Source organism: Deinococcus sp. LM3, assembly GCF_002017875.1.
Lineage (GTDB): Bacteria > Deinococcota > Deinococci > Deinococcales > Deinococcaceae > Deinococcus.
In genome coordinates this window covers 1-52,046 of sequence record NZ_MUFV01000007.1, presented here as the reverse complement: position 1 = coordinate 52,046, position 52,046 = coordinate 1, and the positions used below count along the sequence as shown (strand labels likewise).

Below are 52,046 nucleotides of genomic sequence, written 5' to 3'. Positions count from 1 at the left end.
GATCTCCAGCTTCTGGCTTCAGTGAGGTTCTCGGCGTCCAGTTCGTCCGCCTGCTGGTTCTCGACGTCGCGGGTGCGCTGTTCGAGGTCAGCCAGGAGGCTGGCGCGGATCCGGCGGCGGTGTCCCGGTCCAGGGTTTCCAGGGCCGCGTTCAGGGCGCGGCGGGCGTCCTCCTCTGCGGTGGTGCGGTCGCTGAGGTTCTTCGCGAGGGTGTTGTTCAGGCGGCGGTGTTCGCGGCGAGTTCGCGGTCCCGGGCCTCCTCGAGTTCCCGGCGCGGGCGTCGGTGATGCCTCCAGCGCGAGGAGCTTGGCGTACTTCTCGCGGGTCTGGCGGTCCTCGTCGCGGCGGTCGCGCGGGCGGCGGCGTCACGGGCGTCCTGAACCCGCTGCCCGAACTGGAGTTCCAGGCGGAGCAGTTCGGTCAGGTTGCCCTTGGCCGCCGCCTTGCGATTCTCGTACTCGCCTTCGGCGGTGCCCTGGTCGGCTCCGGCCTGCGCGAGTCGGCTCTCGGTGAGGGCCTGCTGCACCTGCGCGTCCGTGAGTTGCTTGCGCTTCCCGATCTCCGCGTCGAGCAGGGCCAGTTTGTCCTTGTCCCCGCCGTTGCGAGGACGCGGGCGCGGGCGTTCTCCAGTTCGGAGAGGGTCCACTTGTCAACTTCGGCACGGAGCTTCTCAATTTCCGTGCGGCGGTTGATGACCCCCTGTCCCTGAGTGGCGAGCGTCTGCCCTGGGTGATCAGGGCGGTGACGCTGGCGCGCAGCGCGGGCGGAAGCTGGTCGACCTTCGCCCTGGTATCGGCGAGGGCCTGCTGGTAGCGCTGGAGGCTCTCGGCAGTGACCTTGCCCTGCTGCACCTGGAGCTTGAACCGGTCGTTGAGCTGACCGGTCTCGCGGATCAGGGTCTGCTGGCCTTGCTGGCCGCCTCGGCTGCTGCCTGGCTTTCTTGTCGGCTGCGGCCTGCACGCCCGCACGGCGCGCACGTTCCGCCAGGATGGCGTTCAGTTGCGTGCCGAGCCGGTTCGCCCGGGCCTGCTTCTCCATGTCGTCAAGCTGCTGCTTCGTCTTGCCGCGCAGGGCTTCCTTGTACTCGGTGAGGGCCACGCCACTCAGGGCGACCGTCCGGGCGGCAGCGGCCTGCACCTTCGTGCTGGACGCCAGGGCGGCCGCCTGGTTGAACAGCGCCTGCGTGCCCGCCTGGAGGGCCAGGGGGAGTTTCTGCACGCGCGCCTGGAAGTCCTCCATCCGCTGGTTGAAGGCCAGCAGGCTGGCGGCCGTGACCTTGCCCTGGTCGGACTGGAGCTTGAACGCCGCGATGCTCTGCCGGATCTCCCGGACGAGCGTCTCGCGGGTCGCGGCGGCCGCCCTGTCGGCGGTGGTGCCGGCCTTCACGGCGGACGTGCGTTCCCGTTCCCGGCGGGCCTCCTCGGCAAGGATGGCCGTCATGGCCTTCTTGTTGTTGGTCCGCTCCGCTTCGGCCTTGGCCTGGGCGAGTTCTAGCGGGGTGAGTTCCTTCAGGCTCTTCTTCAGCTCGGCCTGTTTGACGAGGTCGGCGGCGGTGGTCTTCGCGCCGCCCTTGCTGGTGATGGCGGTCCCGTCGTCATTGAGCCCGAGGTCCTTCAGGGTTTTCGTGCCGCTGGGCATGACGGTGGGGGGTTTGATGGCCTGGACGGCGGCGGCGGTGACCTTGGCGGTCTGCCCGAGGGTCTTGATGTCCTGCGTGAAGCCCTGCGCGGCGTCCTGCGCGCGGGCGCGGACGGCGTCGAGGGCCGCGCCGGTCAGCTGGGCACCGGTGCGGATGTCGCCCAGTCCGGCCTGCGCGGTCTGCGCGGCGCCGCCCAGGTCGGTCTTGAGGGTGCTGGCCACCCCGGCGACGTCCTGCTGGAGTTGCGCGCCGGACGAACTGACGCCGTTCAGGCCGGCCTGCACGTTCCCGAGGGCGCTGTTCAGGGCGCTCCCGGCTCCGTTGTCGGCCGCGAAGTCCTTCAGGGCGCTGGTCGCGCCGGCCAGACTGCTGGCGACCCCGTCGGCGGTGCTCGTGGCGCTGTCCCTGGCGGACGCGGCGGCCGCCGCCTGAGCACGGTCGTACGCCGCCTGGGAGGAACCGGCGAAGCGGTCGATGATCCCGGTCGCGGTGCTCACGGCGGCGCTGGCCACTCCGGCCAGGGCGTCCCCGACGCTCAGGCCAGGGCCTTCAGGACGTTCCCGATGGGCGCGAGGATGCGGCTGATGCTGTTCGCAGCCCCGGCGACGATGCTGCTCACGCGGTTGTACGCCTGCATCAGGAAGTCCGCGCCCGCCTGGACGGGCTGCACGACGTACCGGAAGAACGCCCCGGCCGCCTGCGACAGCACCCGGCTCACGCCGTCACTGAACTGCCCGTACAGGCGGATGCCGGCCGCGAGGACCTGCCCGGCCTGCGTGACGAACGCGTTCCGGACGGCCAGCAGCAGCGCCCCGAACACCCCGGCCAGCCCTTTGATGATCAGGCCGACGCCCTGCACGTTCCGGCCGACGCTCGCGGCGAACGCACCGACGTACCCGCCGGCGGCGACGAACACGGCGCGTGCGCCCTGCCCGAACGCCTGGATGAGCTTCACGACCCCGGCGAGGATCGTGCCAATGCCGGTCCGGCGAGCTTGAACACGTCCGGGAGGCTGGCCACGAACCGCCCGAGGGCGACCAGCGCCAGGCGGGCAATGCCGGCGCCGCGCGTGGCGGCGTCCGCGATGCCCTGCAGGCTGAGGGTGATGCCGCCCTGCCCGACGCCGAACGCGGACAGCAGCGACCCGATGGCGGCGATGACCCCCTGGAACACGCCGTTCACGACGTTCAGCAGGATGCCGAGCGCGACGGTCGCGGCGGTCTGGATGACCGTCCACACTTCCCAGAGGACCTTCAGAACGGGGTACAGCACCGAATCCCACACGACACGGATGCCGGCGAAGACGGTCGTGACGATGCTGCCCAGGCCGGTCATGGCGGTGCGGGCCGAGTCGGCCAGCTGCCCGAACGCACCCTTCCCTTCCTGTGAGAGGGTGATCATGCCGCTGAACGCCTCGACGGCCTGGGTGGCGCCGCGCACGATGGCGGCGAGCGCCGCGAGGAACGGCGTGCCGATCTGGATCTTGACCTGCTCGAACGCCGCGCCGAACTGCTTCCCGGCGCCCTGGAGGGACTCGAGACGTTCGCGGGCGACGCGGGCGGCTTCGCCCTGTTTCTTCATCGCCTCGGTGTTCGCCTCGATGGCTTTCGGGCCTTCGCGCAGGAGGATCTGCGCGGCGCGCAGGGCGTCCTGACCGAAGATCTGCCGGAGCAGCTGCTTCTGCGCCTGCGGCGTCAGGTCCACCAGTTTGGCCTTGAGGTCTTTCAGGACGTCGTTCAGGGCCGCATCTGCCCGGCCCCGTCGAAGGCGCTGACGTTCAGGGCCGCGAGGGCCTTGGCGCCCGTCTCGACCGGCGCGGTCAGGGACAGCAGCATGGTCTTGAGCGACGTGCCGGCGTCCGACATGTTCTTGAATCCGCCCTGCGCGAGGGTGGCCATGGTGCCCGTGAACTGCTCGAGGCTCAGGCCCGCGTCGCGCGCGACCGGACCGACCGCCGCGATCGCGAGGCTCAGGTCCTGCGCGCCGAGGAAGGTCTTGTTGCTGAAGTTCGCGAACACGTCCGCGACGGTGGACAGCTGCGGCGCCTGCAGCCCGAAGGCCGTCATGGCGCTCACGGCGAGCTTCCCGCCCTCGGCGGCAGTGATCCCGGCCGCCCCGGCGAGTTCCAGGGCGCCCTTGAGGCCCCCGCCGATCACGTCGGTGGCGCTCAGGCCCGCGCGGTTCAGTTCCAGGACCGCGCCGGCCGCGTCGCGCGCCCCGACCCCGAGGGGTTTGCCGATGTCGAACGTGGCGGCCGTCAGCTGGCGCAGCTGCTCGGCGGTGGGTTGCGTCAGGGTGCGGATGTCCGCGAGGACCTGCTCGAACTGCGCGGCCGTCTTGACGCTCGCGGCGATCGCGACGCCCAGCGCGACCACGGCGGCCGTGACGGCGGCGATGGCAATGGCGACGGGTCCGCCCACCGCGCCGACGCCGCTGAGGCTGCTGCCGAGCGTTCCGGCCTGCGCGGCGGCCGCGCCGAGGCTGCCCCCGGCGATCTGCGCGAACTGCGGCAGCTGGCGCAGGGCAGCCATGATGCCTCCGGCGAACCCGGCGCCGCTGGGGTTGTTGTTCAGGCTGTTCAGGTTCGAGCGGATCTGGCCACTCATGCGGCTCAGTTCGCCATCTGCGCGGTCGTGGTGGTCGTGCGGCGGCCCACGGCGGCGATCTGCCCTTCCAGGCGCTTCATCTCGGCTTCGAAGGCCTGCACGGCGGCACGCTTGTCGGCGAAGCGTCCGGCGGCGGCCGTGGCGCGTTCGAACTCGGCGCGGGCGGCGGCCATGTCGGCGCGGATCTTGGTGATGCTCTGCGCGTTGATGTTCCGGGTGGCCTGCGTCAGGCCCTTCATGGTCCGTTCGAGGTTCGCGGCCTCGCGGCTGCCGGCCGTCAGGGTGGCGGCCATGGCGCGGCCGTCCCGTTCGATGCCCTGGATGCCGCGCAGGTACGTGCGGAGGCTGACCTCGCCCCGGTCGTACTGACCCTTGAGGCTCTGGAGGTCACGGCCGAGTTTCGCGACGGCCTCCGACTGGGCGCGCTCGGCACCACGGGCCGCTTCACGGGCGGCGCGGGCCTGGGCGTCCGCCAGTCCCTTCAGAGCGGTGGCGGCCTGGCCACTGCTATTCCGCAGGGCGTCCAGGCGGGCCTGCTGACTCTGCGTGAGGGGACCGAGGCCCCGCAGGCTGGCGATCTCCGCGTCGATGGTGGCCTTCAGGTTGCGGGTCGCCTGATCGAACTGAGCTGTGTTCAGGACGCTGTTCTTCAGGTCGGCCTGCAGGGCGCGGAGTTGCGAGGCGTAGGCGTTGCTGACGCCCGGGCCGCCGCCACCGGCCCCGTTGCCGCCGCCCCCGCCAGGGCCGCCGCCGAGGCTGCGGATCCGGCCTTCCAGGGCGGTCAGGTCCGTGATCTGCTTACCGATCCGGCTGATGACGCCTTTCAGGGCGCTGACGTCCACCCGCAGGAGGCTTTTCAGGTCGGTGTTCAGGTTCCGGAACGCGGCTTTCACGCCGTCCACCTGGCCGCGCAGTTGGGCCGGGTCGGCCTTCACGTTGATGCGGACGGGTTTGGAGATCGCCTGCAGTTCGGCGCGGGCAGCGTTCGCGAACGCGGTCAGACTGGCTTTCGCGGCCGTGGTGATCAGCGTGAGGTCGATGCGGGCAGATCCGACGTTGGTCATGCGGTGGAACCTCCAGAGAGCAGGAAGGGGCAATCAGACGATTAGCAGCATGAGAAAACGGCAATGGCAGCACGATGAGACGGCGTGGAGTCGCCTCAAACAACATGTGAGACGGATTTTGACTATTTACGCTGCAGCGTATTGCCTTGCCAAGCATTCGCACCGCAAGCGCGATTAAGGTCGTCTGGGACGATTTTCGGCCTGTCTTCGTGGCCGGTATCAGCAGATCGAAAACAAGAGTCAATCGGTGCATGGTTTGAGACATCACGCCTATTGGTAGTCCGTTGACTCCTCCGATCATTGCGTCCCACACGGAATGAAGGCTGATATCGACATCTCTCGCAAAACGCGTGCTGGACGTCAACCCCATCCAGAGTCAACGGACTACCAATAGCCTCTTAGCACTCCAGGCTGTCCTGTGGTCCCATCACGGCAATTGAGGAAACGCAATTTTGCGAAGCGTGCAAAAATCAAGGGGTGAAATACACAAAAACCACTCTGGCAGTTTGCCTTGCTTTGTCACTTTCAGCATGCGGAGGAGGATCGAGCCCCGAACCCACACCTCCCGCCCCTCCACAAGCCGATATTCAATTTAACTTCCCTACCTCAATCGAAATAGCAAGAGGGGGTGACGCGAGTTTTGCCGTCTCCCTGATGCAAAATAATAACAATGCACCAAGTCTTTTCGAATTAGAAATCGTTATGGAAAATGGCTCCGGAATCGAGGTAGTAAATATTGCGCCTAAAGATTCCTCAGGACGGCGCCTAGTTACCCTAAGAGCGACAGATAAAGCCAATCTAGGAATCGTCAGAGGAACAATATCAGCTAGAATTGGCGATTTAGTTAAGAATTTGCCAATCATGGTCTCAATTAAACCAGCCGTATCAGGCTTATACAATTCGTCATTCGGCAGCAATGGTCTGGCTGCATTGCCTATTCCCTCAGGAGCAATCAGCAATGCTGCTTCGGATATTACTTTTGATACTAGGGGACGAGTATTGGCTCTCGGGTACACCCAACTGTCACGCGGAACCGATATTGCATTCACCATTTCAAGATTTAGTGAATCTGGGATAATTGACAAAACGTTTGGCTCAGACGGCCATGTCGTAGTTAATCCCAGCGATAACGATGAAAGAGGAGTGGAGATATATGAAGCCGCAGACGGAAAGCTGCTAGTATTTGGATATTATGGTGAGTACTTTGGTGTTATTAGACTTTTAAGCAACGGATCTATAGACACTTCATATGAATCAAACGGAATTTTAAAGTTGTCAAAAGCATTTTTTCCAGTGCTATCCACTGATATGGATTCAAAGGGAAGGGTATTAGTCTCTATACACAACACTCAGTATGATACAACCAGCATATTTAGACTTAATCCAGATGGTACGTATGATAATACTTTTAGTTCCGTTACACTAAACATAGCATCTCATCTGCGTCATTATAATAAGATTCGAGCACTTTCAGGAGGGGAAATAGTATTCTCATATGTCAGCGGTGAGGTAGATCAAAATATATCGATCATAAAAATTCTAGAAAACGGCACACTGGATGGCAAATTCGGCAAACAAGGGAAGCTGGATATCGATTTAGGGTCAAGTGAGGATATTTTGATTGACACCGAAATAGATTCACGAGATCAAATAGTAATTTTCGGAAGGACGAAAAATCTAAATCGAGCTATCATTAAACTAAACAAAAATGGCGAAGCGGTTACTTCCTTCGGGGAAAGCGGCCGACTGAATCTTGATAGTGATAAGGATGTACTTTTTGATGAACTAGAGCTAAAGAATCAGAATATCGTGCTATACGATTCATACACCCGCGGCGAATCAACAGCAGTTGAGATAGATGAATCGGGTAAGAGCAAGAGATTTAATTTCTCTAGACCATCTAACTATGAGAACGGTCGAACTACTCTTTCAAAAGTAGTCTGGAACAGCAGGCTTAGTCGCTATATTGGTTATGGAGATCTAGAAATTTCCAGCAGCTCTTTCAGTGACAGGGGTGTGATATATTCATTTTTTGAGTAGTACTAATTTTATTTATCATTATTTTTAAATACAAATCATGCCGCTTAATATTATTGAGCAGATCAGCAAGAGGTGCCTTTTAAGGCAGCAGAGCGTTGGCTTTGATCTCGTCGAACGGCATGATCTTGTTCACGAGCGCCTGGAACACCCAGTTCCCACCGGGCTTCAGGTGCGGCAGGGCGGCCAGGATGGCCTGCGCTTCGCCGGGCGTGAACCGGAAGGGGCGCAGGTCGTCGGGGATCAGGTGGGGCGGCATGAGTTCCTCGGGCGAGAAGAGGCGCGAGCGCGGGACCTTCTTCGCCTGGGGGTCCTTGCCGCCGTGCCCGTTGAGGTACGTGGCGAGCAGCTGGTACAGCGGGCGGTGCTCGATGTACCGCAGGTAGTGGCCTTCCTCGACGAGCGCTTCGAGTTGCGCGATGGGCCGGTCGAGGAGGGTGGCGGGGTCGGTGCCGTAGCGTTCGCCGTAAGCGGCGAGGACGCTCAGGATGTGCTGGACGCGTCCGCCTCGCTGGGCGGGCTGCCCTCCTCGGGGCGGTCGGCGTTTGGGTCGAGGGCCTCCGGGCCGTTCTGGAGGAGGCTGAGGATCTGCCCGAGTTCGTTGGCGGTGACGTTCGCGGTGAGCCACGCGGCGGTGACGGGCTCGCCAGCCTCGTGGGTGCGGGCGTCGAGGTACTCGGCGATCAGGGCGGCGCTACCCTGCGCGACTTCGCGGCTGGTGCCGTCCTCGGGGAGACTGCCGAGGCGGATGTGTTCCGCGAAGTTCAGGGGCCGGGCGGTGAAGGCGCGGTCCTGGATGCTGAACGGCTCGTCGAGCCAGGACGTGAGTTCCAGCGGCTGTTCGGGGCGCTTGCCGGTGCGCAGCAGATCCAGGATGGGCGTCTGCGTGCTGAGGCCGACGTTCGTCAGGACCCACTCGGCGGGGATGAGGGCATTGCCCTGCACGCGGGTCTGGAGGATCTGGGCGAGCATGCCGGCCATCTCAGTCATGAACGGGGCGAGGACCGCGCCGCTCAGGGCGTCGAGGTCGTAGCGGTCGGCGATGTCCGCGAGGGTGAGGTCCTCGTCGGCGGTCAGGGGGTGCGCGAAGAACGTCTCGCCGGCGACGGTGAACGGCAGGGCGCGGCGGGTGTTGGTACCAAAGGCAAATTTCTGGCTTCTCATGTTGTGACCTCCACGGTCAGGGTGACGCGGGTGTTGAGACTGAAGGGCTCCACGTCACGGGGCAGCTGGACGCACAGGGCGCGGCCGTGCTCGTTGGTGACGTGGGCGGTGGCGGGGAGAGTGTCCAGGCGCAGGCCGAGGAGAACGGCGTCCAGCTGCCCGTCCTCCTCGGCGTGTTCCGTGATGACGACGACCCCGGGCGTGCCGTCCCAGGTGTCGCGCCAGATCATCAGACCAGGGTGCCTTTCTCGGGCTTGCCGGGCGCGCCGAGGGTGGGGCTTTCGACGGTGACGGTGCCGTCGCTGGCGCTCTTCACCTTCCAGCTCTTGACGTCCATGATCCCGCGGTACACGGTCTTGCCGGTGCCGGCCCCGGCGGGCAGGTACTCGAACGCGATGGGGGTCAGGTCACGCGCGGCGGTCTCCATGATCACGAGCGCCTCGTCGTCCTCGATCCACTGCATTTCGCTCAGGTCGACGCTGCCGGTGCTGCCGACGGGGATTTCGATCTCGTCGCCGCCGGTGCAGAAGTTCTGGAAGCTGATGGTGCGGTTCTCGAAGCCGACGGTGACTTCGCTGGCGAGGCAGAGTTCCTTGTACGCGGCGGCGGCGGGCATGGCGCCGTTCACTCCGAGGGGGGCGACGCGGAAGATGCTGTCGCGGCCGAGGGTGATCTTTTCTTTCAGTTCTGCGGCGGTGTAACCCATGGTGGTTCCCTCCTGAAGGGGATGAGCGCGCGGCTCAGGGAGTGACGGTGACGAGGATCTGGTCGGGGTAGCGGTCAGTGGCCTGCAGGACCTGCGGGGCGGCGACGCTGCGGAAGGCGCTGGCCAGAGCGGTGAAGAACGGCGTGAGGCTCTGCCCGTCGTGCGCGACCGCGCGGATCGGGTACCGGTCGATGGTGATCGCGCCGGCGAAGGTGCTGATCACGTCGCTGTCGGGCGTGGCGGGAATCAGGACTTCCAGGCCGGTGACGGTCACCCCTTCGGGCGGGTCTCCGGTGTACAGAGCCGGCGTCTGCGCGCCGTTCGGCCAGGTGTACGTCCCGGGCGTGACGTCCCCGTCCCGCAGGGCCGCCTCGACCGCCTCGCGCAGCTGGAGGGGGGTGGGTTGCTTCACGGGTCCTGCCGGTACGCGCGGGCGAATTCCTGCGCGAGGTTCACGTTGCGCAGCGCCTGGGCGGGCGCGTTGCGGGCGGGGAGGCTGTAGCGGCGTTTGCGGAACACCGCGCCGAGGAACATCGCGGCGGCGTACTCGGCCGTCCAGGTGATCTGGGCGTTCAGCGGCCCGGTGAGGCGCGGGGCCTGCTGACTGCGGGCGAGGGTGCCGGTGTCGACGATGTTGCGCCTGGGGCCGGCCACCTCGCCGTTCACGCGGTTGGTGGTGCCGGGCCACGCCCAGGTGCGGGCGCGGATGAGCAGCGCGGCGCGCTTCCCGACCGCGTCGGCCGTGGCGAGCAGGGCGCGGCGGCCCCGGTCCTCGATGGGGCGGATGTCGGTGGTGACGCGCACGGCCATGGTCAGTCCTCGCTGGCCGGGGCGGGCGCGTCCGGCGCTTCGAACGGCAGCAGCCCGTGCAGCAGCGGTTCGAGGTCCATCAGGGCGTCCGACTCGGCCTGCTCGTACACGAGGCCCTCGTCGAAGCGGCCGTACCGGCGGGCGACGTCGTTGTTGTACGCCGCGTACCCGCTCAGGACGAGCTTCAGGACGCCGCGCAGCCGGTACCCGTGCCGGGCCTCGTCGTTCACGAGGTCCGGGTTCACGCGGACGAGGACGGTGCGGGTGACGCGGTCCACAGCGAAGGTCGCGGCGTCCTCCTGGTCGGGGGCGTCCTCGACGGTGACGCGGGCGAGCAGGCGGTCCAGGGTGGATTCCGGCGCGTCGGCTTTCGGGGATGCTTTCTTTCGTGGGGTCATGGGGTCCTCCAGAGGGCTAGGAACCGCTGCCCGAACTGGGCTTCGGTGGCGGTGTCCTCGTCCGGGTAGGCGAGTTGCACGGTGAGCGTCCCGGCCTGCCCGTCGATGACGAGCGGGGACCGGCTGCCCCAGCGCACGCCGTCCGGACGGCTGGTAGGCGCGGTGAGGCTGCCCCAGCGACCGATCAGCACCAGGTCCGCGTTGTCCGCTCCGACCGTGTCCCGGAGTTTCGGGTCGGTGGTGGCGCTCAGGCGGGCCTGCATGGCCAGCGTGGCGCCGGGAGCGGGGACGAGGTTGCCCAGCGAGTCCCGGACCATGCCCTGCCTCGGCACGCCGAATGCCAGGTCGTGGACGCGGGTGCGTTCGACGAGCGGCGCGACCCGCGCGACCAGGAACAGGTTCCGCCCGGCGGGATTCAGGACTGGCGCGACCGGCACGTGGATCCGGCCACCCGCGTCCGTGAGTGTCCAGCCGGGCGTGAGGGCCGCCTCGTGGTACGGCAGCAGGGCCGTGAAACTGCGGCTGCTGATGCCGGGCTCGTGCACTTCCGGCGCGTCGGTGCTGCGGTCCTCCTCCTGGCCGATCAGGGCGCGCAGAGGCTCGGGCGGCTGCCCGAAGCGCTGGAACGTGACGGGCTGCGCGAGATCGCTGGCCAGAACGTCCGCGATGATCGGGCCGACCTGATCCAGCTGCGCGGACGCGGCGTTCAGCAACCCCAAGATCACCGGGCTACCCCCGCGAACGCGAGGAATCCGGCGGGTGCCGGGTTGATCAGCCTGAGCAGCTCGCCCGCGAGGTCATCCCAGGTCTGCCCGGCCACGCCGTACTGCGCCGCGCCGTCCATGCTGACCTTGCTGAGCTTCACTTCCAGTCCGGGGATCTTGATGCTGTCGATGCCGCCGGCGCTGGTGGCGGCCGTGGTGAGCGCCGTCACGCCGCCCGTCAGGGCCGCCTGGTATGCCAGGGCCTTCGCGGCGATGGCGGTGCGGGCGGTGGTCAGGGCGGGCTCCTGCAGGGCGTCCGGCGCGAGATTCAGGCGCGTCAGTTCCCCCTGCACCCACTGCGCGCCCAGATTCAGGAACGGCTGAGCGACCGACGGGAGGCCCGGGATGGGCAGCAGCGCCGGCACGTCAGTGGACGCGAGGGTGATCACGGGTCAGTCCTCGTCGTCGAGAACCTGACCGCTGGTGATCAGGTCCCGCACGAACCGGGTAGCGGTGACGTCCACCCAGTCCTTGCCGATCGTCTCGCGGGTTTCGGGATCCGTGAACTCGCCGTTGCGGGCGGCGATGGCGTCACTGGTGCGGACGCGCCGGGTTTTCGCGCCGGGTTTCGGGGCGGGCGTCTCGTCGCCGGGGGCGGCGCTGGGGGCCTTGTCGCCAGGGGTGGTGGGTTTCCCGTCAGTACTCAGGCCGTACTCGGCGAGTTTCGCGTCGAAGGCTTCGCGGCCCTCCTCGCCCTGCTCGGCGAGTTCCGCGAGTTCTTCGAGTTTCTCGGCGGTGAGCTTGTCAGGGTTGAGGTCGGTGCCGGTCGCGGCCTTGATGCTGGCGGCCAGTTCTTTCTTCGTTGCCATGGGGTCCTCCTGCCCCCGCTCAGGCCTGAGCGGGGGTCACGGGTACTGCGGGGGTGCGCTCAGCGCGGGTGGTTACTGGCGCGCCTTGGTGCGGAAGGCGTCCGCGTCAGGTTTGGCCCACCCAACCACTTCACTGATCACGATGTTCTCGAACTGGCTGGTGATGACCTTCTCGCTCTCGACGAGTTCGCTGCCGTTCTCGTAGAACTCCTCCAGGCCGTTGCGCTGGTCGAACGCGAGGAGTTTCTTGCTGCCTTCCAGGGCGCTGTCGGCCATGGCGAGTTTGGGCATCATGCCGAGCACGCGGGGCCAGTTGCCGTTGTCGCGGAAGTCCGCGCCGCTGGTGCTGGCGTTCGCGGCGGTGAAGATGTCCAGCGCGAGGACCTGCGCCATGGTGGCGGCGTCCCCGACCAGGCCGGTGAACTGCACGCCGTCGCGCAGGCCGTCCATCTGCAGGGCGATGATGTCCGCCAGGGTGAGCGTGGCGGTCGCGGCGGCCGCACTCGCGGGGGCGGGGTTGCCGTTTCCGTCGCCGTTCAGGGCGGTATTGAGGGCCTGCTTGGCCTTCCGGCGGCCCTGCGCGCGGGCGACCTTGGCGATGTAGCGACCCAGGATGGGCAGGCGGGCGCGGCGGATGCTTTCGTAGCTCATGCGCAGCACGCCGCCGTACTTCTGGGCGTTGACGGCCTTGTCCGCCAGGAGGATCTGGTACACGGCCATCTCGCCCAGCTGCGCGACGCGGCCGAACTCGAGGTCCTTCTCCTGACCTTCGGCGATGACGCCGGTGCGGTAGGCGTTCCCGTCGATGCCGACGCGGGTGCTGACGATGTCGCTCGCCTGGAGGACGTTCACGGCGTCGCGTTCCGCGTCGCGGTACTCGCGGACGACGTACTCGGGGAACAGCACGCGGTTGCTGGGGTCGTCCAGGAACGCGCCGCCGGTGTTCGCGAATTCGCCCTTGGTGCGGATGCCGGCGGCAGCGACGAGCTGCTGGAACGCGTCGACGCGTTCGCCGGCGCTGTTGCGGGCGTCGGGGCGGTACAGGTCCTCGCTGATGTCGCCTTTGCGGGCGAGGTCGTTCAGGTGCTGGCTGAGGGTCATGTTGTGGCTCTTGGCGTCCTGGTACAGGCCGAGTTCGAGCTGCTTGAGGGTCTTGATTTTCGTCATGGCGTGCTTCTCCTGGTGGGGGAATGGGAGAGCCGCTCCCTGGGGTGGGAGCGGCTGGCGGGGCGACTGTCGGTTGGTTTGGGCCTAGCCAAGGTCGATGGCGGCGTAGCCGTCCGCGACGCCGATCACGTCGCAGTTGCGGCCGGTGGCGCTGACCTTGGCCTTGCCGGCGCCGTCCACGCCGATCTTCTGCAGGCCGAACACGGCCGCGCCGGTCCAGGGGACGACGATCACGCCGCGTTTGATGACGGTGCCGAGGCCGTCGCTGTCGCGGGTTTCGAGCTTCCCGAGCAGGGCGGCGTCGGCCGCGCCGCGCCCGGCGGTGGCGGCGGCCGTCTGGGTGACGGCGTCACCGCGAACGGCGCCGACGTCGAGGGCGTAGGTGAGTCCGGTGTTGTGCTGGCCGGCGTATTCGATTCCGTTGAATTTCATGCTGGTTCTCCTGTGCTCTCAGGCGCGGGGTGGGGAGGGCGGGTGAACGGCCGGTTCAGGCGTGGTCGTAGTCGAGGGGGACTTTCGGGGCGGGCGTGGCGGGTTCGTCGGGCGTGTCGCTGAGCTGGCTGTTGGGGATGAGGGCGTCCCGCTGGGCGCGGAGGCGGGCGACTTCTTCGCGGACGTCGGTGATGCTCAGGGCGCCGTAGGCGCGGCGGGCGCGCTGGCCGTGCGCTTCGGCGTTCTGCCCTTCGCCGCTGAGGGTGACGGTGAGGGCCTGGAGTTCGTTGAGGAGGTCCTCGCGGTACGCGCGGCCGTCGGTGGCTTCACTGGCGAGCGTTTCGAGGGCTCTGGGGTCTTCGAGTTTGGCGGGTTCGACGTTCAGGCTGGCGGCGATGCGTTCGCGTTCGGCCTGCTGTCCGGTGGCCTGCCCGGTGGTGAGGGCGAGGGTGATCTGGTCGGTGAGGAGCGTCTGCGCTTCGGCGGGGGTGACGGTGCGGGCGGAACCGTCCGCCAGCTTGAGGGTGAGTTTCTCCATGGGGTCCTCCTGGTGGGGCGTGGGGGCCGCCGGTGCGGGCGGGGTGGGGGTGGGGTTCCCCGCGTTCTGCTGATCGCGGGGCTTCTTGAACGCGTCCGCCATGTCCTGGCTGGCCGCGAGTTGGAAGCGGGTGGTGGGAGTGGGTCCGGCGGGCGCGGCGGGACTGAACTGCGCGGCGGTGTTGGTATCGGTGGCGCCGCCGACGCGGGTGCCGGGGTACGCGCCGCGGTAGACGAGGCTGCCCTCGGCGAATTCGACGTTGCCGGTCGTCCAGAGGAAGCACAGGCGGGTGCTGGTGGTGCCCGCGTCGGGGTCGGTGATCTGGTAGGTCTCGCCTGCCCAGTACGGGCTGTTCCAGTAGCTGCTGCCGGTGATGCTGCAGATCAGCTCCCCGTACCAGTAGCCGATGCTGGCCTCGTTGATGATCCCGGCGTCGATCTGCCGGACGAGTCCCTGGCCGGTGTCGTCGTTCAGCCAGTACGCCCAGGTGTCCAGGTACAGCACCTGGCTGGGCTGCCCGGGCTCCGGGCTGGGGTTGAGTTCGCCGGGCGTGATCTCCGCGAAGTAGTACGTGCCGATGGGGGTGGTGTCGGTCACGTGGGCGCTGAGCATGGGTCCGCCGCTGGTGTTGATCTGATCGGCGAGCGCGCGCAGGTCGGCGTCGGGCACGCGGGTGTAGTAGCTGGTGAGCTGGTTCCCGAACAGTCGGATGGGCCGGGCGATCAGGTCCGTTTCCTTCAGGGCCGGCTTGCCGCGCGCTGCCTGCAGGGCGTTGATGCGGTCGAGGTGCCCGTCCGGCAGGGTGCCGGGGGTGGGCTGGGCGGGCGTGACGAGCGAGAACGCGGCGCGGTGTCGGTTCATGGTGCTTCTCCTGGATCGGGGACGGGGGCGGGTGTGCCGCTGGTGGGGTTCCACCAGTCGGGGGCGCGGGCGGCGTCTCCGTCGACCACGTCGAACTCCCTCATGGCGGCCTGTGCCCAGGCGGGGCCGAAGAGCGCGGCGAGTTTCGTGTGCGCTTCGGCGCGGCGGAGCAGGGCGGTCGCTTCGTCCAGCTGGTAGGGGCTGCGGGGCGGCGCGAACTTCAGTTCGGCCGTGGCGGGAATGCCCTGCAGGCGGAGGTTGAGGTTCGCGCCGTACGCGATGACGGCCGCGTGGACGCTCTGGCCGTGGATGGCGTGGGCGTGCACGAGGGGAATGACGACCTGCGCGAGCGCCTGGGTGGTGCTGTCCATCTTCCCGCGCAGGAACGGCAGGGTGCGCAGGGCGTTCCAGACGCGCAGCTGGTTGCTGTTCGTGATGTCGGAGAGCCCGGCGACGCTCTGCGTGATGGGCGTGGCCTCGATCTCGATGGGTTGGTCTCCGAAGCGCGGGGCGAGGTACAGGCCGTTGGCGGATCCGGCGGTGATCAGGTCCGCGATGCGGCTGAAGTGGGCACTGACGGCCGCCGGGTAGTTCGGGTCGTTCTCGTCGCGGCACCCGACCTGCTGGGGTGTGGGGACGGGGGCGCTGGCGGTGATCAGGGCGCTGCGGGCCATCAGGTTGATGACGCGCTGCTCACTGTCGGACAGTTGCCGTTTGCGGTCGAGGGCGAACAGCGCCGCGAGGAACAGCGGCAGTCCGTACGGGCTGCGGCCCCGGGCGCTGGCGGCCACGTACCGGTACGTGAGGGGGTTGAGGGTGATCTGTTCGCCCCGGCCGACCTGGGTGTACACGAGTTCGCGGGTGCCCGGGTCGCGCCGGATGCGGATTTCCTCGCCGGGGACCACCTCGACCCGTTCGACGCTGCGGCGGTCGCGGGCAGGGACCCATTCGAGGCTGCTGGCGCCGGCCACGCAGAGTTCGGCGGACTGGTTGTTGATCAGGCCGCTGAGGCCGCCGCCTTCGGGGTAGAGGCGCTGCTCGAAGTCCGCGGTGGCGGCCTGGGCGTTCCGGATGGCACGCGCGCCGCCCTGGAAGTCCCAGGTGTAGCCGCCGTTGACGAGGCTGATGTACTCCCCGAGGGTGCTGCTGACGTCGTCGTCACTTTCAGACAGGCCGCGCAGGACGCGAATGAGGCGGGCGCGGGTGTCGTTCGGGTACCCGGCGAACTCGTCCTCGTACCAGGAGAGGATGCTGGCGAGCGACTGCGGGTCCTGGCTCTGCTGCGCGTTCGGCAGGCGGGCCAGGGCGGCGCGCAGGCCGCCGTGCGCGGCGGCAGACAGGTCCCCGCCGGGCGGTCCGGAGGTGGGCGGGGCCTGGGCGGGGGCGCTGGCCTGCCGGGCGGGGGCGCGCCAGGGCCAGAGGGTGTCGAGCAGTCCGATGGTGGTTCACCTCCTGGGGGTGGTCATGGCGCCGAGCGCGGAGAGGACGACGTTCGGGGCGGGGGGCGCGGCGTTCCGGGCTTTGAAGACGTACTCGGGCGCGACGGCGAGCACGAACGCGTCCCCGTCGTCGGGGCTGCAGCCGTCGTGGCGTTTCTTGAAGTCGTCTTTCTCTTCGATGGCGCGGACTTCCCGGCGGACACCGCCGACGTTCTTGGTGACGAAGCGGTACTTGCGGGCGCTGAGGTCCTCTTCGAGGCGGGCGCCGGTGTGCTTGATGCTGAGCGCGTCGATGACCCTGGCGGCCTCGGCGTACAGTTCCGTGATGACGGTCGCGTAGTGCTCCAGGTCGTGCGGGGCGGTGCTGCCGAAGTGCACCTCGTGAACCGTCACCTTCTCGAACAGGCCGCGCAGGTCCTCGCTGCCCCGGAGGGCGTCCACGACGCCGTTCCCGTACCCGGCGTCCACGCGGACGCTGAGTTCGGTGTACCCGCGTTCCTGCGCGACGGCCGCGGCTTTCATGACCACGCGGACGTAGGCGGGCGTGTCGCTGGTCTGGAGCGTGCCGATCAGGGCGACGTTCCCGTCCGTGTCGAGGTACACCTTGCCGTTGTCCTTCCCGAACCGCGCGACGTCCACGCCGATGCGGGCCAGGGAGGTCGTGCGGGGCCGCGCCGGGCGGCGCGTGGCCGCCTCGTACTGGCCGGCCGTGATGAACGTGTCCCCGTCCCCGCCTTCCGGTGGGATGCCGAGCGCGCCGTACAGGAAGCCGCGCTGCGGGATCCACCACTGCCCGGACGGGTACGTCTCGCCGTTCGGGCCGGTGATCTCCCAGGACGTCTGGAAGGCGTAACGTTTGATGTCCGGTCCGTCCGTGGGGAGTGCCCCGAAGTCCTCCAGGTCGAACAGCCAGTCTTCGAACACCGTGCGGGTCGCGCCGTTCGGGACGATCTGCCGGCCGTGCACGACGTTCGGGAAGTTCAGGAGGCTCAGGCGGTACACCTTCACGCCGCGCTGCTGCTTCATGCGCTGGAAGCGGCTGGTGCGGGTTTTCGGGTTGGCCATCAGCACCCAGAGCCGCACGCGGTTCCCGGTGAACTGACGTTTCACGCCGTTGTAGAAGAAGTCCGGGATGCCTTCGGCCTCGTCGAACAGCACCGCCTGGTACTCGTTGTGCTGCCCCTGACTGCGCTCGGCGCCTTTGCCGCCGCTGTCGCTGGTCGTGCGGCCCACCGCGAAGTGCGTGCCGCTCTTGTTGATGCGCGCCTCGCTCGGCAGGATCCCCCGCCCGACCCGGTACCCGCGCTCGGCGGCCATCTCGATCAGCTTCCGGACATCCTTCCAGAGCAGGTCGTTCACCTGCGTGCTCGTCGGCGCGGTACTCAGCACCAGGTTCGTCTCACCCGACGCGGGCGGGAAGCACTCGTGGAAGTACAGCAGCACCGCCGCTTCCAGCACGAACGTCTTCCCTACCCCGTGGGCGGCCTCGCCCAGGAAGATGTACGGGACGTTCTCCTTCCCGTCGAGCTGGTCGCAGATGCTCCGCTGCATGTCGAGCAGGATCTCCAGCTGCCCGGGCGTGCCGTTCTCCCCGCTCCACGGTTGAATGCCGAACACGTCCTGCAGGAACGGCACGAGCCGCCGCTGGTACGCGCGGAAGTTGTTCTTCCGGTTCCGTTCACGACTGCGGCCCAGCGCGTGGCCCGGTGAGTCGGCTGAGCTGGATGCCTCGCCAGCGTCGTTCCACGGCGTCGAGAAGCGCTTCACGCCTGCTGTCGTCATCAATGTGCTCCTGCGCCACCGTCACCAGGTCGGCGGCCATCGTCTCGTACAGCGCGCCGATGGTCGCCATGCTGAACGTCTTGTCTTCCTTCATCTTGTTGATGCGGTCGACGAGCGCCCCGATCTGCGCCACCAGCGAACTCACGCCGGTGATGTCGATGATCGTCACCGGCCGCTTCGGCACGTACGACAGCGGATCCGGAATGGTTGGTGCGCCCTCGTCATCCGGGAGGCCACCCCCCTCGATGTGCCGGCGGATGTCCCGCAGCCACTTCGAGTAATCCGACGCGAACGCCTTGTCGAAGCTCATCTGCCAGCGCATCAGCCCGGCGTGCATCTCGTCGTACCGCTCAATGAAATCCAGCACCATCGCCCGCAGCAGAATCGCCTCCGGGGCCAGATCCAGCGGGTTCGGGTCCCCCTCGAACTTCGCAAGCAGCTCCGCAATCCGCGGGCGACTCGTGATACCGCTGTAGCGCCCGCCAGAGCGGGTCGGCGTCAGCCCGCCATGCAACCAGCAGCGACCCTCACCCACGTGATCCGTCCGGGCACCCGCCCTCTGCCGGCAGAACACCCCCGGACGCCCCGGCAACTGCGCGCCGCACACCGTCGCACCCTCCGTCGGGTCCCTCCCATCCGGCAGCGGCTTCACGACCGTCCGGCCCCGACCGACCCGCATCTGCTTGCCTTCCCCTTTAGGGGGAGTCTGCCGTCTGGTGGGCGTCGGCGTGAGGTTTGCCGGGGGCGTGGGGCGGTCTTTCGGGGTTCGGGTGGCTGCTTTCTGCGTTGCGGGTTGGGTGGTGTTGCTCTTGTTGGGCTGGGCCGTGCCCGGCTTGTGCGGTGGGGTGTTGGTGGTGGGGGTGGGTTTCTTGGTGTCTTTTTTGGTGGCCTGTGCCTGGGCCTTGGCGGGTTTCTTCTGGGGTGTGGGCATCAGGTCACCTCCTGGGGGTGGTATGGGGTGGGCCGCACTGGCGTCAGTGCGGGTCAGGTGGGGTCTTTGATCCAGGGGTGGTCCTGGCGGTACTGGTACTGCGCTTTGAGGGCGCGGGCGTACTCGGCGGGGAGGCGGTCGAGGTGCGCCTGTCCCTGCTGGAGGCGGGTGAGGGTCCAGGTTTTGAGGTGGGTGGTCCAGGCTTGGGGGCTGTAGAGGGTGGTGACGGTGGCCCAGGGGTCGCGGTGGTCGTTGCGGTGCCGGTGGGCGTGTTCAGCCTGCAGGTACTCGCGGTGCTCCTGGGGGAGGTGGTGGGCGTCGGCTTGCCGGGCGGCGAGCCGGTCGTCTGGCTAGGCGCGGAGCTGGAGGTAGAACGCGTCAGGGGTGAGGCGGCGCGCCTGTTCATGCCAGGGGGGTGGAGGATTCTTCTTGGGCATGGGCGCTCCTGGCATGGAAGAAGCCCCCGCGTTGGAGGGCGGGGGCTGCGTCGGGGTTGGGTTGTGGGTAGACGGCGCCTACGGTACGAGGAATCTAAGGTTTCGTGGTCGTATTGTCAAGCGCTCTGCTTGAGCGCTGTAAGTGTATGGTCGGTGACGTGGCTTCCGGGTGTGGTTGCCGTGTTATTCAGGTCAGGCCGAGGTGCGTCTTGAGTTTGCTGTCCAGCTCAGTTCGTTGTTCGCGGGTGACGCTGCCGACGTAGCGGGTCAGGCGGGTGCGGTTGAGGCCGCGCACGTAGTTCAGTTGCACGCGACTCGTTTCGCTCAGGCCGCAGGTGCCGGCGGGGAGCAACACGTCGAAGGGGTAGACGCGCTGGACGTTGCTGGTGATGGGCGCGACGACGAGGTGGGGGAGGGTCTCGTTGGCGAGGTCGTTGGTGATGAGCACGGCGGGGCGGGTGCGGGCGGGTTCGCCGGGGACGCTGGGGTCGAAGTTGACGAGGTAGATGTCGCCGCGTTTCACTGGGGTTCGTCGCCCATGGGGAGGTTCAGCCACGCTTCGGCTTCGCGTTGCTCGTCGGGGTTCTGGGCGTAGTCGGCGGCGTACTGGGCGTACTGGGCGCGGAGTTCCTGTTCCTTGAGGGCGAGGGCGGCGGCCTCGATGACGGCGCTGAAGCTGGGGAGGTTGTGGGTGCGCTGGTAGGTTTCGAGGAAGGTGAGGGTGTCGTCAGGCATGACGACGTGCTTGCGATGCACATGAGTCATGGTCAAGTATAGGCACACTTAGCGTGGGCAGAATGTGCTGAGCAGTCTGGGCATGTCACGGGGCTGGGCGCAGCGTCACCCGCGGTGCCTCGAACGCGGCGAGGAGGTCGGATTACGCGGTCACGATATGACCTCGCCCTGCTCTGGTTAGGGGGGGGTTACACCCATCTAGACAGGCTGTTGCTAGGTCGAGTTGTATGGCAAAGAGAAGCTCCTAGAATCGGGCGTGACGCTCTCCAGCTATCCCACTGACCATCAACCTGCGGGCTCGCAGTGGATGACGCAGGGTGAGCCCAAACAGGTGGTCCCCTCGAACAGCCCTGGCGAACACTTTCCGTTCCATATCCTGTCGACGTTTGGTGGTCAGAGCGGCGCCGCGCGGCTGGTGCTCGACATCACCAGCCGCGGGATCTGCAGCGTCCATGTGGCGGGGGACTCAGACCCGAAGACCAGTTTCGCCGTTCGTATCAACGATGAACACCTGCAGACCATTCAAGAATGCCTGCAGGGCAACCAGGCAGGATACGCCTTGGACGTCTGAGGCGGGATGGAACAGACGGGCCGCGCGGACAAAATGCTCTACACCCTGGGACGACTCGAACTTGCCGAAACGTCGTTACAACGCCTGCCGCTGCTGGTCCTCACCTGGTTGGTCCTGGAGGGACCCACAGATCGACGCCGAATCCGAGAGCTGTTCTGGCCGGATGCAGATGGAGCAGCGTCCCACATGCGAGTTGCGCTCACCAAACTGAGGGCCGCCCTTCCGGGCATGGCGCTCACGGGGAACGTGCTCAGCGCCACGTTGCCTTGTGACGCTCTGGACCTGCAGCGTGCGCCGCATCCTCACCGGATGTATCCCGGGGCCTTTCTGGCCGACGTGCGCACAGATCACCTCTCGGCCGAGTTCCAGGAGTGGGTCCTGGAGAAGCGGGAGCAACTCGCCGAAGTCGTGCAGTTGGGCCTGGTCGGCGAGGCTGAGCGAAGCGTTTCACCCCTGCAGGCCAGCCTGCTGGCTGAACAGGCCGTCGGCGTGGCCGGCGCGCCGCCCCTCAACCCCGAGCTGATTTCGCGGCTTCAGGCTCTGGCACTGCCCGGAACCCCCCTGGACGCCACGCTGCGCCGGGAGCGGGCCACGCTGGACGGCGCGTTCCCAGCCGTTCCAGTTGCCTCGTCGTTGCTCGGCAGGGAACGTGAACTGGTTCAGTTGCTTGCCTTTGCAGGAGGCGAGGGGTCACAGGCACTCCACGTGGTTGGGCCAGGCGGTGTGGGCAAAACCGCCCTGCTCCTGGCTGCGGTGCGCGAGTGGCAGGCACTCGGGCACCCCGCGGTGTACCTCTCTCTGGAACCGTTCCGCAGCCCCGTAGAAGTCGCCGCGCAGTTGGCCCGCGCGCTGGGCGTAACGCGGCCCGTGGCGAACCACACCTTCGGCGGCCTGGGCCAGGACCTGGCGACACTTTCCCTGCTGGTGGTCCTGGACGGTACGGACCAACGACCGGAATGGCTGCTTGCGTTGAATGAACTGCTGTCCGCTGCACCCGGCGTGCGGGTCCTGACCGCCGGGCGTGCCGCCTGGGCCGAACCCTGGCCTCACCTGCTGCTGACCGGCTTGGCCGTTCCCGCTCCCCAGGATTCGGGAGCTGCTCTCCTGGGGACGCCCGCCGTGCAGGCGCTTCTTCGCGCGGCCGGTCCTTACGCACCTTCCCTGGCGCAGGATCTACCGTCTCTGGGCGTCATTGCGCGCCGGGTACAGGGTCTGCCGCTGGCCCTGCGCCTGGTGGGGCGCTGGCTCCATCAACGGCCCCTGCCCGAGGTGGTACACCTCCTCCAGGGTCAAGCCTCCGAGGCGCACGCCACGTCCCTGCTGCAACCCATTTTGCGCCGCAGCTGGTATGACCGCACCACTGAGGAGCAGCAGGCGCTGCTGCTCCTGGCCCAGGCCCCCGACTGGCATAGGGATGACCTGGCCGCGATTGCCGGTTTATCCCGACAGCAGGTGCAGCCGCTGGTGGAGTACGGTCTGCTCCTCCAGCAGGAGGAGCGCTTTCAGGTGCTCCCCCTGCTCACAGCTTGGCTGCGCACCCGGCAGGTGGACGACCCGGCACTCGCCGAACGCCACGCTGAGCACCACCTAGCCAGACTGCTCAAGGCCAGCCCGACGGACACCCGGTTGGTGGCCGAACAGGCTAACGTCTTGCAGGCACTCAAGTGGCGCGCGGATCAAAACCGGGTCGAGGTGCTGGCGATCGCGCGGTTGGCCCAACACTTTGAGCGTCTGGGCCTGTGTAACGCGGGCGAAGCTGTTCTCACCGAGTTGGACGCACACCTCGCCGACAAAGCGGCGCGGGCCACCCTGCAGGTTCACCGCGCCTGGCTTGCCTTCCGGGCAGGACGGATGCGGGACGCCGAGGGGTTGATTCGGGCGGTCTTGCAGAGCGAAGGCAGTGGGGAAGAGCCAGCGTTCCAGCGAGCAGTCATGCAAGCCCACAATGTACTCGCTGTCCTGGATGGTCACCGCGGAATGCCCGAACGGGCCACCGCTTCCCTCCAGCGGGCCGTTCAACTGGCGCGGGTCCTGAATGACCGTGAGCGTGCCTCGGTCTACCTGAGCAATCTGGCGCTCCAGCAAAAGAATCTAGGGCGATACGCTGAAGCCCTGGTGGCGCTCGCGGAGGCCCGCGCCCATCATGAAAGCCAGGGCAACTGGGAATTGGTGTGGGGGGACGAGTTGCGGGCTCTGCAAGTTCGCCTGGACGATCCCGAGTCAGATCCCAGACAGATGCTCGAAGAGGCTCAGCACCTCGCCGAACGCGTCGAAAAGGCCTCTCCTCAACTGCAGGGACTTGTCCTACTGGCCGCGGCGCAGGCAGCACTTCTCCTGGGGGAGGCTGACTTGGCCCTGCGCTACGCGACGCAGGTCAAATCGCAGGGAGGACGCTCCCCCGACCCCACGCTGCGAGCCGCGGCCGAGCTGGCGGCAGCCAGGGCGCATTACCTGCGCTTCGATACCCCAGCGGCGCGGCAGGCGCTGCTGTCTGCCGCCAGCTTATGCCTTGAGTTGCAGGACGACGCCGGGCTCCTCGACAGCCTGATCGTTCTGGCTGAGGACCTGGTGTACGCATCCCCGCGCTTGGCCCATCAACTCGCCACCGTCGTGGTCGGGCACCGCGCAAGCAACGCGGCGCAGCGCCGACGATCCGCTCAGCTTGTCAACCCGCTCGCAGGCGTGGAAGACGGGGCGTTGCCCCTGGCTTACTGGATTGGAGTGGGATTGGAAGAAATCGGCGCGCGCGGCACACCGAAGAGCCTCACTTACGGGCCTCCGTAATAATCCGGCCAACCTATATCAGGGTCATCCAAGGGCGGAACGTCCACGGCCACCAACTCGAACTGGCCTGCCACCACGCCCTGAGCCGGAACTCCCGGGGAATCCTGGGCGAACAAATAGAGTGGCCACCCCTGGTACAGTGCTTGGTCGATAGGGTTGGGTGCCCCGGGACGTCCTTGAGTTTTAAGACCCCGCTGAAGGGCCGGTGCCTCACTACTGGCCTGGGGAAGGGGCTCGTATTGACGGACCCACGCCTGCACGTAGGGTGGCCACTGATCCACCCAGGGCACGACAGGGGAGGTTGCTCCGGACCGCAGCGCGGCTGCGTACGGCACGAAGCGGTACACGGGCCAGCCTTCGATGGTTTCAAGGTGGCCTGCGCGCACGCGGAGGACGGGGCGAGCCGGTGGAAAAGGAGTGCTCGAATCAGTCACGAGGCCACACTACCCAATTGGATGTCGTGGCAACGCCAGAGTTGCGGGAATGCTCAGCACCAGACCGTTTCTGGGGAATTCGTGTGGGACAGCGTCAAGAAGTCAATCAAGTCACACAGGCGTGCTGACTCCCGGCTGAACGACCGGACCGGTTCTCGCAAGCCCATCTTCACGACGCTCCACGCCCGGCGACCATGCACCTTTTTCGGGCAGTCCAGGGTGATTCCGACGAGCACACCACGTGTAGGTCAGCGTCAACAGGCATAGTAGCCGTTCCACGTGCTCGTGGAGCGTCAGGTGCGTTCCCTCCAGTTGGAAGCCCTTGCTCTCCAGCGCCCGAAAGAGACATTCGATCAAGAATCTCCGGCGATATCGCGTCTGGATCGTTGTCACAGCCTCCAGCACCGAACACCTCGTGTCTAGTTACGTCCGGCAAACGAAGAGACCGTCGCGCATCCCTCAAATGAGGTTTGAGAGAACGTCGTATTTGTCGTGTCGACTCCCGACGCAACCAGCAAGTGCGTAAGAGTAGAAGCTGTGTCCAGCGCGTTTGCAGCCTCAGGCGGAATCGTCGCTCAAATCAAGATTTTTGACGATACGGACGCAGAAAGATGAAGCTGTTCAACATTAAAACTAAGGCAGTTAACACGGAGTTAACACCACGCAAACTAATTTACCTTTGTTCCAAGGCTTCACCGAATAAACCGCCCCACAACCACCGTCCTCATCCACGGCGCCTCCAAGGCGGCCACAGGAGCACCCATGCGTACAGTTCTCAAAAGCACCCTCGCCCTGACGACCCTCACCGTAGCCCTGGCCTCCTGCGGCCAGCGCGCCGATACCCCTATCCCCACCGCAACGGGACCACTGGTGAAAGTCGAACTGACCGCATCGGCTCTCGGCCAGAAAGGACAGGGCCTCGGGGCGTTGGGCCTGACCAATGACGCTCCCAACCGTCATTACGACGTCACCGTCCGCGACAGCAACGGCAAGGTGATCGCGTTCAATGGCACCACCTACGACCCTACCGGCGCCGGCGCGAAGACCCTGACGCTCAACAGCGCCAACAACTTCCAACGTCTCCTGCTGCTGCCCAAGGGTGACTACACCTTCGAAAACAAGGTCAAGGACGACGAGACGAGCGCGACGCTGCTCGCCTACGGTCCCGCCACGGAGAACACCGGCACGATCGATAAGAACAGCAGCGTCATCCGCCTCACATCCCACGCCGTGTACAACGCAGCGTCAAGCACCCTCGCGCCTAGTCTGAGCATGAATGAGCTGTACACCGACACGAAGTTCAACCTCAGCCTCAACCTGAAAACGTCCACCGTGAATAATGGTGCGTCTGCCACCGTCCCCACCAGCGACATCGGCCCTGTCACCTACACCCTGGGCAACGCCACCGACGGCGTACTCAACGGTGCAGGCAGCAAGATCGGTGTCAACGTCACCGCGCGCGGCACCGACACTGACAGCGAACTGAACGTCACCGCCACCTTCCAGGCCTGGGTGCAAGACGCGGGCACGGACACCGCCAGCTTCCAGACGGTCAGCGAAAGCTTCGCCAAGCAGATTCAGACGAATGTTCTGACCACTGATACCGTCATGCCCACATTGACCTTCAATGCGGCCTCTGCCTCGACTGGCGCCGCTCTGAACCTGACTGGTACCGTCGGGGACGATCAGGGCGTGAACAAGGTCCGTGCTTACGTGGACGGCAACCTCGTGGCAAGCAATGACCCGGCCGAGCAGGGGGGAACTGTCGCGGCTCTGACCGGCGACTCTCAGGGAAATTGGACGGCCGCCTGGACACCTACCACGGACGGTGGCTACAGCGTCGTGGTGATCGCTGAAGACACCAGCGGTAACGAAACCCGGGTCGAGCAGACCATCACGGCCACGACTCCGCCCGCACCCACGTACGATTTCGACGCCATGCCATACGACGGGTCAGTCCGCCCCTTCACGCTTGTCAACGGGCAGGTCAGCACCGTCAAGGTCCGCTTTGACGGTATTGGTTGGCTGCACCTGTGGATGAGCCTGCAGAACTGCACAGGCGCCTGTGGGGGCTTCACCGTCACAGTGACCGATCCGAATGGTCAGACCATCAACCCCATTATAGCCGCCGCAACTTACACGGAATTCCCGAATCAGTACGCTCCTGGGATCTACACCGTTACGGTCACGTCTGCCACGGACGGCGTGATGGACTTCGAGGCCCACACTCACTAAGAGCCTGAGTACACAGTAGACCGGGCTGTGTTCCGGACATGGTTGAGCAGCTCGCATCTGATGTTCTGCGTGCGCTTGTTCAACCGATGATGCCTCCAGCACTCCTCCAGCTTCGCGGTATTCGTCCGCATCCCTATGCCCGCCAAAACCTTGGCGGGCATCATCTGTCTGTTCCTCCGGTCGCTTTCCTGGCATCTCCCTCTGACCCGTGCGGGTCCGTCACGGGGCCGGGCGCAGCGTCACCCGCAGTGCCTCGAGCGCGGCGAGCAGGTCCGGGTACGCAGCCGTGAGGTGGGGCCGGAGGGTGAGGCGGGCGTGGTGGGTGCGCCAGATGGGTTCCTGTGGGTTGGGGCGGCGGCCGCTGCCCTCGCCGGCGTGACGGGCGTGTTCGTCGAGGATCCAGCGGGCCAGGGAATGCCAGCCGCGCCGGACGCGGATGCCCGTGCGGGCTTCCAGGCTGGCGGCGCAGTCGGGCGGGACGGTCAGCGCCAGGCCCGCGTCGTTCCAGCGCAACTCGAGTTCGAAGGTGAACGGGACGGTCAGGGCGAGGTCGGGGCGGTCGTGGTCGGGCAGGTGCGCCGTCCATGTATCGCCGCCGCTGTACTGGGCGTCCCGGTGGCCACGGTGCCGGTCGCGGGTGATGGTCGCGTGTGCCGTCCGGTACAGGCCCTCGGCGTCCGTGGCGAGGCCGGCGTGGTGCCGCGCGAGGGTGTCCTGCCCGGCCAGCAGGTACCGGCAGGCGAGCAGGGCGTGGCTGCGGCGGTCCTGGTCCGCGTCGATCAGCGTCTGCGTGTCCGGGTCGGCCGTGGTGCCGAGGCGGCTGTCCCGCCCGGCAGGCGGGGTGAGCAGGGCAGCGGCGATAGCGTTGTGCTCCTGGCGTTGCACGTCGAGAATCTGCACCGGGTCGATGGTGAAGGGGACCCGGGGGTCTGTCCGGTCAGCTGGGCCGGGGGAGTGCGCCATGGTCCGGGGCGGCGCGACCCGGAGTTGTGCGGCGCGCAGCGGACGCCGGAGGGCTTCCTGCCGGGCGGTGTCGAGCAGGAGGGCGGCGAGGTACTCGTGGTGTTCGCGGGCGGCGGCACTGCTGCGGATCATGCGCCGGGCGTGCTGCTGCGCCTGCTGCCGGGTGACTTCCAGTTCAGCGCGGGCCGCCTGGTACCGGGCGTCGTACGCCTTGCGGTCGGCGTCCTCGTCAGGGAGGCCGCTGAGGTCGTGCAGGGTCTCGTGGAGGTCCTGGGCCTGGGCTTCCTGCTGGTGGAGTTCGTGGGCGTACTGCAGGAGGCTGCGGTACCCGGTGCGGCCGCGTTGCTCCCCGACGATCAGGGCGGCCGCTTCCGGGTGGATGGGCGCGGCGGCCGGGGCTGGGGCTGGCGTGGGGGCTGGGGGCGCGGCAGCGGTCATGGGGTGACCCGGATGGGGTGCGGGGCGGGCAACTGGATGGTGGCGGGCGTCCACGTGGCCGTGTCGAGGGCGGTGAGCGTCCCGAAGAACACGGCGCCGGTGTCGATGAACCACGCGACGGTCCGGTCGGTAAGCTGGTGGGCGACGGGGCCGTACCGCATGACGGTGTGCCCGTGGACGCTGTGCGTGACGCCGGGGGGAAGGGGGTGGAAGGGCGTCTCGCCGTCCGGGCGGCCCCAGAGGTGGGCGTCCTGGTCATGTCCGGTGGGGTCCGGGCGCATGGCGTGCGCGTACAGGGTGCTGCCGATGGTGGTGTGGGGGAGGAGGTGTTCGTCCATCCACTGGGCGTCGGCGAGCAGGGCGGCGTAATCGCCGTAGTAGCTGTCAGTGGTGGTGTCGCCGCCGTTCATTTCCCAGAGGGCGTGCCCCTGGCCGTGGAGGGTAGCGTCGATGAGCATCTGGTCATGGTTGCCGCGCAGGGCGGTGGCGCGGTGGGATTCCACCAACTGGCGCACCCGGGCGATCACCTGGGCGCTGTCGGGGCCACGGTCGACGTAATCGCCGAGCAGGACGATGTGCCGGTCTGGGAAGGCGGCGAGGGCGGCGTCGAGGAGGTCCAGGCGGCCGTGGATGTCGCCGATGGCGACGGGGGGAGCGCGGCGGGGTCGGGGTGGAGGTGGGGGGCGGGATCAGCCACGGGTGGTCTCCTGGTAGTGCTTCAGGGCGCGCTGGGCGGTTTCGCGGCTCATGTCGAGGATGAGCATGGCGTCCCTGGGCGTGTGGACGTGTCCGGTGAGGGCGGTCAGGACCTCGTAGGCTTCCAGGCCGGGCAGGGACCGGAGGGCCTGGGCGGTGGCGAGGGCGACGCCGGCGGTGAGTTCGCCGGGCGTGGCGGCGCGCAGGACGGTGCCGGTCGCGGCGCGCAGGTCGCTGCTCATGACGCTCGCCGCGATGGGGGCGGGGAGGGCGTCCAGGCCGGGCCAGGTCGCGCCGGGCAGCAGGGTGAGGTGGTGCCGCCCTTCCACGACGACGAGGCCCGCGAGGACGTGGAAGGGCGTATCGACCGTGACGGGCAGGGTGCCGTCGATCGGCGGGAATTCTGGCAGCCAGACGTTCGTGCGGGCGATCATCATGGGTGGGGGCGTCCTTCCAGGTGAGCGGTGATGGGACTGAGGGCCGCGACAGACAGGAGATGCTGGCCGGGGCGGATGCACAGGAGCGGGCCTTTCCAGGCGGTGGGCGTGCCGGGCTGCAGGCGGGGCAGGAGGGACCGCGCCGCGTGCCACTCGCCTTCCAGCGTCAGGGCGTAGCGGGTGAGGGTGCTGGGGGCCTCCAGGCCGGGGCGAGGGGCGTGAGAGCGGACGGCGCGGCGGTCTTCCAGATCCGAGATCGTCTCGCAGACCTGCGTGAGCGTCAGGTGGTACGTGCTGGCGATCACGGGCGGGTACGTCACGCCGGTCGCCAGGGCGTGCAGGACCCGCAGGTCCGGCGGGACGCGGCGCAGGGCGCGGCGGGCACGCCAGCGGGCGAGCAGGGCAGTCAGGGATGCGAGCATGGTCATCTCCGGCGGGTGGCTGGGGTGCGGGGTGGGCGGCGGTTCAGGCGGGCCGTGTGGGCGCGAAGGTGACGGCGGGTCATGCGGACTCCGGCAGGGGCGGGCGTCGGCGGGTCTTGCCATGCCAGCGGAGGGCCTCGTCGAGCGCGCGGATCAGGGCGCCGGGCGCGTCGGCGTGCGTGACGCGGCGGACGTACCCGCGCCGCAGGGCGAGCCAGGTGGGGTGCCAGACCGTCGCGTAGTACAGGGGCGCGCCGTCCCGGATGCGGCGCACGAACTTGTACTCGAACCCGGCCGTTTCGAGGATGGCCAGCAGGTCCAGGAAGGGCGGCGGCTCGTCGATCAGGAGGTTCGCGGTGGGGGCCTGCGCGGCCGGGTCGGCGCTGATCGCCCACTCGATCACTTGACGGGACACGTAGCCGCTCATGGTCGGGCCCGGCGGGGTCGGGTGCTGGGTTTCAGGCGGACGCCCTGATCGGTGAGATCCAGCACAACGGGTGCGAGGGCGTCCAGGGCCGCGTCCAGGGCGTCGTTCCAGCGGGCGGCCCAGGCGAGCGTCACGGCGACGGCCGGATCCGGATGCGTGGGGGTGAGCGTGCCGTCCCGGTACGTGCTGGTGGCGCGGCACTCCGAGCAGCGGGCGACCTCGCCGGCCTTCGTGCGGCGACTGACGCTCAGCAGCACACCGCACGCGGGGCAGGGAATCTCCTGTGGGGGAAGGACCGTGGTCGTCATGGGGTGGCTCCCTTGCGGCGTTCGCGGGCGTCGCGTTTCGCGCGGCGGTAGAGGTTCGTGGCGTGGCGCATGCCGGTCACGGTGGCGTCCGTGACGCGGTTCTCGATCAGGTGCAGGACGCGCGTACCCAGCTGGATGCGCAGGCGGCCGTGCGGGGCGCTGCGGTCGCCGCGCTGGATGACGAGGTTGATGGCGCGGATGGCGCTGTCGTCGTCGCATTCCATCCAGCGGGTCCGGGCGGCCCGGATGGCGGCGTCAGTGATGACCACGCCTCACTCCCTGACCGGCGTGCAGCTGCGCGTGCCGGGTCCGTGGACGGTGGCGACCATGTCTTCCGGCGTGAAGTCCGGGCCGTGCGTCCAGAGGTGCCGGCGTTCCCCGTGCGGGTTCAGGCGGATGGTCAGGGGCACCAGGGCGCGGTTCAGGATCCGGGCGGGGGTAACGTGCGCCTGCAGGAGTTGCCGGGCGCGGTCGAGCGAGGCGGGCGTGGGGCCGTACGTGTCGAGTTCCGCGAGCGCCTCGGCCAGCTCACCGGTGAGTGCGCGGGTCACGCGGGCTCCCGGAGGCCCAGTTCCGGCAGGTAGTGGGGTTCCAGGTCGCTGATCGGGACGTACCCGAGGCGGCTGCGGTAGTCCTGCGCGGCGCGGCGCTGCGCGGACGCCCAGGGCAGCCCGGCGGCGTGGTGCTGGCGGATGCGTTTCGTGCGGTGGCGGCGCGCTTCCTGCCGGGTCTTGCGGAGGATGGGGGCGTACGGGTCTTTCATTCGACCACCTCGCGCAGTTCGCGCATGTTGCGCGCCTTGAATCGGTTGCAGAGGGAGTTGATGTGGCTCTTGACGGTGTTCACGCTCAGGCCGGTGCTCTCCGCGATCTGCTCGCGGTTCTTCCCGGCCCGGACCAGGCCCAGGATCTGCGCCTTCCGGGGCGACAGGCCGTCCGGCGCGGCGCGGCGGGCCAGGAGGACGTGATGCGCCGCCTGCGCCCAGTCCGGCAGGTCACCCAGGCCGGGGCTGCCCTCCTGCACCCACTGCTCGTGCAGGACCTCCGCGCGGCGGTTCACGCGGACTCCCAGGGGCGGGGCTGGAACGGGTGACTGCGCGGGGTGTTCCAGTCCGGGGTGTGGAAGTGGGAGTCGCCGAAGACCATGTCGCGGGTGACGGTCTTGAACTGGGCGTGGGGGTTGGCTTCGGGCCGTGAGACGGTGACGGTCGGGGCGGGTTCGCGGCTGGCCTGCCCGGCGATCAGGGCGGCCGTGAGGTGCAGGTGGTTGGGTGTCATGCGGCGTGGTTCTCCTGTCGGGCGTGCCGGCGGGCGCGTTTGCGCTCCCAGCGGGCGTGGGGGTGGTGGGCGGTGATGATCAGGTGGGTGTGCGGGCACCAGATCAGGCGGAGGGTGACGCCGCGCCAGGGGACGTGCAGGAACAGGCGCGTTCCGTTGGCGGGGTAGGTGAGCAGGCGGTCCTGGGCGAGGTCCGCGCGGATCCGGGCGCAGAGGTCCTGGTAAGCGGCGCGGGTGAGGCGCAGGCCGTACCGTTCGCGGAGTTTCTCGGCGGTGTGGCGGTAGCGGTGGGCGGGATGTGGGGCTTTCTTCACGCGCGTTCCTCCTGCTCGGCGGCCAGCAGCTCGGCCAGGGTGTACGCGACGACCACGCGGAACCCGGCGGCCCGCAGGCGGGCGTGGCAGGCGAGCTGGTCGTCGCTGGGTTTGTTGCCGGGTTGTTTGAGTTCCGCGAACCACAGGCGCCGCCGGCCGTCCGGGAGGTACAGCACCAGGTCCGGCCAGCCGGCGGTGTACCAGACCGGCCCGCCTCGCTGACTGCCTTTCAGCGATTCCTGGACGTGCCAGCCGAGTGCGGTGAGTTCCCGCACGGCGGCCGCCTGGAACGCCGCCTCGTTCGGGTACCCGTTGTCGCGCGGCGGGGCCGGCGCGGGCGGCGGCTGGGGCTGGGCTTCCTCGGGGAACAGGTGCGGGTGCTTCCGGCGGTACTCGCGCAGGAAGGCCTCGTCGAACGGCACGTCAGGTCAGCCCGAGGCGGGCGCGGGCCAGGGGTTGCCGGGCGGCGCCCAGGTCGGTCAGGGCCCACTGCCGGCCAGGGACGCTGACGACCAGGTTGCGCAGTTCGAGCGTGACGAGCAGCTGGTGCACGCGGGAGTGATGCACGCAGGAGCAGTGCCGGGGCCCGTGCCGGTCCGCGAAGGCCTGCACGAGGCTGAGCAGGCCCACGGACCGTTCGGGGTGAGGAGCAGCAGCACCTGGGCCTGGCGGACGGTCAGGTCGGCCGCGCCGGCCGCGAGGACCTGCTGCCCAATCGGCGTGAGGGTCCAGGTGGCGCGTCCGTCCTTCGGGCCGGTCCGGCTCACGTACCCGTGGCGCCGGAGTCGGTATGTGGCCGCGTGGAACTGCGGCGGCGTGACGTCCGGCAGGCGGGCGAGGAGGGCGGTGCCGGTCAGGGGGCCGTCGGCGAGGAGCGTCAGGGTCCGCCAGGGGGCACTGTCATGCCGTGGCATCCAGGCGGTCAGCGGCTGCCACGGCACGCTGGGCGCGCGGTTGCAGGACTGCCGGCGGAACGGCGCGACCGTGGCCGTCGCGGTCACGTGGGGGCCTTCAGCGTGCCGCGCTGCCGGTGCCAGAGGAGACGCTGTTCCCCGAGGCCGGTCAGGTGGTAGCGGGGGGCGCCGGGGCTGGGCAGGACCTGAATCCAGTGCTCGCGCAGGTAGCGGGCCAGGGCGTGCCGGACGGTCTCGTCGTGGTCCAGGGCGAGCAGCGGGGCGGGCGTGAGGGTGCGCGCCCGGGCCAGGGCGCCGGTGATGCCGCACGGGCTTTCCAGCGCGGCCAGCAGCACCGCTTCGAGCAGCGTCGGGGCGTCCAGCGTCAAGCGGGCACTCCGTCCGGCCAGAGGGGCAGCGTGGGGCCGTGGTCGGGCTGGGTGTGCAGGACCGCCTCGATCAGCGGTCTGGGGGGCGCGTCGGTCACGCGCCAGATCTCGCTGGTGCTGCCGATCAGCTCCATGCAGATGGGCAGGCGCAGGTACGGCAGGAGGCGCAGGGCAGCGGGGGCGGCGCGGACCGGGACGGGCTGCTCCCAGGGGATGCCCCGCAGGACGCGGCGCACGGCAGGCCAGGGCAGGGGGGCGGGGCCGGTCACTCCGGGTCTCCCTTATCCTGCCCGGCGATCAGTTGAGCGGCGCGGCGGGCGCTCTGGACGTGCTCGGGGTGCAGCGCGTCGAACCCGTACCGCTGGACGCCGGCGCGGACGATCTCCAGCGTGGCGTACTCGACGGGGGAGAGGCGGCGGTCGGTGGGGGACCGGCGGGCGGGTCGGTCGGTTCGCAGGCTGGTGGCCACGAACGCCCCCAGGATGCCGAGCATGACGACGGCGAAGATGGCGTAGCGGATCAGGTCGTGCGTCTGGTCTGGGGTCACTGGGGGCCTCCGAAGGCGGCGAGCAGCTGCTGGTCCTGGGCGGTGCGGGGGGTGCCGGGGCGGCGCAGGTGGTCGAGGTGGGCGCTGAGCGCGCGGTGCTGGTCGGGCGTGCAGTCCAGGACGCTGACGCGCAGGCCTTCCGGCGTGACGTGGACGGGCAGGTCACGGGCGGCGCGGCGGCGCAACTCCCCCGTCAGGGCGTCCCGTTCGCTGCTGGTGAGGTCGTGCGGGTCGGCCACAGGGATCTGGAGCTGGATCAGGGTCATAGGTCCTCACTGCCGAAGTCGGCCTTCAGCACGTCGTTCAGGGCGATGGGCGCGGGCGGGGTGGGTGGGCGGGGCGTGAGGCGCCGCGCGAGGTTCGGCGCGAACGCGACGGGCCGGACGTTCGGGTCGGCGGTCCGCGCGTACCGGAGGTGGTCCTGCAGGTGGAAAGCGCGCTCTCCGGCCTGCCGGGCGCGGTCGGTGGGGTAGCGGGCGTGCGCGGGGTTGCGCAGGCCGGTGATGAAGTGGGCGAGGCTGTTCAGGGCATCCCGGAACGCGCCCCGCCCTTCGGGGCTCATGTCGGCCCGGTCGACGTGTTCCGCGACGGCCCAGGTCTGCCCCATGTGCAGGCGGCCGCTGAGTTCGGCGGCGCGTTCCAGGGCCAGAAGGTCCGACTCGGTGAGGAGCAGCTGGTAGAGGGGTGCAGGATGGTCAGGCAAGGGGTCCTCCGGGGGAATGGGGGCGCGGGCCGCCTCCTGGGGTGGGGGCGGCCCGGTCGCGGGGCGGTGGGTTATGAGGCGCGCACTGACGTCAGTGCGGTCCCGGGTGAACGTGTCGGGCGGACTCGCGGGTCACGACTCCTGCGAACGCACGACCGTCACTTCAAGGCACTGTTGGCGCAACACTCAGGCTGTTCACAGGGGCGCCCTCCTAGACTGGGGGCATGGCTTTTTCTACCGGTGATCACGTTCCTTCGTTCACAGCCCGCCGAGATGACGGTCAGACGTTCCAGTTCAACCAGGGAAGGTGGACGGTTCTGTACTTCTTCCCGAAGACCGCCACCACCCACTGCCAGTTGCAGGCACGCCAGTACCAGGCTCACCTGTCGGCCTTCCGTGAGTTGGGCGCGGAGGTGATCGGCGTGAACGGTGACCCGCGGCGGGAGCAGGTGCAGTTCCGGGATCTGTGCCGGTTGGACTACCCGCTGCTGAACGATCAGTCACAGGCTCTCAGTCGTGAATTCGACCTGCTGGACGAGGTGTGGCCGGGAGAAAGTGTGCCGCGGCCGCGGCGGGAGACGTTCCTGATCGGCCCGGACGGCGTGATTCGCCGTCACTGGAAGGCGGTGGATCCGGGCCAGGACGCACCGTCGGTCCTCGGGGCCCTTCGGGAACTGCAGGAGGAGACGACGCACCTGCTGACCTGAATCGGTAGGAACGCCTCACGTGCAGGCGAGCCGTAGTCGCCGCTCACACCTTCGGAAGTAGCTCATGGAGTCTCCAGCAGGGTGGGCATGAGAGGCGGGGGTGGGGATAAGGGGCGCTGCGTAACTTTGCGGCGGAGGTGATGAAGGGCCTGCTGATTCTTGCGGGCCTTGCGGACCTCGTCGAGCCGGTCGCGGGCACGGGTCGTGGCCTGCTTCTCACTGCCGGGCCAGCGGTGCCGCGCGGCCCGCAGGCAGGCCAGAGCGAAGGCCTGCGCCGCCTGGTGCAGGTCGCGGGTGTCCTCGTCCAGCGCGTCGAGCAGGCGGCGGGCCGTGAAGTCCAGGTCCGGGACGGCTTCGAGAATCGGATAGATCCATGGGTTGCTGCGGCGCACCTCGGCAGCGTGCGCGATCAGGATCCGGAGGGTGGCGGGCGGCCGGTCGTCGGCCACGACGTACAGGTCGTCGAGCATGGAACACCTCCAACGTGAAGCCCCGCGCCGGCGCGGTGGCCAGGGCGGGACTCGGGAATGGGCGGGGCAGGCGCCCGTCGGTGGGCGCGCCAGAGTTGGAACAGGAATTCCCGCTAAGGGATGCTCAACGCGTCAGATTGATGTGTAAGTCCGGCCTGGCAGGTGCCCATCTGCAGCGAAAGGGAGTTGAACTGGACAGGGGAGGACTGCGCTGCGCAAAGGGGCCTCGTGTGGGGACACCTCAACCTCGCACGTATCCACCTCAAGGGCTCTCTGGTCCGTCACGTGCCTCCTGCAGCCACCTCCACTCCAGCTCTTCCGCGACGCCGGCCGGACGTTCAGCGAATCTGAACATCCGTGCTCAGCGTGCAAATCTTCCTTCGAGATCTCTTCGTTACACTCCTTGGATGCCCGAACGCCCCTTCCATCTCCTTCTGGTCGACGACGAATTCGCGGACGCCGAACTGTTCACCGAGATCTTCCTCGAAGCCTTCCCAGACGTCCATATTCACCATGTCCTCAACGGACGGGAAGCCCTCGACTACCTCGCCGGTCCCGCAACGGTGCGCCCTGACCTGATCATCCTCGACCTCAACATGCCGGTCATGAACGGCCACGAGTTCCTGCAGCAGGCCAAGGCACACGACACCCACCGCAGCATCCCCGTCCTCGTCCTGTCCACCTCAGCCGGCGTTCAGGACGTGCAGCGCTCCTACCACAACTTCGCCAGCGGCTACGCCGTCAAACCGTCGTCCTACCAGGATCTCAAGGCCCTCATCGACCGGATCAGTGGCTACTGGAAAGGCGCCGTGGTTCTCCCGCGCATCGAACAGCTCACCGGCTGAGACTGTCGGTCAGGGAGAGTTCGGCGTGGGTTCAGCGTCTGGCGTCCAGGCCGGCAGGGTGAAGTGAACGCTCGTCCCGCCCCGGTCGTTCCCGGTGATCCAGATACGGCCGCCATGCCGCTCCACCACTTTCCGGCAGACCGCCAGCCCGATCCCGTTCCCACCGGACTCCGTGCGGTTCTGAAGGCGGCGGAACATCTCGAACACCTGCTCCGCGTATTCCTCCGCGATCCCCACACCCCCGTCCGCCACTTCGAACGTCACCTGATCACCCTCCTGCGTGCCTGAGAGGGTGACATTGAGTTCCCGGCCGACACTGAACTTCAGGGCGTTCCCGAGCAGATTGGTCAACAGTTGACGCACCTGGCCGGGGTTGGCCTGCACGAGGGGCAGGTTCTCGCAGCGCAGCGGCCGGTCTTCAGGCCACCGCAGCGTTTCCAGAATGTGCGGCAGCAGGGTTTTCAGGTTCAGCTGAACGGTCACGGGCGCCGCGGTGATGTCGGCCATGGTGAGGATGTCCTGTACGAGCCGGCGGGCGCGGGCGGCCTGACCGACGATGTGACTCAGCGAGCGGTCGGCGCGTTCATCCAGCTGACGCCCCCGGTACCGGACCTGGAGCATGTCAGCGTGCAGACTGAGGGTCCGCAGCGGCTCCTGCAGGTCGTGGGAGGCGACGGACGCGAACTGGCTGAGCTCGTCGTTGCGCGCGGCGAGCTCACGGTTCTGCCGGCTCAACTCCCGGCGGCTGGCTTCGAGTTCTTGCGTGCGGCGCTGCACCCTGGCCTCGAGGGTCTGGTTCAGCAGGCGGACCTCCAGCTCGGCGAGTTTGCGGCGCGTGATGTTCTCGTGGGCAACCACGGCGTACGTCTGACCGTCCTGCTCGAAGCGCGTGACGCGCGCCACGAAGTGCCGCTGTTCGGTGGGGGAGTGGCAGGGGTACTCCATTTCGAACACGTCGGCGTCTGCCCGGAGGACGTCCTGGATGCCCACCATGATGGTGAGGGCGTCGTCCTGATCCGGGCCGTTCGCGCTGGCGCAGATGTCGAGGTAGTTGCTTCCCAGGCCGCTGCTCCCGCCGTTCTCCCGGGCGAAGTTCGCCCAGGCACGGTTGACGGCAGCGACCGTGCCGTTGCTGTCGAGGATGGCCACGTGGGCGGACAGCGCATCGAAAGCAGCGATCGCGAAGCGGCTGGGGAGGGTGCCGTGGCTGGGCATCAGGTCCACCCTAGCAGCAGCGGGGCTGACGGTTCAGTGAGCGTGATCAGCACAGAGCCTGCCATGAGCACGGTGGACTGGGTGACTCCGAAGTGGCCGAACCGGTAGCGGGAATGTCTGCTCCAGCGCCAGGGTGCCCCCGGCTGGCAGGTCGTGGATGCGGATGCCGTCCGGGAGGACGCTGGGCCAGCCGGTCACGGTGATCACGGCCGCGTGCGGGGTGGGGGAGGCGGGCGGCATCATGCTGAATTCGCCTGATCCAGGGGGACGGCGGCGGCGCGTTCGAACAGCCCGGTGAGGGTCTGCCTGTTCGGGGTGTTGAGTTCGACCAGGGCGACCGGACGATCCGAACCGGGCTGCAGGCCCTGATCTTTCAGCTGGTCGCGGGTGGCGAGGGCCTCGGGGATCTCGTCGACGTACTTCGGGATGGACGCCTTGCGGTGAGGCATCAGCTGGCCGCCTGCCGTGCGGCAGTGTGCTTGACGTGGCTGGTGCTGAACTTCGCGATGCTCAGGCTGTCGCCGCTGTCGAGGTAGACGGTCGGGCCGTCGATGCGTTCGATGCGGACCAGGGTGCCGCTCGCCTTGTGCCGCCAGATCTTCCCGGCCGCCAGGGCGCCCTCGGCCTCAATGGCCGCGTCCACCGGCGCGTCCGCCTGAACGGGGGCGGGGCGGGCCCCCTCGTTCTTCACGTCGTACGCGTGACCCAGGGCGGGCTGGGGGGCCTGGGGTTTCTGGCCGGAGAGCATCTCGGGCGTGAAGGCCTTGCCGAGCAGGCGGTCGAGGGCGTAGTACCCGGCGTTCGGCATGCCGCCGGGAATGCGCGCGGCATCGTGCGAGGCGGCTTTCACGGCGCGGTCCAGTTCGGCGTCCGTCAGGCGGGGCAGCAGGTGCCGGTGCGTGCCAGGCAGGGCCAGCTGCTCACGCAGGTGCCCGAGGCGCTTGGCGCTGCTGGCCTGCATCAGGGCCCGCAGGACTTTCAGGCCTTCCGGGTCCCGGGCAGGGCGGGCCTGCAGGTCCGCGAGCGGGATGGGTTCCAGGGCCAGGATCGCCCAGCCCTGGGCGCCGGGGTTCTCCACAGAGTTTTCCACAGCGGGCGCGGCGGCCGGCGGAACATCTTCAACACCTTCGGCTGTGCCTGATTCCCCGCCTTCCACGCCAGACCCAACCAGTTGATCCAGGAGCAGGTCCTCGCCCCCTTCGGCGTCCGTGTCTTCAGGCAGCCCTTCAGGGGTTCCGCCGTCAGGCGAAAGGTCATCATCATCCGCTAGCGGGATGGAGCGGGCGTCCTCGGGGGCCTCCTCTGATGATGATTCTTTTGAAATAACTTCAAAAGATTGAGGAACTTCAGTTGAAGTAACTTCGGGCATAGCTGGGATGCCACGTGGCATAGCTGGGATGCCAGGGGGTGGCATCGTGGGAATGCTAGGTGGCATCTCCAGAATGCCACCCCCCTCCTGTTCGGCACCCTTCCGGGAGGCTTTCATCACCAGGGTCTGCGCCTCCAGTGCGGCCCGCTTTGTCCGGAGGCCCTCAATCCACTGACGCCGGGGGGCAAGCACGTAGATGTTCGAGTCGTTCTCCTCACGGCCCTTCTTGGTGCGGGCCTGCTTCAGGACCAGGCCGGTGTCCACGAGTTCCCGCATGGCCTTCATGGCGCGGTTGCGCAGGCTGCGGGGGTTGGCCTGAGGGCCCACGGACGCCCGGAAGCACTTCTCGCCGATCGTCAGGTAACTGGGGAACACCAGGCCGTCCCGCCCGGCGCAGCGGACGAGGTGGGCGTACACCCGGAAGGCGTCCACGGTCAGGGGGGCGTCGTCGAGTTCCCAGTGAATCTGGAAGGGGAGGTCGTCGCGGCCCTCTTCGATTTTCAGTTCGCCCGGCTGGGTCATGACGTGACCTGCGGTGCAGTGCTGTGGGTGTGGCGGAGGTCGGTGCTGGTCACGGTGATGCTCCTGCGCGCACATCGGGTATGCGAACCCGTCCGGTCTGTGTTGACCGGAACCCGCAGGGCGCGTATCCTGCGGGTAGGCGAAAGCCACCACATACGTGGTCACAAATCGGTGTTGATGGTGATCCCTTCTGCGAACTACGAGCTGGCAGGCTCTCGCGGAGGGGGTTTCCCTTTTAGTCAGTTGCTCGGTGACTGCCGGGGATGCTGGCAGTGTAGCGCATCCCCCGCTCATGTCATGCAACTGTCCCGCCCGCGAGAGCGTCCTCGGCCTGCACTGGCCAGTTCCTGCGAATCCAGCGTTCCTCGTCCCGTAGATCGGCGCGTTTCATGCCTCTGAGCGCTGCCAGACGGGACTGACGCATGCCGCCCGTGAAGGTCGGGTCCACCAGGGGCCCGGCCCGAGCAGCGCCGCACGGATCCGCTCGTCGGGCGTCTTCTCGCTCTCTTCGTTCGGCTGGGCGGGACTGCTGCCGGGCGGGGCGCCAGGCTGGACGGGCGGCGGGTCCTCATCGATCGGCTCGGCTGGCCGGACGATCAGGTACCGCGTGCCGCCCCAGCTGCTCAGTTCCATGTCGAACAGGGCCCACCCGGCGGCGTCCGCGACCGCTCTGGCCTCGTCCGGGCTGGCCTCGCCGCCCTTCCGGCTCAGATAGATCACGTCCCCATCCGCCGTCCCGATCCGCACCTGCAGGCCCCTGCTCAGCACGTGCGTCCGCTGCTTCCCGTCGGATCGGCTCGCGCGGAACAGGCCTGCGAGCGTCACCGCCAGCTGCGTGACCGGCTGCGGGGCAGGGAAGGGGTCATCTGAGGTGAACAGGGTCACGCGTCAACACCCGGCAGAGCCGCTGACCCAGTCGGCGGGGGCGGCGGCAGGAGGCGCTGAGCGCGCATCTGCCGGTCCAGCCACGCCAAGCCCTTCGGCGTGACGCGGGTCGTGCGCGACAGGTGCTTCCCGTCCGGTGCCGCGTTCGTCTTCACCACGAAATACCCCCGGTCCAGGTACTGCTGGTAGGGAATGTTGAGGTTCTCCACGCCGCTGCGGTGGCGGTCCATCAGGATCTGCCGGTCGCGCAGGACCGTGAACAGTCGCTTCTCCCCGGATCCGAGGATCTTTGCGGCCGCGTCCATGCTGTACGTGCCGTCCGCCGACATCAGCGTCTGGAACTGCTGGGCCTGCGGAGCCAGCGCTGCGTTCTCTTCCGCCAGGGCGCGGCGGGCCCGCTCGGCCTCCACGTACCGCTCCGCGAAGGTCAGCGGGTCGATCTCCTGCGCCGCCGGCAGAGTGTACGCGCCGGTCTGCCGGATGGAGGGCAGCACCTCCTCCGTCACCCACACCTGGAAGGGCTCGGCGTGCGGGGAGTCGCTGCGCATCACGATGCGGTACAGGGCGCTTTCGTTGATGATGATGGCGTCGCCCTGACGACCTAAGCTGAGCTTAGACCGTTGATGCGGCTGGAGTCGCTGCGCCACCATGCTCGGGTTGCTGAGGCTCAGGGCGCGGCAGACGTCTCCCAGCAGGAACCAGGGCTGCTGGTCGATCAAGTGCACGCGCAGGTCGAACAGACCGAACTTGAAGGTCTGAAGGGTGTCGTTCATGAAGGAACCTCGCCGAATGGGGTGGAGGTGTGGCCGCGCATCTCTGACCGTGCGCGCCTCGGTCGGTGGTGAGGGCCGCCAGGTATGCCCTGGCGTTCCCCGTGCGGCCCTGACGCGGTGGCCAGGGCGGGTGGATCAGGCCTGCTGAACGACTAAGGTGGGGCGGGCGGTCCAGGACGTGCTGGACGGGCTTGTGCGCGCGGGTATCGCGAGGCCAGTCGGTGGAGTCCGTTTATGGCGTGGGACCCACCGACGTAGGGCAAAATCTTATGCGAAATTTGCATTATGCGGATTGCGCATTATACTGTGGGGACGTGAATGTCCTCGCCAAGCGAACCCTGCTCCAGTACGCCGAGGAATTCCCGGAAGCCCGTGAGGCCCTGCTCGCCTGGTACGACCTTGCCTGCAAAACAGACTTCAGCTCTTTCGCAGAGGTCCAGACCGTATTCACGGCCGCCAGCTGGGTCGGTCCCGAGTACATCGTGTTCAACATCAAGGGCAATCACTTCCGGCTGATCACGACCGTGGACTTCACCTTCAAGATGTTCCGCGTCAAGGCGTTCATGCGTCACAGCCAGTACGACCGGTGGACTCCATGACCACCGCGCAGCCTTTTCCCACAGCAGAGGTGAGAACGACCATGGAACACAACCACACGCTTGAACACGCCGCCGCCGCACTCACGCAACTGCCTGCCGCCGCCCGCGAATGGCTTTCACCTATCCGTGACGATGACCAGCTCGACCGCGCCCTTGAAGCGCAGGCGTACCTGGGCCGCCTGGTGGCCGGGGATCTGCACCACCCGCTGGCGCCCATCTACGCGGGTCTGATCGAGAAGATCCAGGCGTACGAGACGGAACACTTCCCCACGGAACCGACTCCGCCGCACGTGATGCTGGGCTTCCTGATGGATCAGCAGGGCGTCCGGCAGCACGAACTCGCGCAGCGGATGCAGCTGCACCAGAGCAACGTCAGCCGGCTCGTCAGCGGCCATAAGGTGTTCACGGCGGACCTGATCAAGCAGCTGAGCGAGATCTTCAAAGTGCCCCCTGCTGTCTTCATCGGCTGACGGGCTGCAGCGTTGCTGGAATCGGGTGGATCAGGCCTGCTGAACGACAAGATGGGGCGGGCGGTCCAGGACGTCCATGACGTGCCGAACCGCTAAGCGGACCTGCGGCAGGCTCACGGCGTCCTGTAGGTCCGGCGGTCCCTTGATCCGCCCGCCGTCCTCGAGGAGGCGTTGCGTGCCGACCAGCGCCAGCAGGATCAGCTCGGCGTCCTCGCGGGGCACGTCGAGGGCCGAGCCGATCAGAGTAGCGACTTCGAGATCGTCGCGCACCCGCCGGAGCCGCGCGGCCGTGAGGACGGGTGCGAGGTCCTGCCCGAGGCGGTTGCCGTCCGTGACGTGGTTCAGGACGAGACTGACGCAGCCGAGCAGGGTGTAGCCGAGGTCCTCGGTGGTGGGTTCAGTGGTGGTCATGGGTCTCCAGGGGGCGCTGTTGCCGCGGCGCGCGGTCGCGGGCGGAGGTGAGGGTGACGCTCTGGCCGCCGCTGCTGAGGGTGACGCTCTCCAGATCGCCGCTGTCGTCGACCATCTTCTGGAGGCCGTCCTTCAGCGTTTCGGCGGCCGCGAGGATCGGGTTGGCGTTCATGGTTTCCAGCAGGACGTGAACGCGTCCGCGCTTTCCCGCAGGACGGACCCGGCCAGGAAGTGCTCCAGGTTGTGGTGCGGGTTGAAGCCGTCCAGGCGCATGACCGCCCCGAACCGGAAGTCCCTGGTGGTGCTCTTGACGAAGAACAGGTTGAAGGTGCGCCTCTCGCCCGCCTCGTCCGTGACGTGCAGCTGCGCGGTGACGGTGCCGCCCTTCCCGGCCTTCTGGATGCGGGCGGCGCGGTGCAGGAGGCGCAGGTCCGTGCCACTCGGGAGGATCAGCGTCAGTTCCGTGAACGGTTCCCCGAGCCGGTTGTGCTTGTGGGTGAGGCTGTCGAGGTCCACGCGGACGGTCTGCTCCTGGCGGGTCATGGTCCCACCAGGGCGCCGCTGACAGCGCGTAGACCGTGCCACCCGGCGAGGACGATCAGGGCGCTGAAGGTCGGCAGGATCAGCGGGACGGCGTGGTCAGCGAACGGCCCGCGCCGACCGGCGTGCAGGACGCGCACGCACACCGCGCCGAGCAGCAGACCGCCCAGCAGCACGCCGACCGACAGGACGGCCAGGCCCACCAGGGTCAGGGCGTTCACGCGTGCTCCGCGATGAACTCGGTCAGGCGGTGCCCGGTGACGTCCTCCACCCGGAAGAAGGTGGGCTGGTATCCGTGCCGGGCGGCCCAGGCGTCGAACACCTGATCGAGCTGCACCTGCAGGTCGTCGAGTTGATCTCCCGGCACATTCGCCAGCCACCCGCTCGCGGCCGCGCCGTGCAGGGAGGCGGCGGCGCTCGCGGCTTCGGGGAGCAGGGCGTCCACGCTGCCCAGGAACAGACTGGCGGCGGGCGTGACGGCGCGGGCCAGGAACACGCGCGGGTGATCGCAGACCAGCGGTGGGTGGTCGAGGGCGTACCGGGTGGCGGCGTCGCGGGTGGGGAACGGACCGGACCAGGGGCCGTCCATGTCCCAGGCGCAGGCCCAGGGGCGGGAATCGTCAGGCATGAGGGCGCTCCTTATAGAGAGGTGCCGCTTCCGGCAGGAGCCGGAAGCGGGGTGTGCAGATGCGCCCCGCTCCCAGGGGGGCGGGGCGTATGGTGGCGGGCACGATGGATGAACGGAAGGAACAGGGACTGCTGCGGCTGATCGCGGGGGGCACCCAGGGATGCTCGAGCGGATCTGGAGGCGGACGGATCTCACGCCGGCCCTGATCGCGGCGCTTCGCAAGCACGATCCGCCTCATCCCATGCATAAGCAGTGGCAGCCCACCCTTAACTGGGACGGCGCTCCGGATCTCCCGGAGCGGCAGCAGGCGTGCTTGGAGCAGGTTGTCAGCGAACTTGCGGAGCGGCGAAGTATGGAGCCGCACAGTGCGGAGGTGCCGGAAGGGTTTCGCAGGCTGTCCACGAGCACGGGGTTCATGGACTTACCAGAGAGTCTTCTGGCCGAACTGCCGGAAGGGCTGTTCAAGCCCAGCCTGGGCATAGGGGGCGTTGACTTTCCGGGGCTGATTCTTCTGGCTGAGCGAGGGTCTTCGGCAGATCTCCGCTGGCTGCTGGATGACCGGCTGGTCTGTCCGGGGCCGGCGTTCCCGATCGGCTGGCCGTTCCCATGGACACTGGAGCCGACGGGGCACGAGGCGATGAGGAGGGTCATGCAGCGGGTGCCGGCCGAGTACCGGCAGGTGGCGCTGTTCGACCTGCTGGCGCAGGGACTGGAAGTGAACCCGGCGCTGGACGAAATCTCCTCCAGCGATTTGCGGATGCTGGCGCACTGGTGGGTCGCGCTGCCGGGTGTGACGGAGCGGCAGTGGGCAGCCCTGACGGCCCGCCCGACCCTGCGGGAGGCGGTGGCGTGTGTCCGGGAAGTGAAGATCAACGAGGAACTGCATCACCGGCTGTACAGGTGGGCGACCGAGCGGGATGAGCAGCCGCTGATGCGGAGTCTGCTGGGCAGCCGCTCCGCGTTGAGTGACGAGGCGTACCTGGACCTCGCGGGGCGGGTGTCGGTGGAGGACCGGGCGGCGGCCATCCTGGCGGGCGGGATGACGCCCCGCGTGATCGACGAGCTGCTGGAGGACCCGGAATTGACGCGCGAGCTGCTGGATCCGAGGGGGGAAGGGGTTGTGCTGAGCATCCCGGTCGTGCATGGGTTCTCGGAGCGATTCGCGGACCGGATCCGGGAACGGTTTGGACTGGGGTTTAGCCGGGCGATCATCTGACGGATGCCACAGCTCAGGCAGAGAGGGAGAGAGGGTCTCCCCCACCCGTAAACTCGTGAATTGATTCACAGCACATACCTCCATTGAAAGATGAGACCCGTCTTAATAAGAAGAAACAGAACAGACGTTCCGTGGACTTCCCTGATCACTCCCGGATGGGGGAGACCCCCTCCGTTCCAACCCTGCTGTCCTTCACCCCGCTCCCTGCCCCGGCGCTCAGGCCAGGGCTCTGGCTTCCCGGTCCTCTGTATCCTGTGCCCATGAGCGGCCTGGAACTGATGGCGTACAACCTCGAACTGCAGGCCCGCGCGGACCGGGTCGCGCAACTCGAACCGGACGCCCTGCGCAAGGACGCCCTGCGCGCCGCGCGTGACCTCGACCCGGCCGGCCTGTGGGCCATCACCGAGGCGTTCCTGGTCCTGCGCGGCAGCCGCGGCGCCCGCGTCAGCGCCCAGACCCTCGAATCGTACGGAGCGGGCCTGCGCTTCCTGCTCGCCTGGGCCGCTCCGGCCGGGATGAGTTTCATCCGCCCGAAACCGAACGACGGTTACCGGTACGTCCGGCACCTCGAAGCGTCCGGCCTGGCCCCCAGCACCGTCCGGGGCCGACTGGCCGCCGCCCGCGCCGTGTTCGCCGCACTGCGCTGGAGCGGCGCGACCGACGCCGCCCCCTTCACGGACGTCCGCACCGCCGGCGATCCCGTGCCTGCCTGGGAGAAACGCAAACCGTACACCGACCGGGACGTCGTGACCCTCCTCGAGCACGCGGACGAGGAAGACCGTGTGCTGGTCCTGCTCGGCGCGGACTGCGGCCTGCGCGTCACCGAGATGACCACGCTGCTGCGCGCGGACGTGCACCTGGGCGGGGACCGCCCGTACCTGGTCGTGACCGGCAAACGCCAGAAACGTCAGGAGGTGCCGCTCTCCCGCCGCGCCGAGGCCGCCCTCGAGCACTGGATCCGCATGACGCCCACCTACCGGACGTACGTGATCACCGTCCGCAACCGCAAGGCCATCTCCGAACGCCTGCAACGCCTGTGCGAACGCGCCGGCGTCCGCTACGACGACCGGCAGGTCCACGGCCTGCGCCACACCGCCGGCACCCGCGTCTACAAGGAAACCAGGGACGTCCTCTCCGTCCGCGACCACCTGCGGCACGCCAGCATCACCACCAGCGAAACGTACGTCAACTACGCCCGCGAAGGTGAGAAAGCGCTGAACCGCGACTGGTAGACGTCTGTCAGACCTCCTGTGGAAGTGGATTTTGAGACCGCTCACCTGCACGGACAGGTCAACGCACGCACTGCTACCGTGAACGTCATGAGTTACCGCATTCAACTGAGCGAAGAAAGCAACGGGGGCCTGACCGCCGAACTGTACGCGATCTGCAAGGTAACGTCCCAGCTCGTGCAGGGCGCCCCCGGCACCGTCCCGACCTTCCGGGAGATCTACACCGACACCGGCCAGCGCCAGATCAAGTTCACCCTCCGGAACGACAGCGTGGTCCTCGAACCCGGCATCCTCTCCTACGCGCACGGCAACCTGAAGTTCGAAGTCATCCAGCAGCAGGCTGGGCAGAGCGGCGGCTTCCTCGGGCGCGCCGTCCGCAGCGCCGGAACCGGCGAGTCCGCCTACGGCACCCGCGTCACCGGCACCGGCGAAGTCTGGACGGAACCCACCCACCGGCACTTCGTCTTCGCCAACATGGAAAGCGGCGACAGCATGCTCGTCGACGACAAGGCCTACTACGCCGCGCAGGGCACCCTGCGCCTGAGTACCCATCAGCACGCCAAGGTGCAGGGCGCCGTCAGCGGGAACGGTCTGATGCAGCCCCGCCTGGACGGGCGCGGCCTGCTGGTCATCGAGTCGCCCGTGAGCGTCCATGAGATCGAGATGCTGGACGTGCCGGCCGGGGACACCGTGACGGTCGACGGGGACATGATGCTGATGTACACCGCGACCATGAACCCCCGGCTCGGGCCACTGGTGCGCGGCCTGCGCAACTCGGTCCGCAGCGGCGAAGGCTTCGTGTACACCCTCGAAGGCCCCGGTCAGGTGTTCCTGACTCCCACCCACGTCGCCCCCAACAGCCTCGCCTGACCCCGCACCTGGGGCGTGGACAATGATGCGTATATCCCGCCATGCACGGCTGAGTAGAGGACGGCGGGGTATACGCGCGGCTTCCTGCGCGGTTATCAAGGTCGAATTCAGAGCGAGCAAGGATACCTCCTGCAGCCCGGCGGCAGGCAATGAATCTGCGCCTGAGCCAAGGTCGGGATGAATGTGTGGCAGTGGAAGTGAATTGGTTAGGGGGCGGGCAGGAATCGAACCTGCGTCTCCCCAGCCTCGGGCCGGGGCGCTCTGCCAACTGAGCGACCTCCCCACGCAGCGCCCCGTCCTGGCGACGCTGATGGTGTGAGTGTTTGTCCGGGATCGTGCCGTTCACGCCCGCGCGTTCCTGCTCTCGGCCGCGCGGGTGGCCTCAACCCTGGCCATCTCGGCGCCTGGGTCTACCGTCTCCCCTGCTGTCTCGCGCCTGGGGAGTCAGGGCGCGCCGCGTCACTTCCGGTTGCAGGAACTTTCCGCCGGTCGGTCTTCGGGTCGTTGGTGTTGCTCGCGCAGCTGCGCGGGTGGCCGTAGCCTGCACGGACCTGCGCCCCCGCGACTCAAGGGGGAGGTTTCCGTCACGCGCCGTTCCGGTACCACGGGGGTCCGGTCCCGTCCCCGACTGAGGGGCGGACTGGCAGCTGCGATCGATCTCGCTTCGTTGTCATGCGGCTCGCCGGGCGAACTCGGCTGCAACTGTGGAGGAATGGACCCTGGTCGTCGGGGGCGGTCCGGGGTATCGCCCATGGGATGAAACAGTTGCTGTGCGGCGGGCTACGGCCGCAGGTGAGGCATCACGCGGCCTCGCCGGGTGCTTTGATGGGGCATGCTTCCCCTGCTGATCGCGCTGGTCTCGATAGCCCTCTTGGTGTGGGGAGCCGCGCAGTTCGTGCGGGCCAGGCGTAACCGCCAGTCCGTACGGCGGGCCGTGCTCACGCTCGTCGCCGCGCCGGTCGTGTTCACTGCGGGCGCACTGGCCTGGGACCAGACGCTGACGCCGGACGAGCGGGCCGCGCTAAATGCCCGCACCGCCGAACCCACCCAGGCGGAACCCACACCTGAACCAGCCGCCGCGCCAGTCGCCGAGGAGCCTGCCCCCGTCGATCCGGCCCCGCAAGCGCAGGAACCCGCCCCGCAGGCCACCGCGCCCGCACCTGAACCCACACCTGAACCTGAACCGGTTACCCCGCTGCCCGCCGAACCGACGAGCACGCAGGAAACCCGCACCGGGGCGCAGAACCTCGCCATCATCGCCGGCCGCTCTCCAGACGACACGGAAATCGCTGAGCAGTACGCACGCCTGGAAGCCAGCTGCCCGACTGAGACAACATTGCCGGCGGATGTGGTCGTTAACTTGCAGACGCTGGTGCGCGAAGAATCCGGCCGCGAGCTGGAAATCACCGACATCATGGAGGAACTGCTCATTGCCCAATCGGAAGGAGCCGGGCTGGGCATGAAGTGCACGGAGACGGCTGGTGTGCTCGCCACACTGATGATCGGGGGCTTGTAGCCGCGCATGCCCTAAATCCCCATAGCAGCCGGATGACTGGCCCGCGAGGACTTCTTGCCTTTTCGGCAATGAGTGGCGCGCTGGACGGGCTGACTGATGGCGTCCTCGGCTACCTCTTCGACGAGATATTCCATTGGAACGCTGAAGAAGTCCGCGATCGCGCGCAGCTGGTTGTACTGAAAGCGGTCGGTGCTCTCTCCATCCTCGTAGTCGTTGATGGTGCGTACGTCCAGGCTGACGCGAGCGGCGAGGTCTTTAGGTTTCAGTCCGTTGGCCTCACGCAGTTCCGTCAGCCGTTGGCCGTGCGGGCGGTAGGTCTTGCGGCTATCCATGCATTTAGTGTGGCAGGACGCAACACTAAATGCATGGGTTAGTGATGCGCTTTGCATCACTAGACTCTCTCCCCTTTCCCTCTTTATTGCCTATTTGACGTTATAGACGCCAACCGTCACACTGGCCGATAACGTAACACTGTTTGCATACAATGTTGCGAGCGAGGCAGCCATGACCAGATATCGAACACGCAGTGTGACCCCACCACCCGTCGCAAAAAACACGGCCCAGGCACGTGGTCACGCACTGTCGTACTTCCTGGATCAGAACAAGATTCCCGTTGCCGCCTTCGCTGCCAGCATCCAGCGGGACCGCACCTACGTGCACCGCATCTTCCGTGGCGAGGTGGACCTTGCGGACCTCGACCAAACGGAAGCCAGCCTGATCATCCAGACCCTGGGTGTCTACGATACTGACGCCCGCGAACTCCTTGGGATTCCGGAAAGCGCCTGGTCTAACTGGCGCACCTTCCGACCACCGCCCTTTGGTGAGGGGCAAACCACCAGAGAGACCATCCCGGTGCACTTGAAAGACCACCCGTTGAAGGGCGAAGCCTCCCTGCCTGCTGGCATCACTCTGCATGTTCTCCCAGGCGACAACGACCGGCCGATCCAGATCGTATTGCTCCCAGATGGCCGCTACTACTCAACGACGCCGTCCATGCTGGAACACATTGCCGGCAAGCATATTGGCGGTCTTGTCAGTATCGACGTCTGAGACAACAGGAGCGGGGGCCATCACTCGATGTGACGGCCCCCGCTCCTGAGCTTCAGCGCTGCGGTGAGACTGTTACAGCTGCGACCCGCTGGTCCCGCAACTGGGCAGCGCAGGCGTACATGGCTGCCTCGGAATCGAAGGACACTTTGATCATTCCGTCAGGCAGCGGAGTACGGCGAAAGGCGTGCTGAACGCTAAGCACGTCGGCCTCTTCGGGAGTCAAGGGGGCAGGCAGGATATAGGTCATGTAGGGCTCACCTCAGGGCGCTTCCGATGCTAGATGATTCGGAAATCCGATGCGTACCAACTGCGTAACAAAACAGCCCGTTAAGGTGTTATCAGAAATGCTCAAGACCGGGCACTGCATATACCAATCAAGAAACGCCCTCTCAGAGGGCGTTTCTTGCCGACGTTCAGTTTGTCAGCACCAGGGACAGGGATCCATCTGCGCGTTTGCGGGGGGCGGCGTCGTAGTAGCGGTCTTGCCGGCGAACGCAGGAGCGGCGAGAGTCAGGATCAACGCAACGGACAGGGCAAGTTTTTTCACGTCTTCAGGTTAAGTACCGGGGCCGCTGCATTGAAAGCGCACATTGCACTTCATCGCTCATCATGTTCTCAGCTCGGCGGGCAGCGTCGGCCCAGGCGGCAGCTCGATCTTCATCATCAAGTCGCTGAGCTGCTCGGGCAATTAGGCCATAAGTGCGCAGCAGGATGCCCATATTTACCACCCGGTCCCCACCGAATCCCACCAGAACCTCGCGCAACCGCTTCTTCTCCGACCGCCACAGGTCGGACCGCTCCGGGCAGTCTGCGGCCTCCAGGACCATCATGGTGCCGCTGCGCCCCATGAGCCGCATCTCCTCCGTCCCGCGCACCACCAGTCGGCCCAGTAAGAACGGCTGGGACGCCAGCCCTGAGCAGTCCGCCAGACCGCCAACGGGCTCATCAGTAGCGTCGCGTACTGCTCCGGACCGGAGCACTTCAGGATGTTCAGAATCTCCACGCTACCGCCCAGGCGCGGCAAGGCTTGCTCCAGCATCTTTACGCAGTCCAGCAGGCTCGCATCCGGACGCACCCGCACCTGCGCGCTGATTCTCAGTAGGGCCCACACCACCGCCTGGTCTGGCCGGTCCGGGGCCGTCTCACCCAGGGTAATCAGCGCAACCGTCTCCTCGGGCGTCTTCTTCAGGTTCTTGCGGGCTTTCCCCTGCGCCATTTCGTCTGGTCGCATCAGGGACGCCGCAGACAGCAGGCGCGCGTAAGTCGCCTGCGGCTCGTAAGTGATTCCTTCAACGTCAATCACTGGCTTCCTGTCGTTCATCAGGCTTCGCAGCGTCCTGGCCAGACGCAGCCAGGGATCACCTGGAAGGAAAATCGGATCATCCGGCAGGCGCATCGGCGGCAGTATGCACTGAGCGTGCAACCATTCCCGGAGCCCCGCGTCGTGCGGCGAGTCCTCACCAGGTGTCCCAGGGCTGACAGAGCAGCGTTGTAACGCCCCAGGCTCATCAGGGACAGCGCGTGGATCCGTTGCCCGAAAGCGCGTCGGCGATTCGGCATGCTCTGGAGCAGAAGAAGCTCGATCTCCTGTGGATTCGCTTCCCCCACCAGGTTGCGGACCCTATGCCATTCGACCTCCAGCTGCTGCCACCGGTTGTGCAGACCCACGGCGCGCGCCAGCGTCCGGGCGGTGCGCAGATGCTCCAGAGCTAGGCGGTGATGACCAAGTTGAGCGGCGCTCATTCCCAGGGCCGCGTGCGACAGGCAACTGTCTTCTAGATCCACGGGCATGAACCCCTGAGGTTCAGGGTTGACTCCCAGAACGTAAGTGTGGTCTCGCAGAGCGACCATCAGGCTCAGATGGACGCCGCGCGACAGAGGCGCGTCCAGGCTGGCCACCTCGCGCGCCAATTCGCCGAACTCTCCAGGATTCCCCTGAGCGAATCGCAATTGCGCACGACGCACCTGACCATGGGGGTTTCAGGGAGGGCGCCAATGACGTGGGGTTGGAGGTTCAACTCTTCGTTCAGGAACAGATCGAACGCTCTGGGGTCGTACAGCAGAGCGGCGGTCATGTGCGTTTCATTGTCGAGTGGCCTTGCGCCTGGCGCTGCCGCACATGCCACACCAACGTCACTTCCGACCGATCTTGAGGCCAACCCTAGATTTAGCATGCCAAGACACTACATTGTTTGCAAACAGTGTTGCAACTTGCTACACTAAAGACGCCTCAAGAAAAAGGCGATCCCCCGCCAGAATGCCGCGACAGCAAATCCAGGGAAGGGGGGACGGAGACCAGAATGAAGGTAACGGCTCTCGAAAGCAATACCCAGTTCCGCATCCAGCTCGGCCGCGCCGCCGAAGACGCCCGCCTGCACGGCGTGCCGTTCAACATTCTGAAGCCTGACCACATCGTCGAACTCGACGGCCAGCCGTACAGCTTGGAGTGGTTCCACACGGAGTTCAGCAACATGGCCAACACGCTGATCTTCACCGTGACGATCACCTGCCGCGCCACGGGCCAGCGCGTTCAGTACCGTGTGATCCAGGCGCGCCGCCGCACTGGCACGCACTG

70 protein-coding genes and 1 pseudogene are annotated in these 52,046 nt (G+C 67.3%); 14 read left to right on the top strand and 57 right to left on the bottom strand.

Going from position 1 to position 52,046, the window contains the following annotated elements; translation table 11 throughout:
- Positions 1 to 216 precede the first annotated feature (216 nt).
- The 5 genes and pseudogenes from BXU09_RS20755 to BXU09_RS19675 form a co-directional block, all read right to left on the bottom strand.
- Entirely contained in the window at positions 217 to 525 is a 309-nt protein-coding gene (locus tag BXU09_RS20755; protein WP_144012453.1) for a hypothetical protein, read from the bottom strand.
- Entirely contained in the window at positions 420 to 2,135 is a 1,716-nt protein-coding gene (locus BXU09_RS19695) for a hypothetical protein (protein ID WP_144012452.1), read from the bottom strand. The genes BXU09_RS20755 and BXU09_RS19695 overlap by 106 nt, the downstream gene beginning before the upstream one ends.
- Before the next feature lie 38 nt (positions 2,136 to 2,173).
- Positions 2,174 to 2,593: a hypothetical protein gene (locus tag BXU09_RS19690; RefSeq protein WP_078306007.1), complete on the bottom strand. Its 420-nt coding sequence runs from the start codon at positions 2,591 to 2,593 to the stop codon at positions 2,174 to 2,176.
- Positions 2,590 to 4,169: pseudogene (locus tag BXU09_RS21795) on the bottom strand (phage tail tape measure protein). Before BXU09_RS21795 ends, BXU09_RS19690 begins: the two are co-directional and overlap by 4 nt.
- Before the next feature lie 80 nt (positions 4,170 to 4,249).
- The gene (locus tag BXU09_RS19675; protein ID WP_078306004.1) at positions 4,250 to 5,308 is read right to left on the bottom strand and encodes a hypothetical protein; all 1,059 of its coding nucleotides are present in this window, start codon (positions 5,306 to 5,308) and stop codon (positions 4,250 to 4,252) included.
- A gap of 477 nt (positions 5,309 to 5,785) precedes the next feature.
- Between BXU09_RS19675 and BXU09_RS20750 the strand changes: the two genes are divergently transcribed.
- The gene (locus tag BXU09_RS20750) at positions 5,786 to 7,348 is read left to right on the top strand and encodes a delta-60 repeat domain-containing protein (RefSeq protein WP_144012451.1); all 1,563 of its coding nucleotides are present in this window, start codon (positions 5,786 to 5,788) and stop codon (positions 7,346 to 7,348) included.
- 79 nt (positions 7,349 to 7,427) lie between these two features.
- Here the strand turns inward: BXU09_RS20750 and BXU09_RS21115 are convergent, their stop codons facing one another.
- The 18 genes from BXU09_RS21115 to BXU09_RS20745 all read right to left on the bottom strand — a co-directional run bounded on the left by BXU09_RS21115 (position 7,428) and on the right by BXU09_RS20745 (position 20,348).
- On the bottom strand, positions 7,428 to 7,604 hold the full coding sequence (locus BXU09_RS21115; protein WP_168174700.1) for a hypothetical protein: 177 nt from the start codon (positions 7,602 to 7,604) through the stop codon (positions 7,428 to 7,430).
- Positions 7,605 to 7,828: 224 nt separating this feature from the next.
- On the bottom strand, positions 7,829 to 8,509 hold the full coding sequence (locus BXU09_RS19660) for a hypothetical protein (RefSeq protein WP_078306003.1): 681 nt from the start codon (positions 8,507 to 8,509) through the stop codon (positions 7,829 to 7,831).
- Positions 8,506 to 8,739: a hypothetical protein gene (locus BXU09_RS19655; RefSeq protein ID WP_078306002.1), complete on the bottom strand. Its 234-nt coding sequence runs from the start codon at positions 8,737 to 8,739 to the stop codon at positions 8,506 to 8,508. The genes BXU09_RS19660 and BXU09_RS19655 overlap by 4 nt, the downstream gene beginning before the upstream one ends.
- Complete coding sequence (locus BXU09_RS19650; protein WP_078306001.1) at positions 8,739 to 9,215, bottom strand: hypothetical protein; 477 nt, start codon at positions 9,213 to 9,215, stop codon at positions 8,739 to 8,741. Before BXU09_RS19650 ends, BXU09_RS19655 begins: the two co-directional genes overlap by 1 nt.
- 34 nt (positions 9,216 to 9,249) lie before the next feature.
- Positions 9,250 to 9,627, bottom strand: a complete 378-nt coding sequence (locus BXU09_RS19645) for a hypothetical protein (protein ID WP_078306000.1) — start codon at positions 9,625 to 9,627, stop codon at positions 9,250 to 9,252.
- The gene (locus tag BXU09_RS19640) at positions 9,624 to 10,025 is read right to left on the bottom strand and encodes a hypothetical protein (protein WP_078305999.1); all 402 of its coding nucleotides are present in this window, start codon (positions 10,023 to 10,025) and stop codon (positions 9,624 to 9,626) included. The genes BXU09_RS19645 and BXU09_RS19640 overlap by 4 nt, the downstream gene beginning before the upstream one ends.
- A gap of 2 nt (positions 10,026 to 10,027) precedes the next feature.
- Positions 10,028 to 10,423: a hypothetical protein gene (locus BXU09_RS19635; RefSeq protein WP_078305998.1), complete on the bottom strand. Its 396-nt coding sequence runs from the start codon at positions 10,421 to 10,423 to the stop codon at positions 10,028 to 10,030.
- Positions 10,420 to 11,148 (bottom strand): hypothetical protein, encoded by a 729-nt coding sequence (locus tag BXU09_RS19630; protein ID WP_078305997.1) that lies wholly within the window; start codon positions 11,146 to 11,148, stop codon positions 10,420 to 10,422. Before BXU09_RS19630 ends, BXU09_RS19635 begins: the two co-directional genes overlap by 4 nt.
- Complete coding sequence (locus BXU09_RS19625) at positions 11,145 to 11,576, bottom strand: hypothetical protein (protein WP_078305996.1); 432 nt, start codon at positions 11,574 to 11,576, stop codon at positions 11,145 to 11,147. Before BXU09_RS19625 ends, BXU09_RS19630 begins: the two co-directional genes overlap by 4 nt.
- Positions 11,577 to 11,579: 3 nt before the next feature.
- Positions 11,580 to 11,996 (bottom strand): hypothetical protein, encoded by a 417-nt coding sequence (locus tag BXU09_RS19620; RefSeq protein WP_078305995.1) that lies wholly within the window; start codon positions 11,994 to 11,996, stop codon positions 11,580 to 11,582.
- A gap of 72 nt (positions 11,997 to 12,068) precedes the next feature.
- Entirely contained in the window at positions 12,069 to 13,163 is a 1,095-nt protein-coding gene (locus BXU09_RS19615; protein WP_078305994.1) for a hypothetical protein, read from the bottom strand.
- An 84-nt stretch (positions 13,164 to 13,247) separates the two neighbouring features.
- Complete coding sequence (locus BXU09_RS19610; RefSeq protein WP_078305993.1) at positions 13,248 to 13,595, bottom strand: hypothetical protein; 348 nt, start codon at positions 13,593 to 13,595, stop codon at positions 13,248 to 13,250.
- A 55-nt stretch (positions 13,596 to 13,650) separates the two neighbouring features.
- Positions 13,651 to 14,994, bottom strand: a complete 1,344-nt coding sequence (locus BXU09_RS19605; RefSeq protein ID WP_078305992.1) for a hypothetical protein — start codon at positions 14,992 to 14,994, stop codon at positions 13,651 to 13,653.
- Positions 14,991 to 15,965 (bottom strand): hypothetical protein, encoded by a 975-nt coding sequence (locus BXU09_RS19600; protein ID WP_078305991.1) that lies wholly within the window; start codon positions 15,963 to 15,965, stop codon positions 14,991 to 14,993. The genes BXU09_RS19605 and BXU09_RS19600 overlap by 4 nt, the downstream gene beginning before the upstream one ends.
- A gap of 474 nt (positions 15,966 to 16,439) precedes the next feature.
- On the bottom strand, positions 16,440 to 18,068 hold the full coding sequence (locus BXU09_RS19595; RefSeq protein WP_078305990.1) for a hypothetical protein: 1,629 nt from the start codon (positions 18,066 to 18,068) through the stop codon (positions 16,440 to 16,442).
- 43 nt (positions 18,069 to 18,111) lie between these two features.
- Positions 18,112 to 19,146, bottom strand: a complete 1,035-nt coding sequence (locus BXU09_RS19590; protein ID WP_144012450.1) for a hypothetical protein — start codon at positions 19,144 to 19,146, stop codon at positions 18,112 to 18,114.
- A 624-nt stretch (positions 19,147 to 19,770) separates the two neighbouring features.
- Positions 19,771 to 20,106 (bottom strand): type II toxin-antitoxin system PemK/MazF family toxin, encoded by a 336-nt coding sequence (locus BXU09_RS19585; protein ID WP_168174699.1) that lies wholly within the window; start codon positions 20,104 to 20,106, stop codon positions 19,771 to 19,773.
- A complete protein-coding gene (locus tag BXU09_RS20745) occupies positions 20,103 to 20,348 on the bottom strand; it encodes a hypothetical protein (RefSeq protein WP_144012449.1) in 246 nt (81 codons plus the stop codon). The genes BXU09_RS19585 and BXU09_RS20745 overlap by 4 nt, the downstream gene beginning before the upstream one ends.
- Positions 20,349 to 20,574: 226 nt before the next feature.
- Here BXU09_RS20745 and BXU09_RS19575 point away from each other — a divergent pair, with 226 nt between their 5' ends.
- The 3 genes from BXU09_RS19575 (at position 20,575) to BXU09_RS19560 (ending at position 26,342) form a co-directional block, all read left to right on the top strand.
- The gene (locus BXU09_RS19575; RefSeq protein ID WP_144012448.1) at positions 20,575 to 20,889 is read left to right on the top strand and encodes a hypothetical protein; all 315 of its coding nucleotides are present in this window, start codon (positions 20,575 to 20,577) and stop codon (positions 20,887 to 20,889) included.
- A 6-nt stretch (positions 20,890 to 20,895) separates the two neighbouring features.
- Entirely contained in the window at positions 20,896 to 23,673 is a 2,778-nt protein-coding gene (locus BXU09_RS19570; protein ID WP_078305985.1) for a hypothetical protein, read from the top strand.
- 1,196 nt (positions 23,674 to 24,869) lie between these two features.
- Positions 24,870 to 26,342, top strand: a complete 1,473-nt coding sequence (locus BXU09_RS19560; RefSeq protein WP_144012447.1) for an Ig-like domain-containing protein — start codon at positions 24,870 to 24,872, stop codon at positions 26,340 to 26,342.
- Positions 26,343 to 26,561: 219 nt separating this feature from the next.
- Here BXU09_RS19560 and BXU09_RS19555 read toward each other — a convergent pair whose 3' ends face one another.
- From BXU09_RS19555 to BXU09_RS19465, 19 genes are all read right to left on the bottom strand, one after another.
- On the bottom strand, positions 26,562 to 27,743 hold the full coding sequence (locus BXU09_RS19555; protein WP_078305983.1) for a hypothetical protein: 1,182 nt from the start codon (positions 27,741 to 27,743) through the stop codon (positions 26,562 to 26,564).
- A complete protein-coding gene (locus tag BXU09_RS19550) occupies positions 27,740 to 28,384 on the bottom strand; it encodes a metallophosphoesterase (protein ID WP_144012446.1) in 645 nt (214 codons plus the stop codon). The genes BXU09_RS19555 and BXU09_RS19550 overlap by 4 nt, the downstream gene beginning before the upstream one ends.
- A gap of 48 nt (positions 28,385 to 28,432) precedes the next feature.
- A complete protein-coding gene (locus BXU09_RS19545; protein WP_078305981.1) occupies positions 28,433 to 28,876 on the bottom strand; it encodes a hypothetical protein in 444 nt (147 codons plus the stop codon).
- Positions 28,873 to 29,298, bottom strand: a complete 426-nt coding sequence (locus BXU09_RS19540) for a hypothetical protein (RefSeq protein WP_144012445.1) — start codon at positions 29,296 to 29,298, stop codon at positions 28,873 to 28,875. Before BXU09_RS19540 ends, BXU09_RS19545 begins: the two co-directional genes overlap by 4 nt.
- Positions 29,299 to 29,377: 79 nt before the next feature.
- A complete protein-coding gene (locus BXU09_RS19535) occupies positions 29,378 to 29,725 on the bottom strand; it encodes a hypothetical protein (protein WP_078305979.1) in 348 nt (115 codons plus the stop codon).
- The gene (locus BXU09_RS19530; protein ID WP_144012444.1) at positions 29,722 to 30,033 is read right to left on the bottom strand and encodes a hypothetical protein; all 312 of its coding nucleotides are present in this window, start codon (positions 30,031 to 30,033) and stop codon (positions 29,722 to 29,724) included. The genes BXU09_RS19535 and BXU09_RS19530 overlap by 4 nt, the downstream gene beginning before the upstream one ends.
- The gene (locus tag BXU09_RS19525) at positions 30,030 to 30,302 is read right to left on the bottom strand and encodes a hypothetical protein (protein ID WP_078305977.1); all 273 of its coding nucleotides are present in this window, start codon (positions 30,300 to 30,302) and stop codon (positions 30,030 to 30,032) included. Before BXU09_RS19525 ends, BXU09_RS19530 begins: the two co-directional genes overlap by 4 nt.
- Positions 30,303 to 30,305: 3 nt before the next feature.
- The gene (locus BXU09_RS19520; RefSeq protein WP_078305976.1) at positions 30,306 to 30,584 is read right to left on the bottom strand and encodes a hypothetical protein; all 279 of its coding nucleotides are present in this window, start codon (positions 30,582 to 30,584) and stop codon (positions 30,306 to 30,308) included.
- Entirely contained in the window at positions 30,581 to 30,796 is a 216-nt protein-coding gene (locus BXU09_RS19515) for a hypothetical protein (RefSeq protein ID WP_078305975.1), read from the bottom strand. The genes BXU09_RS19520 and BXU09_RS19515 overlap by 4 nt, the downstream gene beginning before the upstream one ends.
- On the bottom strand, positions 30,793 to 31,092 hold the full coding sequence (locus tag BXU09_RS19510) for a helix-turn-helix transcriptional regulator (protein WP_168174698.1): 300 nt from the start codon (positions 31,090 to 31,092) through the stop codon (positions 30,793 to 30,795). The genes BXU09_RS19515 and BXU09_RS19510 overlap by 4 nt, the downstream gene beginning before the upstream one ends.
- Positions 31,089 to 31,310, bottom strand: a complete 222-nt coding sequence (locus BXU09_RS19505; RefSeq protein WP_078305973.1) for a hypothetical protein — start codon at positions 31,308 to 31,310, stop codon at positions 31,089 to 31,091. Before BXU09_RS19505 ends, BXU09_RS19510 begins: the two co-directional genes overlap by 4 nt.
- On the bottom strand, positions 31,307 to 31,624 hold the full coding sequence (locus BXU09_RS19500; protein ID WP_078305972.1) for a hypothetical protein: 318 nt from the start codon (positions 31,622 to 31,624) through the stop codon (positions 31,307 to 31,309). The genes BXU09_RS19505 and BXU09_RS19500 overlap by 4 nt, the downstream gene beginning before the upstream one ends.
- The gene (locus tag BXU09_RS19495; RefSeq protein ID WP_078305971.1) at positions 31,621 to 32,046 is read right to left on the bottom strand and encodes a VRR-NUC domain-containing protein; all 426 of its coding nucleotides are present in this window, start codon (positions 32,044 to 32,046) and stop codon (positions 31,621 to 31,623) included. The genes BXU09_RS19500 and BXU09_RS19495 overlap by 4 nt, the downstream gene beginning before the upstream one ends.
- Before the next feature lies 1 nt (position 32,047).
- Positions 32,048 to 32,254: a hypothetical protein gene (locus tag BXU09_RS19490; protein ID WP_078305970.1), complete on the bottom strand. Its 207-nt coding sequence runs from the start codon at positions 32,252 to 32,254 to the stop codon at positions 32,048 to 32,050.
- Positions 32,255 to 32,621: 367 nt separating this feature from the next.
- Complete coding sequence (locus BXU09_RS19485) at positions 32,622 to 32,906, bottom strand: hypothetical protein (RefSeq protein WP_078305969.1); 285 nt, start codon at positions 32,904 to 32,906, stop codon at positions 32,622 to 32,624.
- Positions 32,903 to 33,175, bottom strand: coding sequence for a hypothetical protein (locus BXU09_RS19480; RefSeq protein ID WP_078305968.1), 273 nt, complete (start codon positions 33,173 to 33,175; stop codon positions 32,903 to 32,905). The genes BXU09_RS19485 and BXU09_RS19480 overlap by 4 nt, the downstream gene beginning before the upstream one ends.
- Positions 33,172 to 33,453: a hypothetical protein gene (locus BXU09_RS19475; RefSeq protein ID WP_078305967.1), complete on the bottom strand. Its 282-nt coding sequence runs from the start codon at positions 33,451 to 33,453 to the stop codon at positions 33,172 to 33,174. Before BXU09_RS19475 ends, BXU09_RS19480 begins: the two co-directional genes overlap by 4 nt.
- On the bottom strand, positions 33,450 to 33,719 hold the full coding sequence (locus tag BXU09_RS19470; RefSeq protein ID WP_078305966.1) for a hypothetical protein: 270 nt from the start codon (positions 33,717 to 33,719) through the stop codon (positions 33,450 to 33,452). The genes BXU09_RS19475 and BXU09_RS19470 overlap by 4 nt, the downstream gene beginning before the upstream one ends.
- Positions 33,716 to 34,156 carry a hypothetical protein gene (locus BXU09_RS19465; protein ID WP_078305965.1) on the bottom strand — a complete coding sequence of 147 codons (441 nt, stop codon included), beginning with the start codon at positions 34,154 to 34,156 and terminating at the stop codon, positions 33,716 to 33,718. Before BXU09_RS19465 ends, BXU09_RS19470 begins: the two co-directional genes overlap by 4 nt.
- Before the next feature lie 224 nt (positions 34,157 to 34,380).
- On the opposite strand from BXU09_RS19465, the gene BXU09_RS19460 reads away from it, so the two are divergent.
- Positions 34,381 to 34,863 (top strand): peroxiredoxin, encoded by a 483-nt coding sequence (locus BXU09_RS19460; protein WP_078305964.1) that lies wholly within the window; start codon positions 34,381 to 34,383, stop codon positions 34,861 to 34,863.
- A 62-nt stretch (positions 34,864 to 34,925) separates the two neighbouring features.
- Here BXU09_RS19460 and BXU09_RS19455 read toward each other — a convergent pair whose 3' ends face one another.
- Positions 34,926 to 35,333, bottom strand: a complete 408-nt coding sequence (locus BXU09_RS19455) for a hypothetical protein (RefSeq protein ID WP_078305963.1) — start codon at positions 35,331 to 35,333, stop codon at positions 34,926 to 34,928.
- Positions 35,334 to 35,740: 407 nt separating this feature from the next.
- Between BXU09_RS19455 and BXU09_RS19450 the strand changes: the two genes are divergently transcribed.
- Complete coding sequence (locus tag BXU09_RS19450) at positions 35,741 to 36,178, top strand: response regulator (RefSeq protein WP_078305962.1); 438 nt, start codon at positions 35,741 to 35,743, stop codon at positions 36,176 to 36,178.
- A gap of 9 nt (positions 36,179 to 36,187) precedes the next feature.
- Here BXU09_RS19450 and BXU09_RS19445 read toward each other — a convergent pair whose 3' ends face one another.
- The 5 genes from BXU09_RS19445 to BXU09_RS19425 all read right to left on the bottom strand — a co-directional run bounded on the left by BXU09_RS19445 (position 36,188) and on the right by BXU09_RS19425 (position 40,942).
- The gene (locus BXU09_RS19445) at positions 36,188 to 37,393 is read right to left on the bottom strand and encodes an ATP-binding protein (protein WP_078306017.1); all 1,206 of its coding nucleotides are present in this window, start codon (positions 37,391 to 37,393) and stop codon (positions 36,188 to 36,190) included.
- Positions 37,394 to 37,632: 239 nt separating this feature from the next.
- Positions 37,633 to 37,842: a hypothetical protein gene (locus tag BXU09_RS19440; RefSeq protein ID WP_078305961.1), complete on the bottom strand. Its 210-nt coding sequence runs from the start codon at positions 37,840 to 37,842 to the stop codon at positions 37,633 to 37,635.
- Complete coding sequence (locus tag BXU09_RS19435; RefSeq protein ID WP_078305960.1) at positions 37,842 to 39,284, bottom strand: hypothetical protein; 1,443 nt, start codon at positions 39,282 to 39,284, stop codon at positions 37,842 to 37,844. Before BXU09_RS19435 ends, BXU09_RS19440 begins: the two co-directional genes overlap by 1 nt.
- Before the next feature lie 387 nt (positions 39,285 to 39,671).
- Positions 39,672 to 40,169 carry a hypothetical protein gene (locus BXU09_RS19430; protein WP_078305959.1) on the bottom strand — a complete coding sequence of 166 codons (498 nt, stop codon included), beginning with the start codon at positions 40,167 to 40,169 and terminating at the stop codon, positions 39,672 to 39,674.
- A complete protein-coding gene (locus BXU09_RS19425) occupies positions 40,166 to 40,942 on the bottom strand; it encodes a phage antirepressor KilAC domain-containing protein (RefSeq protein ID WP_078305958.1) in 777 nt (258 codons plus the stop codon). Before BXU09_RS19425 ends, BXU09_RS19430 begins: the two co-directional genes overlap by 4 nt.
- Positions 40,943 to 41,256: 314 nt before the next feature.
- Here BXU09_RS19425 and BXU09_RS19420 point away from each other — a divergent pair, with 314 nt between their 5' ends.
- Entirely contained in the window at positions 41,257 to 41,541 is a 285-nt protein-coding gene (locus BXU09_RS19420; RefSeq protein WP_168174697.1) for a type II toxin-antitoxin system HigB family toxin, read from the top strand.
- A 41-nt stretch (positions 41,542 to 41,582) separates the two neighbouring features.
- Positions 41,583 to 42,011: a helix-turn-helix domain-containing protein gene (locus tag BXU09_RS19415; protein WP_168174696.1), complete on the top strand. Its 429-nt coding sequence runs from the start codon at positions 41,583 to 41,585 to the stop codon at positions 42,009 to 42,011.
- Positions 42,012 to 42,041: 30 nt separating this feature from the next.
- On the opposite strand, the gene BXU09_RS19410 is transcribed toward BXU09_RS19415, so the two are convergent.
- The 5 genes from BXU09_RS19410 to BXU09_RS19390 are packed head-to-tail and all read right to left on the bottom strand — an operon-like array spanning position 42,042 to position 43,590.
- Positions 42,042 to 42,422 carry a hypothetical protein gene (locus BXU09_RS19410; protein ID WP_078305955.1) on the bottom strand — a complete coding sequence of 127 codons (381 nt, stop codon included), beginning with the start codon at positions 42,420 to 42,422 and terminating at the stop codon, positions 42,042 to 42,044.
- On the bottom strand, positions 42,409 to 42,594 hold the full coding sequence (locus tag BXU09_RS19405; RefSeq protein ID WP_078305954.1) for a hypothetical protein: 186 nt from the start codon (positions 42,592 to 42,594) through the stop codon (positions 42,409 to 42,411). The genes BXU09_RS19410 and BXU09_RS19405 overlap by 14 nt, the downstream gene beginning before the upstream one ends.
- Positions 42,591 to 42,965, bottom strand: coding sequence for a hypothetical protein (locus tag BXU09_RS19400; RefSeq protein ID WP_078305953.1), 375 nt, complete (start codon positions 42,963 to 42,965; stop codon positions 42,591 to 42,593). Before BXU09_RS19400 ends, BXU09_RS19405 begins: the two co-directional genes overlap by 4 nt.
- A complete protein-coding gene (locus tag BXU09_RS19395) occupies positions 42,962 to 43,183 on the bottom strand; it encodes a hypothetical protein (protein ID WP_078305952.1) in 222 nt (73 codons plus the stop codon). The genes BXU09_RS19400 and BXU09_RS19395 overlap by 4 nt, the downstream gene beginning before the upstream one ends.
- Positions 43,180 to 43,590 carry a hypothetical protein gene (locus tag BXU09_RS19390; RefSeq protein ID WP_078305951.1) on the bottom strand — a complete coding sequence of 137 codons (411 nt, stop codon included), beginning with the start codon at positions 43,588 to 43,590 and terminating at the stop codon, positions 43,180 to 43,182. The genes BXU09_RS19395 and BXU09_RS19390 overlap by 4 nt, the downstream gene beginning before the upstream one ends.
- A 160-nt stretch (positions 43,591 to 43,750) precedes the next feature.
- On the opposite strand from BXU09_RS19390, the gene BXU09_RS19385 reads away from it, so the two are divergent.
- The 4 genes from BXU09_RS19385 to BXU09_RS19370 all read left to right on the top strand — a co-directional run bounded on the left by BXU09_RS19385 (position 43,751) and on the right by BXU09_RS19370 (position 48,421).
- Positions 43,751 to 44,806 (top strand): hypothetical protein, encoded by a 1,056-nt coding sequence (locus BXU09_RS19385; protein ID WP_078305950.1) that lies wholly within the window; start codon positions 43,751 to 43,753, stop codon positions 44,804 to 44,806.
- Positions 44,807 to 45,066: 260 nt separating this feature from the next.
- Complete coding sequence (locus BXU09_RS19380; RefSeq protein WP_078305949.1) at positions 45,067 to 46,038, top strand: site-specific integrase; 972 nt, start codon at positions 45,067 to 45,069, stop codon at positions 46,036 to 46,038.
- A gap of 87 nt (positions 46,039 to 46,125) precedes the next feature.
- The gene (locus BXU09_RS19375) at positions 46,126 to 46,905 is read left to right on the top strand and encodes an AIM24 family protein (RefSeq protein WP_078306016.1); all 780 of its coding nucleotides are present in this window, start codon (positions 46,126 to 46,128) and stop codon (positions 46,903 to 46,905) included.
- Between the two features lie 832 nt (positions 46,906 to 47,737).
- Positions 47,738 to 48,421, top strand: coding sequence for a hypothetical protein (locus BXU09_RS19370; protein ID WP_144012442.1), 684 nt, complete (start codon positions 47,738 to 47,740; stop codon positions 48,419 to 48,421).
- A gap of 11 nt (positions 48,422 to 48,432) precedes the next feature.
- Here the strand turns inward: BXU09_RS19370 and BXU09_RS19365 are convergent, their stop codons facing one another.
- The gene (locus tag BXU09_RS19365; protein WP_168174695.1) at positions 48,433 to 48,753 is read right to left on the bottom strand and encodes a helix-turn-helix transcriptional regulator; all 321 of its coding nucleotides are present in this window, start codon (positions 48,751 to 48,753) and stop codon (positions 48,433 to 48,435) included.
- A gap of 196 nt (positions 48,754 to 48,949) precedes the next feature.
- Between BXU09_RS19365 and BXU09_RS19360 the strand changes: the two genes are divergently transcribed.
- Complete coding sequence (locus BXU09_RS19360; RefSeq protein WP_078305946.1) at positions 48,950 to 49,471, top strand: hypothetical protein; 522 nt, start codon at positions 48,950 to 48,952, stop codon at positions 49,469 to 49,471.
- 52 nt (positions 49,472 to 49,523) lie between these two features.
- Here the strand turns inward: BXU09_RS19360 and BXU09_RS19355 are convergent, their stop codons facing one another.
- From BXU09_RS19355 to BXU09_RS19345, 3 genes are all read right to left on the bottom strand, one after another.
- Positions 49,524 to 49,718 carry a hypothetical protein gene (locus BXU09_RS19355; protein ID WP_078305945.1) on the bottom strand — a complete coding sequence of 65 codons (195 nt, stop codon included), beginning with the start codon at positions 49,716 to 49,718 and terminating at the stop codon, positions 49,524 to 49,526.
- A 304-nt stretch (positions 49,719 to 50,022) separates the two neighbouring features.
- Complete coding sequence (locus BXU09_RS19350) at positions 50,023 to 50,301, bottom strand: hypothetical protein (RefSeq protein ID WP_144012440.1); 279 nt, start codon at positions 50,299 to 50,301, stop codon at positions 50,023 to 50,025.
- Positions 50,298 to 50,867, bottom strand: a complete 570-nt coding sequence (locus BXU09_RS19345; protein WP_144012439.1) for a hypothetical protein — start codon at positions 50,865 to 50,867, stop codon at positions 50,298 to 50,300. Before BXU09_RS19345 ends, BXU09_RS19350 begins: the two co-directional genes overlap by 4 nt.
- A 904-nt stretch (positions 50,868 to 51,771) precedes the next feature.
- On the opposite strand from BXU09_RS19345, the gene BXU09_RS19330 reads away from it, so the two are divergent.
- Positions 51,772 to 52,046, top strand: a 275-nt coding sequence (locus BXU09_RS19330; protein ID WP_144012438.1) for a hypothetical protein, incomplete at its 3' end; no start/stop codon positions are given.

What these genes read in the sequence shown, in the direction of transcription:
- BXU09_RS19455 (WP_078305963.1), bottom strand. Translation starts at nt 35,333, where the DNA reads ATGCTCGACGACCTGTACGTCGTGGCCGACGACCGGCCGCCCGCCACC.
- BXU09_RS19370 (WP_144012442.1), top strand. Translation starts at nt 47,738, where the DNA reads ATGCTTCCCCTGCTGATCGCGCTGGTCTCGATAGCCCTCTTGGTGTGG.
- BXU09_RS19530 (WP_144012444.1), bottom strand. Translation starts at nt 30,033, where the DNA reads ATGACGACCACGGTCCTTCCCCCACAGGAGATTCCCTGCCCCGCGTGC.
- BXU09_RS19470 (WP_078305966.1), bottom strand. Translation starts at nt 33,719, where the DNA reads ATGACCCTGATCCAGCTCCAGATCCCTGTGGCCGACCCGCACGACCTC.
- BXU09_RS19635 (WP_078305998.1), bottom strand. Translation starts at nt 10,423, where the DNA reads ATGACCCCACGAAAGAAAGCATCCCCGAAAGCCGACGCGCCGGAATCC.
- BXU09_RS20745 (WP_144012449.1), bottom strand. Translation starts at nt 20,348, where the DNA reads ATGACTCATGTGCATCGCAAGCACGTCGTCATGCCTGACGACACCCTC.
- BXU09_RS19390 (WP_078305951.1), bottom strand. Translation starts at nt 43,590, where the DNA reads ATGCCTGACGATTCCCGCCCCTGGGCCTGCGCCTGGGACATGGACGGC.
- BXU09_RS19605 (WP_078305992.1), bottom strand. Translation starts at nt 14,994, where the DNA reads ATGAACCGACACCGCGCCGCGTTCTCGCTCGTCACGCCCGCCCAGCCC.
- BXU09_RS19380 (WP_078305949.1), top strand. Translation starts at nt 45,067, where the DNA reads ATGAGCGGCCTGGAACTGATGGCGTACAACCTCGAACTGCAGGCCCGC.
- BXU09_RS19350 (WP_144012440.1), bottom strand. Translation starts at nt 50,301, where the DNA reads ATGATGGTCCTGGAGGCCGCAGACTGCCCGGAGCGGTCCGACCTGTGG.
- BXU09_RS19405 (WP_078305954.1), bottom strand. Translation starts at nt 42,594, where the DNA reads ATGAACGCCAACCCGATCCTCGCGGCCGCCGAAACGCTGAAGGACGGC.
- BXU09_RS19365 (WP_168174695.1), bottom strand. Translation starts at nt 48,753, where the DNA reads ATGGATAGCCGCAAGACCTACCGCCCGCACGGCCAACGGCTGACGGAA.
- BXU09_RS19345 (WP_144012439.1), bottom strand. Translation starts at nt 50,867, where the DNA reads ATGCGCCTGCCGGATGATCCGATTTTCCTTCCAGGTGATCCCTGGCTG.
- BXU09_RS19415 (WP_168174696.1), top strand. Translation starts at nt 41,583, where the DNA reads ATGGAACACAACCACACGCTTGAACACGCCGCCGCCGCACTCACGCAA.
- BXU09_RS19640 (WP_078305999.1), bottom strand. Translation starts at nt 10,025, where the DNA reads ATGGCCGTGCGCGTCACCACCGACATCCGCCCCATCGAGGACCGGGGC.
- BXU09_RS19590 (WP_144012450.1), bottom strand. Translation starts at nt 19,146, where the DNA reads ATGCCCACACCCCAGAAGAAACCCGCCAAGGCCCAGGCACAGGCCACC.
- BXU09_RS19660 (WP_078306003.1), bottom strand. Translation starts at nt 8,509, where the DNA reads ATGAGAAGCCAGAAATTTGCCTTTGGTACCAACACCCGCCGCGCCCTG.
- BXU09_RS19505 (WP_078305973.1), bottom strand. Translation starts at nt 31,310, where the DNA reads ATGACACCCAACCACCTGCACCTCACGGCCGCCCTGATCGCCGGGCAG.
- BXU09_RS19555 (WP_078305983.1), bottom strand. Translation starts at nt 27,743, where the DNA reads ATGACCGCTGCCGCGCCCCCAGCCCCCACGCCAGCCCCAGCCCCGGCC.
- BXU09_RS19615 (WP_078305994.1), bottom strand. Translation starts at nt 13,163, where the DNA reads ATGACGAAAATCAAGACCCTCAAGCAGCTCGAACTCGGCCTGTACCAG.
- BXU09_RS19400 (WP_078305953.1), bottom strand. Translation starts at nt 42,965, where the DNA reads ATGACCCGCCAGGAGCAGACCGTCCGCGTGGACCTCGACAGCCTCACC.
- BXU09_RS19650 (WP_078306001.1), bottom strand. Translation starts at nt 9,215, where the DNA reads ATGGGTTACACCGCCGCAGAACTGAAAGAAAAGATCACCCTCGGCCGC.
- BXU09_RS19355 (WP_078305945.1), bottom strand. Translation starts at nt 49,718, where the DNA reads ATGACCTATATCCTGCCTGCCCCCTTGACTCCCGAAGAGGCCGACGTG.
- BXU09_RS19655 (WP_078306002.1), bottom strand. Translation starts at nt 8,739, where the DNA reads ATGATCTGGCGCGACACCTGGGACGGCACGCCCGGGGTCGTCGTCATC.
- BXU09_RS19460 (WP_078305964.1), top strand. Translation starts at nt 34,381, where the DNA reads ATGGCTTTTTCTACCGGTGATCACGTTCCTTCGTTCACAGCCCGCCGA.
- BXU09_RS19570 (WP_078305985.1), top strand. Translation starts at nt 20,896, where the DNA reads ATGGAACAGACGGGCCGCGCGGACAAAATGCTCTACACCCTGGGACGA.
- BXU09_RS19540 (WP_144012445.1), bottom strand. Translation starts at nt 29,298, where the DNA reads ATGCTCGCATCCCTGACTGCCCTGCTCGCCCGCTGGCGTGCCCGCCGC.
- BXU09_RS19610 (WP_078305993.1), bottom strand. Translation starts at nt 13,595, where the DNA reads ATGAAATTCAACGGAATCGAATACGCCGGCCAGCACAACACCGGACTC.
- BXU09_RS19445 (WP_078306017.1), bottom strand. Translation starts at nt 37,393, where the DNA reads ATGCCCAGCCACGGCACCCTCCCCAGCCGCTTCGCGATCGCTGCTTTC.
- BXU09_RS19450 (WP_078305962.1), top strand. Translation starts at nt 35,741, where the DNA reads ATGCCCGAACGCCCCTTCCATCTCCTTCTGGTCGACGACGAATTCGCG.
- BXU09_RS19425 (WP_078305958.1), bottom strand. Translation starts at nt 40,942, where the DNA reads ATGAACGACACCCTTCAGACCTTCAAGTTCGGTCTGTTCGACCTGCGC.
- BXU09_RS19440 (WP_078305961.1), bottom strand. Translation starts at nt 37,842, where the DNA reads ATGCCTCACCGCAAGGCGTCCATCCCGAAGTACGTCGACGAGATCCCC.
- BXU09_RS21115 (WP_168174700.1), bottom strand. Translation starts at nt 7,604, where the DNA reads ATGCCGCCCCACCTGATCCCCGACGACCTGCGCCCCTTCCGGTTCACG.
- BXU09_RS19545 (WP_078305981.1), bottom strand. Translation starts at nt 28,876, where the DNA reads ATGATGATCGCCCGCACGAACGTCTGGCTGCCAGAATTCCCGCCGATC.
- BXU09_RS19535 (WP_078305979.1), bottom strand. Translation starts at nt 29,725, where the DNA reads ATGAGCGGCTACGTGTCCCGTCAAGTGATCGAGTGGGCGATCAGCGCC.
- BXU09_RS19560 (WP_144012447.1), top strand. Translation starts at nt 24,870, where the DNA reads ATGCGTACAGTTCTCAAAAGCACCCTCGCCCTGACGACCCTCACCGTA.
- BXU09_RS19375 (WP_078306016.1), top strand. Translation starts at nt 46,126, where the DNA reads ATGAGTTACCGCATTCAACTGAGCGAAGAAAGCAACGGGGGCCTGACC.
- BXU09_RS19435 (WP_078305960.1), bottom strand. Translation starts at nt 39,284, where the DNA reads ATGACCCAGCCGGGCGAACTGAAAATCGAAGAGGGCCGCGACGACCTC.
- BXU09_RS19515 (WP_078305975.1), bottom strand. Translation starts at nt 30,796, where the DNA reads ATGAAAGACCCGTACGCCCCCATCCTCCGCAAGACCCGGCAGGAAGCG.
- BXU09_RS19385 (WP_078305950.1), top strand. Translation starts at nt 43,751, where the DNA reads ATGCTCGAGCGGATCTGGAGGCGGACGGATCTCACGCCGGCCCTGATC.
- BXU09_RS19675 (WP_078306004.1), bottom strand. Translation starts at nt 5,308, where the DNA reads ATGACCAACGTCGGATCTGCCCGCATCGACCTCACGCTGATCACCACG.
- BXU09_RS19620 (WP_078305995.1), bottom strand. Translation starts at nt 11,996, where the DNA reads ATGGCAACGAAGAAAGAACTGGCCGCCAGCATCAAGGCCGCGACCGGC.
- BXU09_RS19410 (WP_078305955.1), bottom strand. Translation starts at nt 42,422, where the DNA reads ATGACCACCACTGAACCCACCACCGAGGACCTCGGCTACACCCTGCTC.